This is a genomic window from Streptomyces sp. NPDC005374, assembly GCF_042872225.1.
Taxonomy (GTDB): Bacteria; Actinomycetota; Actinomycetes; order Streptomycetales; family Streptomycetaceae; genus Streptomyces.
In genome coordinates, this window is sequence record NZ_JBIAKA010000024.1 from 1 (window position 1) to 56,774 (window position 56,774).

At 68.5% G+C, this 56,774-nt stretch carries 52 protein-coding genes and 2 pseudogenes; 27 read left to right on the plus strand and 27 right to left on the minus strand.

The genetic code is table 11. The features are described from left to right. Positions 1-93: 93 nt before the first annotated feature. From ACFYRX_RS41685 to ACFYRX_RS41695, 3 genes and pseudogenes are all read left to right on the plus strand, one after another. Positions 94-906, plus strand: a pseudogene (locus ACFYRX_RS41685) (IS701 family transposase); the annotation flags it as partial. 209 nt (positions 907-1,115) lie between these two features. Then, a protein-coding gene (locus tag ACFYRX_RS41690; protein ID WP_389112157.1) for an IS5 family transposase occupies positions 1,116-1,915 on the plus strand; the annotation gives its coding sequence in 2 pieces (ribosomal slippage) (positions 1,116-1,464 and positions 1,464-1,915; 801 coding nt in all). Between the two features lies 1 nt (position 1,916). Beyond that, positions 1,917-2,192, plus strand: a complete 276-nt coding sequence (locus tag ACFYRX_RS41695; RefSeq protein ID WP_389111968.1) for a hypothetical protein — start codon at positions 1,917-1,919, stop codon at positions 2,190-2,192. Positions 2,193-2,338: 146 nt separating this feature from the next. Here ACFYRX_RS41695 and ACFYRX_RS41700 read toward each other — a convergent pair whose 3' ends face one another. The 6 genes from ACFYRX_RS41700 to ACFYRX_RS41725 form a co-directional block, all read right to left on the minus strand. Further along, positions 2,339-2,749, minus strand: a complete 411-nt coding sequence (locus ACFYRX_RS41700; RefSeq protein WP_389111969.1) for a hypothetical protein — start codon at positions 2,747-2,749, stop codon at positions 2,339-2,341. Continuing rightward, positions 2,746-3,516, minus strand: coding sequence for a hypothetical protein (locus ACFYRX_RS41705; RefSeq protein WP_389111971.1), 771 nt, complete (start codon positions 3,514-3,516; stop codon positions 2,746-2,748). The genes ACFYRX_RS41700 and ACFYRX_RS41705 overlap by 4 nt, the downstream gene beginning before the upstream one ends. Continuing rightward, a complete protein-coding gene (locus ACFYRX_RS41710; protein ID WP_389111973.1) occupies positions 3,513-5,399 on the minus strand; it encodes a hypothetical protein in 1,887 nt (628 codons plus the stop codon). Before ACFYRX_RS41710 ends, ACFYRX_RS41705 begins: the two co-directional genes overlap by 4 nt. Positions 5,400-5,539: 140 nt before the next feature. Continuing rightward, complete coding sequence (locus ACFYRX_RS41715; protein ID WP_389111974.1) at positions 5,540-6,373, minus strand: hypothetical protein; 834 nt, start codon at positions 6,371-6,373, stop codon at positions 5,540-5,542. 102 nt (positions 6,374-6,475) lie between these two features. Further along, positions 6,476-7,135, minus strand: coding sequence for a Crp/Fnr family transcriptional regulator (locus ACFYRX_RS41720; protein ID WP_389111976.1), 660 nt, complete (start codon positions 7,133-7,135; stop codon positions 6,476-6,478). A 36-nt stretch (positions 7,136-7,171) separates the two neighbouring features. Continuing rightward, positions 7,172-7,684: a Pycsar system effector family protein gene (locus tag ACFYRX_RS41725; RefSeq protein WP_389111978.1), complete on the minus strand. Its 513-nt coding sequence runs from the start codon at positions 7,682-7,684 to the stop codon at positions 7,172-7,174. Positions 7,685-8,336: 652 nt separating this feature from the next. Between ACFYRX_RS41725 and ACFYRX_RS41730 the strand changes: the two genes are divergently transcribed. After that, the gene (locus ACFYRX_RS41730; RefSeq protein ID WP_389111980.1) at positions 8,337-8,666 is read left to right on the plus strand and encodes an Lsr2 family protein; all 330 of its coding nucleotides are present in this window, start codon (positions 8,337-8,339) and stop codon (positions 8,664-8,666) included. Between the two features lie 102 nt (positions 8,667-8,768). Here ACFYRX_RS41730 and ACFYRX_RS41735 read toward each other — a convergent pair. The 4 genes and pseudogenes from ACFYRX_RS41735 to ACFYRX_RS41750 all read right to left on the minus strand — a co-directional run. Further along, positions 8,769-8,876: pseudogene (locus ACFYRX_RS41735) on the minus strand (IS5/IS1182 family transposase); the annotation flags it as partial. A 453-nt stretch (positions 8,877-9,329) separates the two neighbouring features. Then, positions 9,330-9,860 (minus strand): hypothetical protein, encoded by a 531-nt coding sequence (locus ACFYRX_RS41740; protein ID WP_389111982.1) that lies wholly within the window; start codon positions 9,858-9,860, stop codon positions 9,330-9,332. A gap of 208 nt (positions 9,861-10,068) precedes the next feature. Continuing rightward, complete coding sequence (locus ACFYRX_RS41745; protein ID WP_389111984.1) at positions 10,069-11,529, minus strand: hypothetical protein; 1,461 nt, start codon at positions 11,527-11,529, stop codon at positions 10,069-10,071. Beyond that, complete coding sequence (locus tag ACFYRX_RS41750; protein WP_389111986.1) at positions 11,526-13,001, minus strand: hypothetical protein; 1,476 nt, start codon at positions 12,999-13,001, stop codon at positions 11,526-11,528. The genes ACFYRX_RS41745 and ACFYRX_RS41750 overlap by 4 nt, the downstream gene beginning before the upstream one ends. Before the next feature lie 220 nt (positions 13,002-13,221). Between ACFYRX_RS41750 and ACFYRX_RS41755 the strand changes: the two genes are divergently transcribed. Beyond that, positions 13,222-13,599 (plus strand): hypothetical protein, encoded by a 378-nt coding sequence (locus ACFYRX_RS41755; RefSeq protein ID WP_389111988.1) that lies wholly within the window; start codon positions 13,222-13,224, stop codon positions 13,597-13,599. 4 nt (positions 13,600-13,603) lie between these two features. Here the strand turns inward: ACFYRX_RS41755 and ACFYRX_RS41760 are convergent, their stop codons facing one another. Next, the gene (locus ACFYRX_RS41760) at positions 13,604-18,568 is read right to left on the minus strand and encodes a hypothetical protein (RefSeq protein ID WP_389112159.1); all 4,965 of its coding nucleotides are present in this window, start codon (positions 18,566-18,568) and stop codon (positions 13,604-13,606) included. A 697-nt stretch (positions 18,569-19,265) separates the two neighbouring features. After that, positions 19,266-19,997, minus strand: coding sequence for a MerR family transcriptional regulator (locus ACFYRX_RS41765; RefSeq protein ID WP_389111990.1), 732 nt, complete (start codon positions 19,995-19,997; stop codon positions 19,266-19,268). A 54-nt stretch (positions 19,998-20,051) separates the two neighbouring features. On the opposite strand from ACFYRX_RS41765, the gene ACFYRX_RS41770 reads away from it, so the two are divergent. From ACFYRX_RS41770 to ACFYRX_RS41790, 5 genes are all read left to right on the plus strand, one after another. Beyond that, positions 20,052-20,339 (plus strand): hypothetical protein, encoded by a 288-nt coding sequence (locus ACFYRX_RS41770; protein ID WP_389111992.1) that lies wholly within the window; start codon positions 20,052-20,054, stop codon positions 20,337-20,339. Positions 20,340-20,439: 100 nt separating this feature from the next. Beyond that, positions 20,440-21,606, plus strand: coding sequence for an IS630 family transposase (locus ACFYRX_RS41775; protein ID WP_389111993.1), 1,167 nt, complete (start codon positions 20,440-20,442; stop codon positions 21,604-21,606). 139 nt (positions 21,607-21,745) lie between these two features. Then, on the plus strand, positions 21,746-23,848 hold the full coding sequence (gene tap / locus ACFYRX_RS41780; RefSeq protein WP_389111994.1) for a telomere-associated protein Tap: 2,103 nt from the start codon (positions 21,746-21,748) through the stop codon (positions 23,846-23,848). 6 nt (positions 23,849-23,854) lie between these two features. Then, positions 23,855-24,409: a telomere-protecting terminal protein Tpg gene (gene tpg / locus ACFYRX_RS41785; RefSeq protein ID WP_389111995.1), complete on the plus strand. Its 555-nt coding sequence runs from the start codon at positions 23,855-23,857 to the stop codon at positions 24,407-24,409. Between the two features lie 170 nt (positions 24,410-24,579). Then, entirely contained in the window at positions 24,580-24,909 is a 330-nt protein-coding gene (locus tag ACFYRX_RS41790; protein WP_389111996.1) for a deoxyxylulose-5-phosphate synthase, read from the plus strand. Between the two features lie 99 nt (positions 24,910-25,008). Here ACFYRX_RS41790 and ACFYRX_RS41795 read toward each other — a convergent pair whose 3' ends face one another. The 3 genes from ACFYRX_RS41795 to ACFYRX_RS41805 all read right to left on the minus strand — a co-directional run bounded on the left by ACFYRX_RS41795 (position 25,009) and on the right by ACFYRX_RS41805 (position 27,413). Next, the gene (locus ACFYRX_RS41795) at positions 25,009-25,398 is read right to left on the minus strand and encodes a hypothetical protein (protein ID WP_389111997.1); all 390 of its coding nucleotides are present in this window, start codon (positions 25,396-25,398) and stop codon (positions 25,009-25,011) included. 101 nt (positions 25,399-25,499) lie between these two features. Then, complete coding sequence (locus ACFYRX_RS41800) at positions 25,500-26,144, minus strand: hypothetical protein (protein WP_389111999.1); 645 nt, start codon at positions 26,142-26,144, stop codon at positions 25,500-25,502. Between the two features lie 204 nt (positions 26,145-26,348). Then, a complete protein-coding gene (locus tag ACFYRX_RS41805) occupies positions 26,349-27,413 on the minus strand; it encodes a hypothetical protein (protein ID WP_389112001.1) in 1,065 nt (354 codons plus the stop codon). A gap of 178 nt (positions 27,414-27,591) precedes the next feature. On the opposite strand from ACFYRX_RS41805, the gene ACFYRX_RS41810 reads away from it, so the two are divergent. The 4 genes from ACFYRX_RS41810 to ACFYRX_RS41825 all read left to right on the plus strand — a co-directional run bounded on the left by ACFYRX_RS41810 (position 27,592) and on the right by ACFYRX_RS41825 (position 30,844). Continuing rightward, positions 27,592-27,855, plus strand: coding sequence for a helix-turn-helix transcriptional regulator (locus ACFYRX_RS41810; protein WP_389112003.1), 264 nt, complete (start codon positions 27,592-27,594; stop codon positions 27,853-27,855). 168 nt (positions 27,856-28,023) lie between these two features. After that, a complete protein-coding gene (locus ACFYRX_RS41815) occupies positions 28,024-28,884 on the plus strand; it encodes a DUF6083 domain-containing protein (RefSeq protein ID WP_389112004.1) in 861 nt (286 codons plus the stop codon). After that, entirely contained in the window at positions 28,881-29,363 is a 483-nt protein-coding gene (locus ACFYRX_RS41820; RefSeq protein ID WP_389112160.1) for a hypothetical protein, read from the plus strand. Before ACFYRX_RS41815 ends, ACFYRX_RS41820 begins: the two co-directional genes overlap by 4 nt. After that, positions 29,360-30,844, plus strand: a complete 1,485-nt coding sequence (locus ACFYRX_RS41825) for a UvrD-helicase domain-containing protein (protein WP_389112162.1) — start codon at positions 29,360-29,362, stop codon at positions 30,842-30,844. Before ACFYRX_RS41820 ends, ACFYRX_RS41825 begins: the two co-directional genes overlap by 4 nt. 500 nt (positions 30,845-31,344) lie before the next feature. Here ACFYRX_RS41825 and ACFYRX_RS41830 read toward each other — a convergent pair whose 3' ends face one another. Then, entirely contained in the window at positions 31,345-32,604 is a 1,260-nt protein-coding gene (locus ACFYRX_RS41830) for a DUF418 domain-containing protein (RefSeq protein WP_389112006.1), read from the minus strand. Positions 32,605-32,802: 198 nt separating this feature from the next. Between ACFYRX_RS41830 and ACFYRX_RS41835 the strand changes: the two genes are divergently transcribed. Then, positions 32,803-33,471, plus strand: a complete 669-nt coding sequence (locus ACFYRX_RS41835; protein WP_389112007.1) for a response regulator — start codon at positions 32,803-32,805, stop codon at positions 33,469-33,471. Further along, positions 33,468-34,595 (plus strand): sensor histidine kinase, encoded by a 1,128-nt coding sequence (locus ACFYRX_RS41840; RefSeq protein ID WP_389112009.1) that lies wholly within the window; start codon positions 33,468-33,470, stop codon positions 34,593-34,595. The genes ACFYRX_RS41835 and ACFYRX_RS41840 overlap by 4 nt, the downstream gene beginning before the upstream one ends. A gap of 26 nt (positions 34,596-34,621) precedes the next feature. Here the strand turns inward: ACFYRX_RS41840 and ACFYRX_RS41845 are convergent, their stop codons facing one another. The 3 genes from ACFYRX_RS41845 to ACFYRX_RS41855 form a co-directional block, all read right to left on the minus strand. Then, on the minus strand, positions 34,622-35,623 hold the full coding sequence (locus tag ACFYRX_RS41845; protein ID WP_389112011.1) for a tyrosinase family protein: 1,002 nt from the start codon (positions 35,621-35,623) through the stop codon (positions 34,622-34,624). Between the two features lies 1 nt (position 35,624). After that, complete coding sequence (locus ACFYRX_RS41850; protein ID WP_389112012.1) at positions 35,625-35,957, minus strand: hypothetical protein; 333 nt, start codon at positions 35,955-35,957, stop codon at positions 35,625-35,627. A gap of 134 nt (positions 35,958-36,091) precedes the next feature. Next, complete coding sequence (locus tag ACFYRX_RS41855; protein WP_389112014.1) at positions 36,092-36,322, minus strand: hypothetical protein; 231 nt, start codon at positions 36,320-36,322, stop codon at positions 36,092-36,094. Between the two features lie 470 nt (positions 36,323-36,792). Here ACFYRX_RS41855 and ACFYRX_RS41860 point away from each other — a divergent pair, with 470 nt between their 5' ends. Both ACFYRX_RS41860 and ACFYRX_RS41865 read left to right on the plus strand, forming a co-directional pair. Further along, a complete protein-coding gene (locus tag ACFYRX_RS41860; RefSeq protein ID WP_389112016.1) occupies positions 36,793-37,194 on the plus strand; it encodes a DUF6153 family protein in 402 nt (133 codons plus the stop codon). A gap of 85 nt (positions 37,195-37,279) precedes the next feature. Next, positions 37,280-37,909, plus strand: coding sequence for a DUF305 domain-containing protein (locus tag ACFYRX_RS41865; protein ID WP_389112018.1), 630 nt, complete (start codon positions 37,280-37,282; stop codon positions 37,907-37,909). A 264-nt stretch (positions 37,910-38,173) separates the two neighbouring features. Here ACFYRX_RS41865 and ACFYRX_RS41870 read toward each other — a convergent pair whose 3' ends face one another. From ACFYRX_RS41870 to ACFYRX_RS41880, 3 genes are all read right to left on the minus strand, one after another. Continuing rightward, the gene (locus tag ACFYRX_RS41870; protein ID WP_389112020.1) at positions 38,174-38,824 is read right to left on the minus strand and encodes a class I SAM-dependent methyltransferase; all 651 of its coding nucleotides are present in this window, start codon (positions 38,822-38,824) and stop codon (positions 38,174-38,176) included. 120 nt (positions 38,825-38,944) lie between these two features. Then, positions 38,945-40,564 (minus strand): multicopper oxidase family protein, encoded by a 1,620-nt coding sequence (locus tag ACFYRX_RS41875; RefSeq protein ID WP_389112021.1) that lies wholly within the window; start codon positions 40,562-40,564, stop codon positions 38,945-38,947. Positions 40,565-40,638: 74 nt separating this feature from the next. Then, positions 40,639-41,064, minus strand: coding sequence for a hypothetical protein (locus ACFYRX_RS41880; RefSeq protein ID WP_389112023.1), 426 nt, complete (start codon positions 41,062-41,064; stop codon positions 40,639-40,641). 172 nt (positions 41,065-41,236) lie between these two features. Between ACFYRX_RS41880 and ACFYRX_RS41885 the strand changes: the two genes are divergently transcribed. From ACFYRX_RS41885 to ACFYRX_RS41915, 7 genes are all read left to right on the plus strand, one after another. Beyond that, complete coding sequence (locus ACFYRX_RS41885; RefSeq protein ID WP_389112025.1) at positions 41,237-41,530, plus strand: heavy-metal-associated domain-containing protein; 294 nt, start codon at positions 41,237-41,239, stop codon at positions 41,528-41,530. Positions 41,531-41,628: 98 nt separating this feature from the next. Then, complete coding sequence (locus ACFYRX_RS41890) at positions 41,629-41,835, plus strand: hypothetical protein (protein ID WP_389112027.1); 207 nt, start codon at positions 41,629-41,631, stop codon at positions 41,833-41,835. Continuing rightward, positions 41,832-42,500: a 4'-phosphopantetheinyl transferase gene (locus tag ACFYRX_RS41895; RefSeq protein ID WP_389112029.1), complete on the plus strand. Its 669-nt coding sequence runs from the start codon at positions 41,832-41,834 to the stop codon at positions 42,498-42,500. The genes ACFYRX_RS41890 and ACFYRX_RS41895 overlap by 4 nt, the downstream gene beginning before the upstream one ends. Before the next feature lie 1,242 nt (positions 42,501-43,742). Further along, positions 43,743-44,792, plus strand: a complete 1,050-nt coding sequence (locus tag ACFYRX_RS41900) for a HoxN/HupN/NixA family nickel/cobalt transporter (protein WP_389112163.1) — start codon at positions 43,743-43,745, stop codon at positions 44,790-44,792. A 612-nt stretch (positions 44,793-45,404) separates the two neighbouring features. Further along, a complete protein-coding gene (locus ACFYRX_RS41905) occupies positions 45,405-45,566 on the plus strand; it encodes a hypothetical protein (protein WP_389112030.1) in 162 nt (53 codons plus the stop codon). Positions 45,567-45,597: 31 nt separating this feature from the next. After that, positions 45,598-46,533, plus strand: coding sequence for an ABC transporter ATP-binding protein (locus tag ACFYRX_RS41910; RefSeq protein ID WP_389112032.1), 936 nt, complete (start codon positions 45,598-45,600; stop codon positions 46,531-46,533). Between the two features lie 4 nt (positions 46,534-46,537). Further along, the gene (locus tag ACFYRX_RS41915) at positions 46,538-47,359 is read left to right on the plus strand and encodes an ABC transporter permease subunit (RefSeq protein WP_389112034.1); all 822 of its coding nucleotides are present in this window, start codon (positions 46,538-46,540) and stop codon (positions 47,357-47,359) included. A gap of 45 nt (positions 47,360-47,404) precedes the next feature. Here the strand turns inward: ACFYRX_RS41915 and ACFYRX_RS41920 are convergent, their stop codons facing one another. The 5 genes from ACFYRX_RS41920 to larE all read right to left on the minus strand — a co-directional run bounded on the left by ACFYRX_RS41920 (position 47,405) and on the right by larE (position 54,612). Beyond that, on the minus strand, positions 47,405-48,349 hold the full coding sequence (locus ACFYRX_RS41920; RefSeq protein ID WP_389112035.1) for a lysophospholipid acyltransferase family protein: 945 nt from the start codon (positions 48,347-48,349) through the stop codon (positions 47,405-47,407). Further along, positions 48,346-49,923 (minus strand): lactate racemase domain-containing protein, encoded by a 1,578-nt coding sequence (locus tag ACFYRX_RS41925; RefSeq protein WP_389112037.1) that lies wholly within the window; start codon positions 49,921-49,923, stop codon positions 48,346-48,348. The genes ACFYRX_RS41920 and ACFYRX_RS41925 overlap by 4 nt, the downstream gene beginning before the upstream one ends. Positions 49,924-49,932: 9 nt before the next feature. Then, positions 49,933-51,159 carry a zinc-binding dehydrogenase gene (locus ACFYRX_RS41930; protein ID WP_389112038.1) on the minus strand — a complete coding sequence of 409 codons (1,227 nt, stop codon included), beginning with the start codon at positions 51,157-51,159 and terminating at the stop codon, positions 49,933-49,935. After that, positions 51,156-53,459 carry an HAD-IB family hydrolase gene (locus ACFYRX_RS41935; protein WP_389112040.1) on the minus strand — a complete coding sequence of 768 codons (2,304 nt, stop codon included), beginning with the start codon at positions 53,457-53,459 and terminating at the stop codon, positions 51,156-51,158. Before ACFYRX_RS41935 ends, ACFYRX_RS41930 begins: the two co-directional genes overlap by 4 nt. 307 nt (positions 53,460-53,766) lie before the next feature. Further along, positions 53,767-54,612: an ATP-dependent sacrificial sulfur transferase LarE gene (larE, locus tag ACFYRX_RS41940; protein ID WP_389112042.1), complete on the minus strand. Its 846-nt coding sequence runs from the start codon at positions 54,610-54,612 to the stop codon at positions 53,767-53,769. Between the two features lie 39 nt (positions 54,613-54,651). On the opposite strand from larE, the gene larB reads away from it, so the two are divergent. Together larB and larC are read left to right on the plus strand one after the other, a co-directional pair. Then, positions 54,652-55,371 carry a nickel pincer cofactor biosynthesis protein LarB gene (larB, locus tag ACFYRX_RS41945; RefSeq protein ID WP_389112044.1) on the plus strand — a complete coding sequence of 240 codons (720 nt, stop codon included), beginning with the start codon at positions 54,652-54,654 and terminating at the stop codon, positions 55,369-55,371. Further along, complete coding sequence (larC, locus tag ACFYRX_RS41950) at positions 55,368-56,561, plus strand: nickel pincer cofactor biosynthesis protein LarC (RefSeq protein ID WP_389112046.1); 1,194 nt, start codon at positions 55,368-55,370, stop codon at positions 56,559-56,561. The genes larB and larC overlap by 4 nt, the downstream gene beginning before the upstream one ends. Positions 56,562-56,774: the final 213 nt, after the last annotated feature.

A 56,774-nucleotide genomic window follows, 5' to 3' on the forward strand; every position in this document is an offset into this window, starting at 1 on the left:
ACCCGGATCGCCCGCCCGCACAATAGAACAGCTCCACGCCCGAACAACCCCTGCGGAAACCGGTCGCTGACAGTTATTGAAATGCGGGCCCCGGGCCGCACCGAGAACTCCCAGATCGGCGTCTTCCTCGCTTACGCCGCCGGCCGCGGACGCACCCTGATCGACCGGCGGCTCTATCTGCCCACGTCGTGGACGGACGACCGGGAACGCTGCAGCCGCGCGGGCATCGGCGACGAGACCGTGTTCGAGACGAAGGTGGCCATGGCCAAAGCGATGGTCCGCAAGGCGATCGCCGACAGGATTCCCTTCGCCTGGGTGACCGCGGATGCCGCCTACGGCTTCAGCAAGGGCTGGCGATACGAACTCGAACAGGCCGACGTCTTCCACGTCATGGCCACCACCCGGCACGACACCGTCGTCACCCGCTGGGCACTCGACCACCCCGTCCACGACCTGTTCCCCGCCCTGCCACGGCAGAAGTGGAAACGCCGTTCCTGCGGCGAGGGAGCCCACGGCCGCCGGATATACGACTGGGCCCGCGTCGAAGTGAGGCCCTGGCACCGCCAGGACCGCCGGCACTGGGTGATCGCCCGCCGAAGTGTCAGCAGGCCCGAGCAGATCTCCTACTACATCGCCTACTGCCCCGCCGGCACCACGCTGGACGAGCTGATCCGCATCGCCGGCAGCCGCTGGGCGGTCGAGGAATGCTTCCAGACCGCGAAGCAGGAATGCGGCCTGGACGACTACCAAGTCCGCCGCTACCCCGGCTGGCACCGCCACATGACCCTCGCCATGGCCGCCCACGCCTGCCTGACCGTCCTGCGCGCCCGCCAGCTGGACACGGACAAAGCAGAAACGGATCCTCCCAGCTCATCCACCTCAGCCTCGCCGAAATCCGACGACTGATCGCCCGCCTCACCAACCGCCGACCCACCTCGATCGACCACATCCTGCACTGGTCGACATGGCGCCGCCGACGCCAACACCAAGCCCGCCGCAGTCACTACAAACGACGGGGACACAGCCCCTGAAAACTGCCCAGCAATCAGAACAGACACCGTTGCAGTATTAGAGGTCATCTCATTTGGTTCGGTAGGCTGTCGGTCGTGGCCTCGATCATTGAGCGGCTGGTGCCGGATGAGTTGTGGGAGCTGTTCCAGCGGGTGGTTCCGGAAGCTCCATCGCGGCCTCAGGGCGGCGGCCGGCGTCGGCACGGTGACCGGGAAGTGTTGGCCGCGATCGTGTTCGTGGCCACGTCGGGCTGCACATGGCAGCAGTTGCCGTCCGCGTCGTTCGGTCCGTCGGGGGCGACCGCTCACCGGCGCTTTGCCGAGTGGTCGAAGGCCAGGGTGTGGGCCAAGCTCCACCGCCTGGTCCTGGACGAGCTCGGCGCCCGCGGCGAGTTGGACTGGTCCCGCTGCGCGATCGACTCGGTGAACATGCGGGCCCTGAAAAGGGGGAGCTGACAGGTCCGAATCCTGTGGATCGGGGCAAGTACGGCTCGAAGATCCACTTGATCACCGAGCGGACCGGTCTGCCCCTGTCCGTCGGAATCTCTGGAGCGAACCTGCACGACAGCCAGGCGCTGATCCCGCTGGTGCAGGGCATACCGCCGATCCGCTCCCGGCGCGGACGCCGGCGGCGCAAGCCGGCAAAGCTCCACGCCGACAAGGGATACGACTACGACCACCTGCGGCGATGGCTACGCGGGCGCGGCATCACGCACCGCATCGCCCGCAGAGGAATCGAGTCCTCAACTCGTCTGGGCCGCCACCGCTGGACCATAGAACGCACCATGTCCTGGCTCGCCGGATGCCGCCGACTGCACCGCCGCTACGAGCGCAAAGCCGAGCACTTTCTGGCCTTCACCAGCATCGCCTGCACCCTCATCTGTTACCGCAGACTCACCAAATGAGATGACGTCTTACTTGGTGCCTCAACGATGGGACCTGGCCGACGCACTGCAGCGACTGCCTGCCGTATTTGCCGCTGCCCGGCCGGACATCGCTCGAGAACTGGAGCGACTTGAGGAGGCGAAGCGCACCACCCAGGGCACGATCGACCAGGCCATCGACCTAACGGCATCTCTCATTGTGCAGACGGGAGACGTGCAAGGCGTCTACGACGACCTGGTTCGCCTGCTCGATCGAGCAGACCTTCCGGCGGGCACGACAGCAAGCCGAGACACCTGACTGGGCAGGATCTCCAGGGCCGGGGCGGCCCACCTCTGCGCAGGGCAGGCCAACTGCCCCTGGCACATCACGGCGCAGCAGTCCGCGACTGGGCGGCTGCTGGCTGGCTCTCGAGGAGCTCACCGCCAGCAGCCCGGGCCGCGGCGTCAGGACTGTGGTGTGTCGTCGGATCGGGGTCGGGAAGCCGGAGTCCGCTGCGTGATGCGTTCGGGTGGCAGGCTCCAGTCGAGGACGTGGAGGCCTGTGCTGAGGACGAGGCTGGCTTCGAGGTCCAGGAGCTGGATGGGGGAGCGGTGGTGGCGCTGCAGCCAGGTTCGCCGGCGTTGCTGTTCGCCGTGGCTCAGCTCCTGCCAGTTGTCGTAGTGGATGCCGGGCGGCCCGCCTGAGTTCTCACGGACCCAGATACGCACGACTGCGGCTTCGTCTGGTGCGGCCTGCAAGGTGATCAGTGCCCAGGCGGTGTCGTAGGGCAGAGCCGGTCCGTGCCGGTGCATGAGCAGGCGGGTGCGCAGTTGCCGCCAGGGTGCCAGGAGCCATCGTCGGGTGCGGACGTTCATGTGGGTTCGCTCCTGGGTGCGGGTCGGCTCTGGAAGGCGGCTGCGGCTGCGGTCAGCTCGTCGTGGCCCAGCGCGCGCAAGGTCTGGACGAGGGCGGTGAGGAAGAGGTCGCGTTGCTGGGGTGCGTGCAGGTCGGTCAGGAGCTGGTCGGTAAACCGCCGGATGTCCCTGCGGAGGCCGTCTTCCTCTGCTTCGGCGTCGTGTGGCGACGGCAGGTCCTGGAGCGCCTTTTCCAGCGCGTCGCATTCGCCGAAGCGGTCGGGGAACTGGGCTATCCACCACACCCGGCGCAGATCACGGTCGGCGAGGAGGGCCTGGAGGTGGGTGAGCCGGTGCAGTTCTGCCTCGTGGGCGAGGTCTGCCGCCTGGCGGCGGCGGATGTGTTCTTGGGCTAGGGCACAGTCGTGGGCTGTGGTGCCGAGATGTACGGTGCCGGTGACTTCCAGCCCCTCCATGGGGCAGCTCCAGGTGCCGATGGCCGTGTTGGTGGCGTCTTCGGCGGCTGGCAGGTTCAGTACGCAGTGCTTTCGCAGGACGGCTGCGGTCTGCTGGCGCAGATGGTTGCGCGCCACGGCGGCAGGTTCGTGATGGGCTGGAGCGCTCGTGGGCGTCCTGCGCCAGGCGCCGGTGATCCGGACTGAGAACAGGGCGCCGGTGTGGGTACTGGCCATCCGCTCGCCGTGCACGGCGAGCGGATAGGCTGCGGCGGCATCAGCCCCGCCCGGGAGGGGCGGGGCGTCCGCGCGGCGCCACGGCAGCAGACTCACGCCGGCGTGAGGTCGTCGGTACTGTCGGGCCCGGGCTCGAGGGCAGGCGTGGCGGGCAGATCAGGCATCTGTTCCGTGAGCAACTGGTCGAGCAGCTTCTTACGCCGTGCACGCCCCAGTGGTGAGGTGTCGGGGGAGCCCACCAGGAGTTCGGCGGCACCGGCCTGGTGGAGATTGCCGCGTAGAACCGCGGCCACTACCGGCAGAACCTGCTCGTCCGACAACTTGGCCGTGTCCAGCCAGGCGGCGAGCTGCCTGTGAGCGGCCACGGTTGTCGTCGCCTCCCGCAGGGCGGCACGCCAGCCACGCACGAACAGGTCACCGGTGCGGACGTCGCCTTCGTGATTAGCGGGTTCCTGCTGCGTGGGCAGGGGAAAGAGACTCTCGCTGCTGATGTCGGTCAGGGCCAAGAATGTGGTCGCGCCGGCCCCGGCCGTGGTTTCGTTGGCGGATTCGGCCCAGCTGACGATCTCCGACAGGATCAGCAGGCGCTGTTCGGGCGCGTCCACCAGGACCTGCACCGCGTCTGCGACCGCCTTGCGGGCCAGGCCGTCGGCCCGTGAGGCCAGCACCCGCAGCCGGGTCAGAGCGATCCGGGGATACTCGCGGCCGAGCCGGCCGGCACAGATCTCCGCGACGGCTGTGAGCGTTTCCTCGCTGGAGGTCTTTGCCTGCGCCCATGAGTAGAGCAGCTTGCGGGTCCCTACCCCGGTGTCCGGGTGCAGCGCCATTTTCTCCAGCACCTCCACGGCCAGTTGCCGGTGCGCGGGGCCGCCGGTGTCGATCCAGTTGCTCACCACCCCCTGGACGGTCGACCCTCCGGGCAGCAGGGACAGCCGCACCAGGCAGTCGGCGATGCGCCGCAGGTGCCGCACGGCGGCACCGTGCGGTGCACTGATCTGCGAGGCCCACGTCAACAGGACACTGCGCAGCTGCGGGCGCTCCTGCCAGACATGCCTCAGGACCGCTTCGGACAGACCGTGTCGGTCGGCATCCAGCGAGATGCGCTCGTCGTCGACGGTGGAGGCCTTGACGGAGTCCAGCCGAAGCCGCAGATCGCGGCCGGCCAGCGCGCCGCCCGCCGGCAGCACGCCGCCGACCTCTGCGAAAAGCCGGTCAGCGGCCTCCAGTACGACAGCGGCGGGAACGTTCTCCAGCAGGGCAGCTGCGATCAGCAGCGCGCGTTCGGAGATGTCCTCCGGAGCGCTGTGCTGCTTGAACCACTGCGTCAGGTGGTCGCTCCAGCCGGTGAACTCCTCCCGGACCGCCCCCTGGACGCCATCGTCGGCGTCCGCGACGAGCCGGGCGAGACGAGCGGCATCGGCTGGCGAAGCACCGTTGGCCAGCAACGTGTTCAGCTCCGGACGCGTCAGCCAATCCACCCGGTCCTCGGCGTGACGGCGCAGGTGGGCCTGGGCGATCTGCACCGCCGGTGGGCGGACCAGGGTGACCACGGGCACCGTGGCCATGGGCCCGGGGTTCCAGTTGCCGATATCAGCAAGAATGATCAAGAAAGCTTCGGTCTCTTCAGCCGCCTTCTGGTAATCGGCGAGCCCGGTGTAGAAGTCCTCGTCCAGTTCCTGGCTGCGGGTCAGATCCAGGATGAAGCCGTGCCCTTTGGTGGTGGGGATCTGCTCGGTGCGGGGCTGGTCCCAGTCCAGCGACAGCCAGCGGATCCGCTCGGCCGGCACCCCCGCACCGCGCAGCACATGCAGGGCAGTCGTGCGTCGTCCGACGCCGGCCTCGCCCCGCAGTACGACCACCGGACTGCGCCGGAAAGGGCGGGTCAGGGCGCTGATGGTCTGCGCCGCCTGTTTGTTGCCGCTGGGGCCGACGACATCGACGAAGGCATGCTCGGCCAACTCCATCTCGGCCGCATCCACGCGGGAACCGCGCAGGTACTGCCAGCCCCGCACATAGCGGTGATGGTGCTCGGCGTAGTCGCGGCCGACCTGTGTCACGCGCGCGTGCCCGCTGGCCTCGACGCTCTGCAGGTGGCCCGTCGCGGGCTCTTCCGCGGCGCTCATGACTGCTGCTCCGGGCCGGTGTTGTAGTCGCGGCCGACCTGGATCAGCCGGGACTTTCCGGTGGCCTTGCCGCGCTGGCGCATGGGTGCCGTTGCGTCGTCCTTGACGGCTGCGGCGCCGGTATCGCCCGGTGGCGTGCCGGGTCCTTCCTCGCCGGTGGGGAGTGTCTGGCCGGGGTCGGTGTCGAGGTAGGGGTCGAGGACGGACGGGGGGAGCCCGGGAACGTGGAGCCAGCACGTCTCCTGGAATCCGTCCTTGCCCTCGACGCGGGCCGTCGTCTGGCGAAGGTGGCGTGATGTGAGCGTCTTGGTGCGCTCTGCGCGGACCGTGCGCCGGAACACCGGGTCGGAGACCACCGCGGCGAGATACAGCCCGTTGTCGCCGGCAGCGGTCATGGCCGCGCGGACGGCGTCACTCTCGACGAGCCTGCAGGCGTCGTTGGCGGCATCCCCGCGGTGTGCGGGCGGAGCGAGCGGGCCGACATGGATGCTGGCGCGCAGCCGGATGGTGGGTGAGTTGGCCAGCCGACTCTGCTCGCGGCGCTCCAGCGCCAGCCTGAGGTGGCCGAGCAGAGGATCGACCAGCCGGGCCGCGTGCCGGGCGGGAAGGACGAAGATGGCCCCGTCGCCCCGGTCTTTGACTGCGCTGTCGAGCAGTGCGGCATCGCTGATCCCGCACTGGACGAAGACCGTGGACAGGATGTCGTCGAGGTCGGCCCGGGTGGGAGCCATCTTCGCCTCGGGGATCTGGCTGTAGTTCTTCATATCGACCACCAGCAACGCATGCTCCGGCGGAACATCGTCGGCGTCGGGCACAAAGACAGAATTCACGGCACGGCCCTTTCCGGCTCACGACAGCGGGTTGAGCCCTCATGCTGGCTGCGCTCCCTCGGCGGTGGTGCCCAGCAGTGGGCAGCCCGCCGGTGCCGTCGGTCACCCCTGGGTCAGAGCGTGCGAACGAATGGAGGCGATATCCCGCACAACCAGCCCGCCGGCAGCCTCCGTCGCAAGCCACCCCTGCTCGCGCCAGGGCCGCAGAGCCGTCCCCACGGCGTTGCGGGAAGCGCCGATCATCTGCGACAACTCCGTCTGCGTCAGCCGCACGATGTAGCCACTGCCTGCGGCGGAGGCGGCCTGCAGCAGCCGGCTCAGCGCGGACGCCAGGCGCACCGCCACCGGCGCGGTGGCCATCTCCAGGCGTACCGTCTCCGCCTCCCGCACGCGGGTGATGGCATGCCTGAGCAAAACGGTCACCAGGTCGTGTTCGTCTACGAAAGCAAGAAAGTCCGGGGCCGGGATGATGTGCACACAGCAGGTTTCTGCAGCGATCACTGATGCGGTGCGCGGCTGGGAGTCCAGCACCGCCAACTCGCCCAGCAGTTCCCCTGCTCCGCGTACAGCCAGCAGCGTCCGCTCCCCGGCCGTGCCCGTCAGAGTGATGAGAGTGGAACCAGAGTCCAGCAGGATCACATGCGTCCCCGGATCCCCCTGACGCAGCAGCACACTGCGTGCCGGCCGTACTCTCTTCGGCGCCAGATCACGCAGTGCAGACCATAAATGCTCGCCCATCACGGTGATATGCGGCTGATACACAGTCCCCCCATATGTCTCGTTGCCATCCGGATGATCTCAACGTGACATGTAGGTGATCAACAGCCCAATTCCGGCCACCAGTAGCGCAACTGACACCAAATCCGCAGCGAGACGCACGGCCCTGAACTTCCGCCGCGCCAACACCGCAATCACCGCCAGCCGACGCTCCTCCATGCGCCGTTGGCCCTCGCAGTCCAATCCAGCCAGCGAGGCCACCAACTGCCCTGCATCCGCGCCGCGTCCCGCTGCCAGCAGCCCATGTTGTGCACCACGACGAGGCAGCATCGGACGAAGAGCCCGCAACGCTGCCCCCAAAGCTGCAGTCAGAAGCAATGACGCCACCAACAGCGCCAGACCGAGAAAGAGCGAAGCATCAAGAACAGACAACGCCGACACGCCGGCCGCCCAAAACCCTCCGGCAGCCCCACACAGCGCAGCCGCCTTCGTATCCGCCCGCTGCAACTCCACCGTGATGTCCGCGCTCATGGCGCGCAGCCGCACAACCTGCTGAGCATTGACTTCCGTCACGTCGCTGGCCCCGCTCTCCATGCGAACTCCTCTTCATGGCGTCGCAGCCGAATCCGTCCCCTCGTACCGACGCCTCGACTGTCCTCCGTCTCAGTGCCAGGCGCTGCCCACCAACTGGCAACGACCAGGCGCCGTTCATCACTTCCAACACCCAGCCGGCTCACCGCCCAGCACGCGCTGCAGACGCTCCGCCCAGGCGGAGAAAAGGACGGCATGGCGGAGCCTGCTCCGACGCGGCGACTTCAGCTGCACCTCGCTCACACCGGTGACCACGCCAGCCAGGAATAGCCACCTGCGCGCACCCGGAGTGGACGCTCCGGATCCATTGGCGTTGTGATGCCGAAGGCGCGGGCATTCCGCTCGGAAGGCGGCGCACCTTCCCCCTCGTATGCCCGCCGCAGCCGGTGCATTTCGCGTACGTGGTCGACGCTTCGCAGCGGAGGATGGAGCTGTGCCACGAGAGCGCTCTCCCGCCGGGTGACGTCCTTGCTTGGGGGTGTCCCTGACGAAGGCAGGTAGTCAGTTCGATGCCACTCGGGAAGCGATGCCATCTCCGTGCCCACATGCCTGACGCGAGGAGACCGGTGAGTAGGCTTCCTTGCGTGAATCGGGTTGCTGTATCGCCTTTACGGATTAGGCTGCGGGTAATCCGACCTAACAAGAGGATGTTGCTATGGTTCAGCGCACCGTAACCGTCTATACCGATGATCTGACCGGCACTGAAGGTGAGGGTATCGCTACCCATACTTTTAGCCTTGACGGTGTCAGCTATGAAGTCGACCTGAATCCTGACAGCTACCAGAAGTTGCTGGATGCCCTGGGGCCGTTCGTTCAGGTGGGACGTAAGACAGGCGTCGGTTCCCGGCGTGGAGGCGGGAAGAAGGCGGTTGCGGGGCCGGATGCGGTGAAAGTACGTGAATGGGCCCTGAGCCAGGGCATCGAGGTCAATTCCCGGGGGCGTGTACCTCGGGATGTCGTCGAGAAGTATGAAGCCGCTCACTGATCTTCCGCATCACGTTCGGACCGCAAGCAGGCGGCGCCGATTCCGCTGATCTGGAGCGGCTCGGCAGTTTCCTTTGGATCGGTGGGCGGACCAGAGGTAGATCCCGCGGGACCGGCCGATGGCGTGGTCGTCGGGTTCGCCGACTGGGGCCGTTCTGCGGCCCCGGCCGGCGTGCTGGTGAGCGCGCACGAGCGTGAAGTCCACCGAGACGGCCCACAGTTGTGCGGCCTCGAGCCTGCATCGCTACCGCCGGGAACTGCAGGGTGCCCGTGCACCCGCGTTCGTGAACACGGCCCCCGCTCAGCAGACGTCCTTGCTTACCGCGTCCCCGGCCTCAAGCGTCCAGGAACAACTCCAGCGAGACCGCTACCCGGGCACCTTCCCCGTGCCTCACGATCCCCGGCACCCCCTTGCCGCGAGAGTGACCGACAACGGCAATTACCTCTTCTGGATCACCGAACCCGCCTTCGAGCCCGCTGCGTGGCGCATCACCATGAGCGGAGCCCGCAGCCACGACTGGTACACCTTCGACGGCACCCTCGCCGACCTCCGCAGCGGCGAACTTCATCACCCCTATTCCCCCCCACGGACGTCCTCCAGCAGGGCATCCGCCGGCCCAGGGACCCGGGACAAGCAGGCGGAGCACCACTCTCGCACCGCGGCTCAGGGATGCGCGGAGACGGTCAGGCAGTTGAGGAGTTCCACAGCGGCCGCGGTCGCGTCCTGCTGGAGTGCCAGATCACCCACGAGAGCGCTGGCGTCGTATTCGGCATCGCCCAGCTGCGTCAGGACATGGGCCCACTCGCCACCACCCGTTGCATACTCGCGCCAGACCCTGCCGATCGTCGGACTGTCGTGGACGATCCTGTTGCGCCGCTTGACGGCGGTATCGATGAGGGCGATCGCGGGCGGCCACTCGGTGTCGCAGGAGCCGCCGATCTTCTGCTCTATGGCCTTCAGCAGCTCGCCAGCGGGCCGGTTGGTGCGGGCAGCCGGGTCGAGACGCGAGAGGATCATGCCGAGCACTGTCTCGGTCTCCGCGGCCTGGACCACCACCAGGCCCCGCAGCCGGTTCAGTTCCGCAGCCTCGGTTCCGTCCCAGTACGCGGTGTCGGGGTGCTGAGGGTACCGGTCGGCCTGGACGGTACTCCACGAGATGGCCCGTATCCCGTAGCGGGGTGACTGATGCGTCATTCAGTGGAGTATGAGCGCTTCCCATGGCGCGAGTCACGAGGATTATCTCGTCAACTGCGCTCCGGATGCTGCGCATGCGCAGCGAGCGTGCAGGCAGAGGGAACCGGCGCGAGCACGCGGCGCCGTTGCATCCAGCCGCAATGCGGGGACTGCTGACAAGAACCTCTTCCTGATCGGCTCATCCGCGAGCGGCTCCGGTGGCACCTGTTCAGATCTGAGGGGTTGCTGACGGGCGTGAGGTTTTTGCGGCGTCGAGTTGTTCTCGGAGGGCTTTGGCGACGATGCGGTGGGCTGGTGTTTCGCCGGAGAGAGCGGTCAGGAGACTGTGCTCGATCTTGAGATAGGGGAGATTCTGAGGGGTGGGCGCTGGCAGGCGGCCGGCGTCCGGGGCGCGCATACGGGCAGCGAGGCCGTGCAGGGCGGGGACGAAGGGGGCCAGACGGTTATCGAGCAAGGCGGCCGCGCGATGGGTCTGGCTGGATACGCCCAGGGCAAGGAGGCCTTGCCTTACACCGTCGACGAAGTCGAAGGTGATTCGGCCGTAATGGTCGGGCACCCCGATGGGGGTCTCGAGGCTGATGAGGAGCCCGCTGGTGAGGATGGCCGACAGATCGCGTGTGCTGGCCGCCGGGGCGAGTTCCACGGCGAGAAGTTGCATGACGTAGCGGTTGAGCGGTGCGGTGGCCAGAAGGATGGCGAGGTCGAAGGCTTGCTCGGAGACGGCTTTGTAGAAGTCGGAGATCAGCCGGTCCGGGCTCGGCGCGTCGTCCTTGGCGGGAGTGGGGGAAGGCACCGGGGAACTGGGCAGGGCATTGGCGCTGACCTTGAGCGCCTGCTGGTGGACCAGCAGGTCGGTCAGTTGCAGGCGGGTCCACTGATCCAGCCAGCGCTTGCGCATTTCGAGCACCGGCACCAGGACGCTGTCTGCCGTTGCGCTGGGGGTGTCATCAACGGCTGCCGGCTGGTTGCAGGTGGCAGCCGTCTCCACCAGGTCGGCGTTGGGGCAGCACGGCTGCGGAGCGCGCAACTGTATGGGCTGGGTACGGATGCCGGACAGGGGCCAGTGGTGATGGGGCAGCACATGCAGGATGGCGACGGTGTGGCTGGTGGCCCACTGGTACAGGTCTTTCCACAGCAGGCGCCGGTGCCATGCGGCTCCGACGCCATCGGTGAGGACCAGGGTGATCTTCGAGTGCTCTGAGGAGAAGGAGGGGGCCTGCAGGATGGGGATGTCCGAGTCCGTGAACAGGTCGCTGGGCAGAGCAGGCCTGCGGTTGTTCATTTTGACGACGTGGACGCTGCGGAAGAGCGGCAAGTCGCTCGTGTAGGCCGCGATGGCGTTGGCTACCGGGTACCAAGCCGTCATCGACGGGCTGGTGTCTACGACCAGAACAAGATCCCAGCTGGGCCCTGCTTGCGGCTCGGCGAGGTCTTCGGGCGGGTCGTAGATGCTGGACTCCAGGCGGGCAGGCGCGACTCCTGCCAGTTGGACAAAGGGGCTCAGCGCCGACGTGGCGGCCTCGATGGCGGCTAAAGGCGAAACGGTCGGCCAGGAAGGGGGAGGCTCGCGGAAGACGGGCTCGGAGGGAAGCGCGGTCCGCCAGTTGTGGTCCACTGCGGGCACGGGTGCTGCCGTAACGAGCCACGGCTGCGTGTCGAACACTGTCACCGAGCGACCACCTCGTCGGGCGAGGTAAGAGCTTTGGGCTCAGGCCGGGGGAGAGTCGGGTCATCCCACAGCAGGGTCAGATCGCGAAAGGCTTCAGTGCCCACACCGCCGGCGCTGTGCTGCAGTTCGCCCAGACGTGACGGCAGTTCGGTCAGCGGCCGGTTGCCGATGAGCTGCTGCACCGACTGGCGGAACGCGGTGGAGGAACAGTCGCTGCGATGCCACAGGATGGCCGGAGCTCCGGAGTGGATCCCCGCACGCAGTTGCTGGAGGCCTTCCTCTCGGTCCGGGGGAGAGTCCAGGACCAGCAGCTGGACGTCGTGCCTGTCACCGTGGCTGCCCAGCCGCTCGGCGTGCGGCTCTGCCGGGCAGGTGTCCGGAGCGCTCGTGACGATCTGGTCCCACCACCGGTTCCAAGAGCTGTGCGACGTTTTGGGGCGGTCCAGGCTGCGTACCACGACGCGGTAGTCGGTCCGCCAGACGCGATCAGGGCCAGGGCGGCACCACTGAGCGACCGGCAGATTCGCGAGTGCCGCCGGCAGCCAGAATTCGATGGTGAGGTCGGCTGCCCGCCCCAGGCGGGCCATTGCCTGCCGGAGCCGTTCATGCACGATTGGCCCGAGGTCGTTGCAATGTACGCGCGCATCTCCGTCGCGCAGCGGCGGCGCCTGATCCTTCTGGCTGCTCTGGACCCACAGTTGCAGCACGCAGTACTCCTGGTCCAGCCCGTCGGGGAGCAGGACGAACATCACCCGGCTTTCGCCGCTGTCACCGGACATCTGCGGGGTCGTTGCGATGTGACTGCGGCATTCGGCCAGCTGGTCGTCCAGACCCTGCTGCCGGGCATGCTGTGCGGTCCAGGCCTGCAACGCCTGGCACGCCGACGCCTTCAGGGCGGGCGCCAGGTACTCGAGGAAGAGGAGGAACGGGGGCAACCCGTTGGGCAGCGCATTGCGCCGCAGCAAGTACAGCAGCAGGCTCCAGGCATCGGTGCAGTGCGCCGGCAGGTGCACAGGGAAGGGGTACAGGCAGGCCTGCGCGATGGACCGAGGGTCGGCTGATTCCGTGTTCTGCAGTACCTGCCTGAGCGTGCTGAGGTCATCGTCGCCGAGCCGGGTACGCGCCGACTGCCAGTCCGACAGGAGCCGTAACCGGGCGCTGATGTCGGCATCCCCGGTCACGGTACCCGCCGCCCTGGCCAGCGCATCCGTGGCCTCGACGGGTTCGCCCTGGGCCATGCAGCGTGCCACGATCAGCGACAGGTGCTCCTCGGGCAGCCGGCCGGTGGCCTCATCGCTGGGGAACGTCCAGTTCAGAGCGTGGGCCAGCATGCTGGCCAGAGCCCTGCGGGCAGCGGCCTGCGACAAGGACGGTGCGCTGCGCAGCACTTCGACCATCGCCTTCTCCAGCGCTTTGGGCGCTGCTGCATCCCACAGAGCACGCAATTGCCAAGCCGCTTCAGAAGCCCCCACGTCCCCCACCCCCGTTGACAGATGCCAGCGTTTCATCGTCGCTGCCGAGTCTGTGCCGCTGATATGACTGTGATGGGAGCGGCTTGTTCCAGCCAAGACACAAACCGGCTGATTTTGCTGCGCTCATCAATTCTCCCGGCGGACTGCAGGCAGTGCTTGTGAGAATGCAGGGGTGGGGGATGCAAATACCTGGGCCGCCTGGGCAGCCGCGGCGACGAGCGTGGCGACACTGATCGTGACCACGGTGGTGGGTGGACGCAGAGAACGACACCGATGGGCACGCGATGCGCTGACCGATGCCTTCGTGGCCTTCCTGGAGGCCAGCTGGGCCCACTCCGATGCGGTGCGCTCGCCGATGCACGAGGCGGCCGCCGGTCGGGAGACGGCGCATGGGCTCTACCGGGAGATGCGCTCGCAGCTGACGCGGCTGCGGCTGCTGGCGTCTGGTGACGTGCTGCGGGCAGGGGAGGAACTGCTGCGTTGCCAGCGGGCTGTGCACGAGGCGGCCCCGGGGCCGGCGCGGGAGGCCGCGCTGGCCGCAGCAGCGGCCTGTCGGCGGGGCGTCGTGAATGCCGCCAAGAAGGAGATGGGCCTGTGATGCGTCAGATGACATAGCGCCCCAGTCTGTCCTCGATACCGATCCGAAGCTCGGTCAGCAGTGCTCGTGTCTGTGGCGGCAATTGTTTCGAACGCAACTTCTCAGTGAGAGTCTCTGCCACCTTGGTGAAATACGGATCCGTGCCCATGCTTGTTCGGGGCCCGGGCAGCCAGTGGTTGACGATGTTGCGGACCGCGTGCGCCAGAATGACGTCCTCACGGGCGCAGAGTGCTCCCAGCAGGGGCGCCAGCTGGCCGAAGTAGCCCAGCGCGATCAGCCGGGCACGTTCCATGCTGGGATGCATGTCGCTGGTCTGGCGGCCCAGTTCCTCAAGCGGGTGGGTGATCGTGGCGACATCCAGATCGGGATCTTCCAGCGCCGCCAGCATGCCGAGATAGCCGGTCGCCGTAACAGCGTGAGCGGCCAGCGTTACCTCGACCAGACCGTGCTGGCCGTGCGAGTGCCGGATCACGGTTTGCACGTTGTACTCGTCCCTGGCGACCTGCCGGACGAACCGCAACTCGTCCGGCAGCCCGGCACTGGCCGCCAGAAGCACGAACTGGTGAGCCGGCAGACCGTCGGATGTGGCGGGCTTGAGACTGCCCAGGCGCGTGCGCATCTCGGGCGTCAGCGAGACCGGTTTGACGTACGGCGCGTCGAGAAGGACATCGGCGCTGCCCAGCATGGCCAGCAGCGTGGCATCGGGGCCTGCCTCCGGCCGTGCGGCCGATCGGCTGTGCTCGGCGAGAAACAGCGGGATCTCTGCGCGGGGCGGCAGCGCACGCCGCCACGTCGTACACCACGGCCAGTGCAGGGCCTCCTGATCCAGGCCTTGTGCGGCCAGGGCCTGCTGCACGCGCAGGGCAAGCCGCCTGCCGGTGTCTTGATCGAGGGTCTCGGCAGCGCTGACGAAACTCGCCACTGCCTCGACCATCGCCTCGTCCATACTGACCAGGAAAGGAACGAGCAACTGTTCCAGCAATTTGTGTTCGTCAGGGGAGAGGCAATGAACAAAAGCCGCCACCACTGCCAGGGAACGGGCTGTACCCAGCGCGGCGACCTCTGACAACAGCTCTATGCTCACGACGTCCCTGGCCGTGAGGATGTAATGCGCAGCCAGCGCTGCGAGATTTTCGTTTCCTGCCGTCAGTAGCCGTTTCCACTGCTCGCAGCCCACTCCGACAACACGGAGGGTGCTTTCCTCAAGGAGGGTGGGCAGCGCGGAGGGCCCGGCCGCGAGAGCGTCCTGCAGCATTTGCCCCCACGCAGGATCCTCTGCAAGTCCGGCCCTGAAACGGTAGGTCAGAAGGGTCTCCGCATCGCCCAGCGCTGCGAGATCCCGCAGAACATCGAGACGCTGCCCGTTAAGGTCAACCGCAGTTTCCGTGTCAGCTGTGGTGCGCAGCTCGCTGTCCAAAGCACTCAGCCGTGACCGGCAGGCCTGGGCGTAGGTGAGAGACCGAACAAGGTCGGAGCGTGTCTGCAGCCCCTTCAGCGTCTGCCAGGCTTGCCAGACAACGCCCCACGGCTGTCCAGGAGTTATACGACTCCACACATAGCCCGCCAGCTCATGGAGCCCTGCCACGTGCACGCTGCGCAGCGCCCGCACCATGACCCCGATGTCTCGGACTGTGCCGCTTCCCGGCTCCGCGTCCCGCTCCTCATTCTCCAGAATTCCGGCAACGACCTTAGTGAGCTGCTGCGTGGCACCAGGCACGGACCACTGATGCATCATCACCAGCCCGTCCAGGGCGGCCTGCGCCGCCTGCGGTGCACTGCGCGCAGCGGAAGCGATCGTGACCAGGATGTCGGTGGCTGCGGGCACGCCATACTTCGCCAGCGCGTATGCCGACCTCTTCCACGCCGGAATCCCGCTATGGGGGGAGCGCAGCACCTCCAACTGCGCATGCAGGAAGGCTGTCCGAGCCCCCTGCGTGCACTGTTCCGGTGCCGCTTGCAGCAACAGTGCTCCGTACCACGGGCTGGCGTCGACGCCAGCCTGGACTGCTTCCAGGACGGTCGAGGCGGGGGAGTACTCGTCCGCGACCAGCAGCACAGCCGTCTCACGCCATCCATGCCGCAAAATCAGCTGCCGCACCCTCGGCAGCTGCTCCTTGGGGTAGTTCTGCAAAGCGATTGCCGCACAGTAGGACTGCACCAGCGGGTAGCGGAAACTGATGCGGTCACCTGACGCGATAATGACGCCGGTGGCCAGCAGCACGTCCAGCAGCGTGTCGCCATCGGCGGACGTGTCCTGCGCGGATCTCTCCAATACCTGCAGGGTCCGCTCGCGCGTGAGTGAACCGGCGGAGTCCAGGTCCTCGGCCAAAGAGCCCAGCAACGGCAGGCGTTTGTCAGCCAAGGAGCCGTCCGACGGAACTTGGTCCAGCATCTTGGTGAGGTATGTGCGCACCAGCCCGCCGAGGCTGGCCGGCATTTCGCGTGTCTCTACGAGATGGTGGACCAACAGCCTCAGGAGCTGGGGCTTGCCCGCAAGGTCACGCAGCGCAGCGGCAGCCGGGTCGGCGAATAGATGGTGTTCCAGCCGTTCCAGCAGCCGCGGCCAGTTGTCCAGGCGGCGGTCCAGCAGCACTCTGGTCGCGTACCCGCGTGCTGCGCTCTCACGGACCTTGTGCACCACAACGACCGGCCATCTGAGCACGTCGGGATGAAAATCGCCCATTCGCTGGCACACCAGCAGACGCAGCTCGGGTTGCCGGGCGCGCAGCCGTTTGATCCAGGCAAGGATTTTCCGCTGGTCCCGGTCGGAGACCACATGCAAGTCATCGATCGTCAGGTGCACAGCCCCCAGATCGATCAGATGCCCCAGTCTGTCCTCCGACAGCAGCGGCCCCACTTCGGCCAACTGCAGCAAGAACCGCGCCACGGTGCGTTCCGGCCCGCGTTCCCGCCCCAGAAACTCCATGATCTGTAAGGCGGTTGCCTGCAGCGGCAGCATGCCGCTCTGCGTCTCTGCTGCATCCTCCTCTCTGAGCTGGCCAAGGCGCAGTTCACGCGCAATTCTGGACTTTCCGCCGCCCGGTTCGGCCAGTAAGACCACAGCGGGATGCTGCGCCAGAAGCTGCAGACAGTCCTGGGACTGCAGGGTGAGCGCACCTTGTCCCAGTTGCACGTACGGCTCCCCCGGGGCAAGCTGTCGGCCCTCCATCTCGATGTAGAAGTCGTCGCCCCAGTCGAGTTCCCCCGCGGGGGGAGATGCCGTGTACTGCTGGTGCAGGCTGTGCCGGGCCTCGCGGAGAGGCCGGGCCGATAATCGCTTGAGGATCTCGCGCCGCAGTGCGGTATTGCCGCAGCCCGCTGTGACGTTCTCAAGCAGTCGCAACGTGACCGCATCAGTGTTCCCCGACGCCAGCAGGACCCGAGCTGCTGCGTCCTTGTCCTGGTCAGGCCAGTGCCCGAACACGTCTGATGGGGCAAGGAACTCTGACGCCACGCCTGCAGCAGCTGCGGATACCCGGACCCGTTCCGGGGCTTCTCGGTCAGGCCATTTGAAGGTATGGCAGGCCGAGAGGATCAGGTGTTCGGAATAGTGCTGCGGCCACTCGCCGCGACAATCCTCGGGCACTACGTCCCAGATACCGCACCGTACCTGCCACAGGATCAGCAGGCATCGTTCCAGCACGGAGCTGTCCTTGCCCACCTCGCGGCCAAGAGCTGAGACGGCGCCCTGCAGCTCTTGCGCGTCCCAGTGCGGCAGCAGCATGGCCAGCAGTCCCAAAGCACGCTGCAACCGAACAATCTCAGGCCACGTGAGATGCGCCGCGATGCAGTCGCGCAGGATGCACATCTCCAGCCAGGTGATGTCCGCGGCGGTGAAGGCGTCCTCGGCGAAGGTGGCAAAGTCGATCAGATAAGGCGTGTTGTCCGACAGGATCACGTTGCGCGGGTTGAGGTCCCCATGGACGGCCGAGCGCATCCGCTTGCCGGCACCGTTGACGAGCAGACTGTGCAGAGCCACCAGAGGGTGAGCAACCGTTGTCCCCTCACAGCACAGCGTCTGGGTGTCGACATCCTCGCCGAAGGTGTCCGTGCCGTGGAAATGCTCCTGCAGATAGTTCGACCACTGGTCGGCCCGCACCGCGGTCACCAGTCCCTTGACGCGGATGGTGCGACCATTGCGGACCTTGGTCCGCTGCTGGTGCTCCTCTGCCTCGCCGGTCAACTCCACACACACCCGCGTGGAGTGATAATCGCCGTAGACCACGTTGCCCTTCACGGCGACGCGTTCCAGCGTCATCTCCGCCGTGTCGCCCGTCCGCAGGGAGCGGTCCGGGCCCGGGGGAGAACTCGCGGTGCGCAGTACCTCCGACGACGACGGCCGAGGGAAGACAGCTTGGGCACCAGGGTTGCCGTGCACCAGGCACACTTGAGCACCACTGCCCGTGACTTTGTCGACCTTGAGATGCAGATCGATTGCGAGCCGCTGGTTCTCCCCCTCGAGGTCCGAATCCTCAGACCGTGCTGAGCCGTAAAACGTGCGCGACAACGAGGCGAGCACGCGGTCCACGGTCTGTCTGCACCTCTGCAGCTGCTGCGGCGAAGCCACAGCAGCAGCGATGGCACTCTCCAGGGACTCAAGACTGCCCGGTACGTGATTCCAATCGCTGACATGCCGGTACACGACAACGCTGTCGGTCAGTTCTGGGTCGCGCTGTTCGTGAACAGCACGGCTCACCGCCACGATCGGCACGTAGACGGATGAGTCGAGCGCGGCTTGCAGGCGCTGGTAGGCCTCCCACTCCTGCACCGCGTCTTCATAAGGCATCAGCTTGGCCACCTGCAATGAAGCAGGACGATCTTTGCAAGCTACGCTGATCTCCAGGACTCGTGCTCCACCACGTCCCCCGGCTAGTTGGCAGTGAACCGATACCAACTTCACATCAGCAGGCCACACTCCGCGTTCTCGGCACTGCTTATCGGAGGCATTCGAATCGGTGCTGATGGCCACGTACAACAGCGCATCCTTGACCCGCTCCTGATCCTCACTGCTCAAGCCGCATGCCGCATCGAAAGAAATTCTCGGCTGCCCCAACTGAACCCCCCGGGCGCACAGCAAAGCTCCGCTTCGCTTCCCTCACCTACAGGTGCGCTAACGGCACGTAGCGTAGCGGGAGATGAGGTGGTGCCGCGTGCAAATGCCGATGATGTCGCGCGAGTGGCGAGCAAGGCGTGATGCAGAAGGCGTTGAACCACGGAGACGTGGACGTGTCCCGGCCGGGCAGGGACTGGCTTCCACTCCCTGCTGGCCGTACTCCCTCGTCGCCGCTCTCGCGGCGTCCCTAAAACGGGTTGGATGCCCCGGTGTCGGCTCCGGTTTTCGGACGCCACGCTCCGTGCGTACATGGTCGGCGGCCTGTCGGTCGGATTGGCGAACATCCGGCGGACGGTCTTTGGGTGCCAATGCGCGCTCTGGTCGCGCGGCGCCAATCCGGAACGGTCAGGCCTGGACGATAAAGCGCCTGCGATCAGGCGTGGAGAGGGGGTTTCGCTAGGTGGTCGGCGCTCGAAGTCCTTCGGGGGTTGACGTGGGGGGCCGAGGTGTGACGGGCGATCTAGCGCCACGTCGGCAAGGGTTGTCCTGCGGTTCGCGTCCCGCTCTGACTGATTTCCGCGCGTGAGCCGGGGCTCTGGTCCCCAGCGTCGAGTCACGTATCCAGTTGTGCATGGATGAGTGTGTCGAGTCTTTGCCATGCCGGGGACGCTGTGTTAACCGTGCTCTGGATGAGGGCGGGGATTTCGGAAGCTGCATCCAGCGCGGGCGGTGCGTTGCGCCCGTACCGTTCTCGGGTCGCCTCGGTGATCCGGTGGGCAAGGTCGTCGATGCGGGGATCGTCGGCGTCGAGGTCGTGCGCGTCGTCGTAGGCGAGGAAGAGCTCCCGCAGCGCGGGGTTAGCCAGGGTCTCGGTCTGGTCCTGGAACAATGTGATCGCCTGGTCTGGGTGCGTGGCGAACACGAGGATCCACAGGTCGCGTTGCAGATCCACCCAACGGGGGGAGAACCCCCAGCGGACCAGGTCCTCCAGGTGGCTACCGATGTCGGCGGGCAACTGTGCCAGCCGCCCTGCGGCGAGCTGGCGCAGGCGCCCTTGCGTTGCCCGCAGGCTATGGATGCGGGCGGTGAGCTCGTCGTCGATCTCGCCCAACGCGTGCTGGAACTCTCTGTCGGTCGCTGATCTCAGGTCGCGGATCCGGGCCAGGGGGACGCCGGCCTCGGCGAGGGTGCGGATCTTGATCAGGTCGATGGCATCGTTCGCGCCGTAGCGCCGGTACCCGGAGGCATCGCGGTCGGGCTCGGGGAGCAGGACCTTGTCGTGATAGACGCGAATGGTCTTGGTCGAAACGCCGACATACCTTGCCAACTGCCCGATGGTGATCACCCGGGCATCGTCCCACTTGACCTTTCCCCTAGGGCAGGGTTGCAGCATGAGGTCATGGCGAACACGAACATCGATCGGGAGACCCTGCGCGAGCTGGCCGACGAGGGCAACGAGACCGCTCTGGACCGGTTGGCCGACCTTGCCGACGCAGCCGGCGACCTCGGTGAGCTGAGCGAGCTGTTGGACGAGGGATCACTGCACGCCGGGTTCCTGCTCACTCAACGCGCGGCCGCGGCCGGCGACCTGCGCGAGCTGCAACGGATCGCCGACGCCGGGTACGACGAGGCCGGGCACGAGCTGGAGCGACTGCTGAAGGCACCGACCCACGGGCATCGAGATTGAGGATCTGACCAGTCGCAGCGGTCGTGCGGCCACGGAATTCGGGCCGCGGTCGGTGCCTGAACGTCCTGAATGCCCCTCCCGAGATTGACCGTTGCCCTCCTTGCCTGCTGCCAGCGCCTGCCCGATCGTCCTGACCGCCTCCGACCGGCACCGGCTGAAGAAGGCGGCCTACGGCCACAAGACCGCGCACCAGGCCCGGATGCGCGCGCAGATTGTGCTGCACGCGGCCAGGGGACGCTCCAACGCCCGTATCGCCGCCGAGACCCGCCTGCACGTGGACACGGTGCGGACATGGCGGGGCCGGTTCGCCCACGGCGGCTTGCCGGCCCTGGCCGACCGCAAACGCTCTGGTCGCCCCGCCCGGTTCACCCCCGTGCAAGTCGCGGAGACCAAGGCCCTGGCCTGCCAGTTACCGGCCGAGACCGGCGTGCCGCTGTCGCGGTGGTCGTGCCCGGAATTGGCAGCCGAGCTGACCGCACGTGGCATCACAGACAGCATCTCGGCGTCCACGGTGCGCCGCTGGCTCCGCCGGGACGCGCTCAAACCCTGGCAGTACCAGTCCTGGATCTTCATCACCGACCCGGACTTCCGCGCCAAGGCCCAGCGGGTGCTGGACTTGTACGTCCGCACCTGGCAGGGCGAGCCCCTGGACGCGGACGAGTACGTGATCAGCGCCGACGAGAAGACCTCTGTCCAGGCCCGCTGCCGTTGCCATCCGACCCTCCCACCGGGGCGGGCCCGCGCGATGCGCGTGAACCACACCTACGGGCGCGGCGGTGCGCTGGCCTACCTTGCCGCCTACGACGTCCACGCCGCGCAGGTGTCCGGCCGCTGCGAGAAGACCACCGGCATCGAACCGTTCATGAACCTGGTCACCCAGGTCATGAGCCAGGAGCCCTACGCGAGCGCGAAGCGAGTGTTCTGGGTCGTCGACAACGGCTCCTCCCACCGCGGGAAGAAGGCCGCAGCTCGGCTGTCGGCCGCGTTCCCGAACGCGGTCCTGGTCCACACCCCGGTGCACGCCTCCTGGTTGAACCAGGTGGAGATCTTCTTCTCCGTCGTGCAGCGCAAGGTTGTGACGCCCAACGACTTCACAGACCTCAATGAGGTCACCGACCGGCTCCGAATCTTCGAAGACCGCTACAACGCCACGGCACAGCCGTTCCAGTGGAAGTTCACCACCTCCGACCTGGACGATCTGCTGGCCAGGCTCGACCGGCACATCGCCGATCGCCCAGAAGAATCCTCCGCCGCCCTGGCAACTTGATCAACCCTCGAAGGACTTACAACGCCGACCACTAAGTGACGAATACTGGGCGCCTTCTCCTCAATAATGCACATTCCATGTGTGTTTGACGTGTGATCTGATGTGCGTTCCGTGTAGTGTGGTGGCGGAGGTGACTGTCGTGTCCAACGAGCAGAACGGGCTCTTCGCATCCGTCGATGCCCTCTTGGAGCAGGCGGCGGCACCGGATGCCCTGCCGGTCCCCGCCGAACGCAAGCGGCTGCGCGAGGCTGCGGGCCTGAGCCAGGACCAGGTCGCGAAGGCGCTGAACGTGCGACGCGAGACGGTGACCGGCTGGGAGGCAGGCCGTACCGAGCCGCGCCTTCCCGTACGGGCCGCCTACATCCGCCTCCTCGACGGCCTCGCTGAACGCTTCTCCGCTCCTCAGCCGCTCTCTGGCTCGGCGTCAGCACCTCGTACCGGCCCGACCGTCATCTCACAGCCGGAAACACCCACGTCGTCCGTCCTGCCCGCGGAAGGCCCGGCTGCCCCCGCCCAGTCGATGACGGCACACACACCAGTCGCCAGGAAGACGGCGGCCGTGCCTGCAGCCGAGGCACGCTTCGCCCATGGGCCGCTTGCCGTCGTGGACGGCGACGGCAGGGCCTACGGCGCGGGCGACCTGGTGCTCGACTGCCCGCTCACCGACCTTCCGGCGCTGGTCGGCTGGGCGCTGGGCGAGGCAAAGCTGGGTGCTGCGCGTCTGCACCGCTCGGGCAAGGACGCCGACCCGCTGATCGTGCTGACCGCCTCCGCCGTCCAGCGCCTCGGGCTGCCGCCCGTGTTGGAGGACCGGCGCGGCCTACGCCTGCCCGACGGCCACCCGGTGCTCAAGCAACTCGCCACGGCGCGGTGGAAGTTGACGAAGCGTGGCTTCGGGCCGTGGGCGCGGGTCTACCGCACGGCCGACAGCACCCGCCGCCAGTGCGTGCAGTTCGCCGTCGTGCCCTGGAGAGCCCTCGACACCCGCGCCTGGGGGACAGCCGACCAGCTGCCGCCGGCCGAACTCGCCCGCCTGCTGGGCACCTACGCCACCCGCGTGCTCACCCCGTGCGGCTCCACCGCCGTCACCGGACTGGAGCTGATGACCGCGCTGCGCCCGCCCACCCGCGCGGTCAAGGACCCGGCCACCGGCAGCTGGGTCTCCGGGACGATGCCCGGCTCGCTGAGCGAGCCCGTGGAGTGCGCCCCGCCCGAGGCCCCCGACGGACACCCGACAGTCGCCGCCCTGTATCCCCGCTTCCACCAGCGCACCCCCGACCAGGTGCTGGACGAAGAGGCCTACCAGTGGGCTCGCCCGCTGACGGACGCGGAATGCATGAAGCCCCACGTCGTCGGCATCGACGTCAACATGGCCTTCGCCGCGGCCGCCAACCGTCTCACCGTCGGCCTCTCCGCCCCCGTCCACGTCCACCGCCCGGCCTTCGACGCGAAACTGCCCGGTTCCTGGCTGGTCGACCTCTCCCACATCACCTTCGATGAACGCCTGCCCAGCCCCTTCACCCCACACGGCGAACACCCCACAGGGCCGGCCTGGTACGCCACCCCGACCGTCGCCTACGCGGTCGAACTCGGCTACTCCGTGAATCCCCTTGAGGCCTACGTGCGCTACGAGCACGGCCCCTACCTCGACGCCTGGTACACCCGGCTGCGCGACGCCTACATCGCCACCATGGCCGACGTCGGCATCACCTCGGGCATGCCCGAGGAGCAGTACCTGGCCGCGATGGTCGGCCACCAGCACACCGATCCCGTCCTTGCCGCAGTGCTCAGCGCCATCAAGGCCACCGTCAAGGGAGGCATCGGCAAACTGCGCGAGCGCGCCCGCAGCGGCGGCTGGCGGCCCGGTGAGCCCTGGCCCGCCCTCGCACGCCCCACCTGGCGCCCCGACATCCGCGCCGCGGTCATCGCCAACGCCCGCACCAACATGCACCGCAAGATGCTCAAGCTCGCCACCCACGCCGACCTGTACCCAGTCGCGATCCTCTCCGACTGCGCCGTGTACGCCTCCGACGGCCCCAGCCCGCTCGACTTCCTGCCCTACAAGGACGGCAAGCCCATGCCCGGCGGCTTCCGGCTCGGTGTCTCACCCGGCATGGTCAAACACGAGGGCACCCAGAGCGTGCTGTGGGCCGAGGGCCTGATGGAGGAGCACGGTCCGGACGTAAACATCGCCCGGCACATCAAGACCGGCATTGTCTCCGGCCCGGACGCAGGGGAGTAGACACCGGTGGGCATCCTCGCTGACAGTCTCGACAAGGCCGACACCGCACACTTCACCCGCCCCATGCCGAAGTCGGCCCAGAAACAGATGCAGTACCTGGTGAAACAGGCCAAGGGCACCAAGGCCGCAGCCGACCTGCTGGGCATCACCCAGCGCACTGTCGAGCGCTACCTCACAGGACAGCTCAAGCAGCCCCGCCGCCACCTCGCGGAGCGGCTCGCCGACGAGATCCGTAAACGGTGGCAGCCCCGCGTACGCGACCGGGCGAAAAAGCAGGCCGCCACGACCGGCGGCATCTACATCGACACCCGGGCATGCTTCGGGTTCACCGCCGCCCCGGGCACCACCGACGACCCGCGGCTGCGGCCCATCACCCAGGGCCTGCCCCCGGCCTACGCCGCCCGCCTCTTCGACGCCCACGCAGCCGGAGCCACCGAGCAGCAGCTCCAGGACATCGTCGCCGAAGGACTTCAGGACCTCTACTTCAAAGACCGCGGGCGGCGCGCTCACGGCCTGCTGGTGGACTTCACCGATATCGACTACCTCGACGTCGACTACTGACCGTGGCGGTGCCTTTCGCGGAAACCGGACCACTGTGACTGAGTGCTTCAGTTGGCGAGCGAGCGTTCGAGTTGGCCAGTTGAGCCTGGAAGGCGTGCCGGCTCCTGCCTGGCCTCTCGATCCGTTCAATTCGTTGGTTGACTCCCAGGGAGATCTCTAGGGTTGAGCCCATGGCTCATGCGAAGACCTCGTACGTCTGCCTCTCTTGCCGGGCCTCCTACAAACAGCCCTACGACAGAACACGACAGCGAACCTGTCCCCGTTGTGCGCAGCCGCTGATCCACGCAGGTTCGGCGTTCGCCGCGCCCCGACGGCGCGATGTCGCGGCGTGGCGAACACTGACGGTGCTGCTGAACGCCGGCGTGGGGTTCCACAAGAGCTGCTGCGGCGGGCCTGGATACCGCCCCCGGACCTTGCGTGAGGTACGCGAACGGATGACGTACGCGCAGCGCAGTGGCGAGCCGATCGCGCACGCGCTCATCCGGCGGGACGTGGGGTGACGGACGGTCTGGGGCCACATGCTCAACTGGCCAACTGAAGCACTCAGTCACAACCACATGAGCCGAAGCGCGATAGTTGTCATATAGACAGGCTTGTTGTCACCTGCGAGGTTGGGCACCGGACTCGGGGGTGTCGGCCGACTCCATGGTGGCGGGTCGGCGTCCGCCGCAGCAGGCCACCACTACTGTCGCCGTGGAGTCCAGGAAGATCGTGAACCAGGACGACCTGTCCACCGCGTCGATGGATCCGGTACGAAGCGGCTCTTCCCCGGCTCGCCGAAGGATGTCGACGCTGTCGGCCAGGCCATCGATCGTGTGGCCACGCCTCAAGGAGCGGCGCATTCGCCCCCGGAAGACGCCCGCGTGCCGGTTCGCCGGGACCAGGCCCTCCCAGACGACGAAGTCAGCCCCGGCGATCAAGGCGTTACGTGCAGGCCCGCATGCCGGGGTCTGTTCGCGGAGCATGGCGATGAGGTCGTCGCGAGTCACATTGCGCCCCGGTGACAGGAAGACCGGCGATCGGCCATGTGTGACAACTCCAGCGCCTCTCTGGTGACAGTCCGGCTGCTTCGACCTGGTTTCTGCGCAGCCTATGCGGTGCCGTCGGGCTGCTCGCCAGTGTGAGACGCAGCCGCCGGCTGCGGCGCGTCGGGGGCGGTGTAGAAGACCGAGGCACCCTGCTTGGCGCGCTGAGCGTGGCTCTTGGCCACGAGGCCTTCGAGCGTGATGCGCACGACCTTGGTCTTGATTTCGCGCTCGGGATGGGCCTGGCCGAGTGCGACGGCGATTTCCGCAGCGGAACGCGGTTCGCTCTGCTCGACGAGGTGGCGGCGGATGAGTTCCACCAGGGTGGGCTGAGTTGTCTTCGCGCCGACTGCAGCGGTGGAGGCAGGCTTTTTGGCGGCCGGCCTCTTTGCTGTCGTGGGCCCTGAGTCTGCGGTCTTGCGGGTCTTCTGCCTGCCGCCCGGCTCGGCAGTGGCGCGCCGCCGGGAGGCGGGTGCTGCAGTGCTCTCGGGTGTGGCCGTGAGCCCGGCCGGTGTCTGCGTGACACCGAGAGCTGTCTGCATGTTGACCAGCACGGTGTGGTCCTGCTTCAGCGCGGTCAACTGTTCCTGCAGCGAGGCGATGTCCGCGCGAAGGCGTTCTTGTTCCTCGGCATTGCGCTCAAGGTCGCCGTTCACCTGGGCGATGTAGCCCGATGTCAATTCGGTGGTGGCAGCGGGGGAGCGGGGCATGGTGCTGGCCTTTCCTTGGGGATGGTGTGCGGCCTTGTGCTGCGGAGCTGGCTGGAAAAGCCGTGCTGGAACAGCGTTGCCGCGTGAGTTGATGCCGGCGGCGTGACGTGATGCCGAACTGCCGTGCATGCCTTGGCGTAGAGATAGTACGGAAGGTGGAGCCGATGGTTCCTCCCGAAGCTGTCTTCTGCTCACTGCCCGCTTTCAGACGGCGGTGCCTGGCGTCTGGAGCGCCGTGAGGGACTGCGTTGCTTCCATGGCCGGGGCCAGCTGCCACACCACCTCATCGGTCTCCCGGTTGTGGGACCAGGCCTTCAGCGTGAGGGTGGCCACCAGCCGGTCGAAGAGTTCCCCGGTCTGCTGCGGGGAGTGCCCGCACAGGCGGGCGAGGACGTCCATGTCGGTGCCGTGCTCGGTGTGGGCGGAAGAGTGTGCGGCCAGTACCAGGGCGGTCAGCCGCAGGGCGAGAGGCGCGGCGGGCGGCAGCAGTAGCGGCGCGGGCCGCAGCGCCCAGTGTGCGGCCCGGTGGCGGGCGCGGCGGCCGGCAGGCTGGCCCAGGACCGTCGCGTCGAGCAATTGCACGGTGACCGGTGTCGGCCGGAGGTCCGGGAGTACCAGCCAGCCGGCCTGGGCGAGTTCCTCCCACATCTCCCGGTGCCCGCGCAGACGCATGCCGTGCAAGAGGCCGGCCGGCAGACGGGCCTGCCCGTGGGTGTCGCAGCGCAGTGCGCACTGCAGGGCCAGCAACCGGGCGGCGGGAGAGGTGAACCGGGGCAGCGCGGTGGCCAGATAGGTGAGCATCTCCCGCACCCTCGTCCGCTCGGCCGGCCCCAAGGGGCGGGCCGAGCATGCGGGGCGAGTTGTGCGGGCCGCCGGACGCGGCGGGCGTGGACCGAGCAGCGTGTCCGGCACGACCGCGGTGCTGCTGGTTGCAGCCGCGCAGGCCGCGCAGGTGTCGGCGAGCCGCCATACCCGGCCCGTGCGGTCGCGGGTGAGGGCAAGCAGCACCGGCCCGTCGCAGCCGCGGTGACGCGGATGCCAGGAGCACCCCCGTGCCCGGCACTGACAGGTGCGCAGATGCCCGGGCAGCGCGTCGGTACGCGCGTGGCAGGCCAGGTGGGCCAGGGCGGCGGACCGTGCGGAGGCGGCCTTGAGGGGACGAGTGCGGGCGACGCAGTGAGGGCAGACGAGACTCGGGCCGCCCGCCCGTGCACGCAGTTCCACCGTCCAGATGCGCCGCACTGCGGCATGCGCGCCGGCAAGCCTCATCGGCCCGTTGCCCTCCTTGCTGTTCGTGCCGCTGTGGCGGGTGCTCCGCCTGGAAGCACCCAGGACGCACGCACGGTAGTGCAGATCCTCGCACTGCGAGCGAGCGTCACTCCTGCCCCGACGGAAAGTGCAGGAACCCGCACTGACGGGGCAGGGGTCTGCACCGTCGGATGGTGGAGTGACGATCTTGCCGCCAGATGCCGACCCCGCCGGGCTGCGCGTCGCGCTCGCGCGCCTGCGGGCCGCGCGCGGTTGGACCTTCGACGAACTCGCCGACCGCAGCGGCCTGGCCAGGCGCACCCTCATCGACCTCGAACACGGCCGCACCACCGGCAGCGTCACCACCTGGCACGCCCTCGCCCACACCTTCGACGTGCCCATGGAACACCTGCTGAGCGCCCTCTGCGACAACCACACCCCGCCCGGCACGCCCGGCTCCTGACCCCTTCGCCTCCGAGGGGTGCGCGATTCCGAATCACCCGAACCGGCGAGCAGGCGTCAAACGCCCGGCCGAACTGTGGTCCATGTGTTCGAAGATGTTGGGCCGGCCGTGGGACATGCCCGCCGACACGCGACTCATCCCCGCGTGTCGCCTGGCACGGTGGCCGCCATGTGCCCCACGCCCTCCTCGCCGGGCTGTCACTGGGACGGCAGCCCGCGCATCAGCCACCGTCCCCGTCCCCTGCGGGTGGCCCCCACCAGCCCCGGCCGACTGCTGCGCGCCGGCGGCAGAGGCCGCTGCCGCCGCTGTAGTCACCGCCTCGACCTCTACCAGAGCACCGACCAGCGGACCGTCGCCCTGCACCCCGCCGAACTGGCCGCCGCCCACGTCCCTGCGTCCTGCCGCTGGCACTTGAGCGGCGGCATCGCCCACCCGCACGGCGACGGCAGCGCCTGGTGCCGCATCCCGCACGCCGTCCTCTGCCCCGCCCGCACCCCCGCCTGCCTCCTCAGCCCACCCCTGGAAGCAGCTCGTCGCCAACTCGCCGTGCAGACCCGCCGACTGATCGACACCGGGGCCTTCCACCCCGCGCCGCCGCCCGTCGTCAGCCCCCTACCCGACGACTCCTCACGCCCCGGCCACCCGATCGTGCGGATCCTGCTGGTCCGTTACCTCGCTCCCGGACCGCTGGACGCCATCCGCTGCGTCGCCCAGACCCGCCACCGCCACCGCTGTTCCCAGCAGGTCCTGACACCTCAGCGGCCCGCCGGACGCTGGACACTGGCGGCTTCAGGACTCCGCCGCGGCCAACTCACCCTGCCCGACACACTGATGGCCCTCTACGACCTCACCCACCTGCCCTACGCCGAGCAACTCCGCTGGCGCAGCCAACGCTGCTCCGTCCACGCCACCGCCGCGAGCGCCCCCGATCTGGCTCTGGCCAGCTGGCAAGTCTTCGACCCCCTCCTGCACGCCACCCATATCCGCACCCGCCTCCCACACCCGGCGCACCAAGGACAAAGGGGCTGACGATGCCGCACCACGCCCTGGAAATCACCCTGACCCGCCCCCTTACCGCGGCCGAACTCCATCACGCCGCCCGCACGATGCCGCTCGCCGCCAACCACGACGCCACCCGGCTCATGACCGTCGTACGCGCCAAGAGCCCGGGAAAGGCTCTCACCCGACTGCGCCGCCGGATCGGCACCCGGCTGCCCATCGACGTCATCGCCACGCACTACCCCGACCGAAGCGGCAAGATTCTGCTCAACGTCGCCTTCCCGCCAGCCGTGCACACCGCCCTCAGGGCAGCGGCCGACCGCGCAGCACAGACACCCCAACTCTTCGTGGAACTGGCCGTTCACCGGGCTATGGCCCAGCACGCCAGCGACGAGGCCGACCGCCTCGACCGGGCCCTGCAGCAACTGCTCGCCCACACCACCCCCGCCCACCTCATCGCGGCTGTCGGGCACGCCCTGACCCGCACTCCCGGAGCCGCGCCGTGCTGAACCCGACCGACGAACAGGCCGCCGCGGCCGACGCCTTCCACGCCGGCCACCACCTGGCCCTGCAAGCCGGCGCAGGCACCGGCAAGACCACCACCCTGGCCCAGCTCGCCCACGCCACCCAGCGCCGCGGCCGCTACCTCGCCTACAACCGGGCCATCGCCCAGGACGCCACCGCGCGCTTCCCCAAAAGCGTCCTGTGCAAGACCGCCCACGCGCTGGCCTACGCTGCCGTCGGCCACCGCTACACCCGCCGACTCAACGCCCCCCGCCGCCCCGCCTGGCAGACCGGACAAGCCCTCGGTATCACCAAAGCCATCCGCATCGGCGAACGCGACCTGTCCCAAAAGACCCTCTCCTACCTCACCCTGCGCACCGTGGCCCGCTTCTGCCACACCGCCGACGCGACGATCACCCGCCATCACATCCCGCACCTGCGCGGCCTGGAAGAGCCCACCCTGCACACGCAACTCGCCGCCCACATCGTCCCGTTCGCCCGCAAAGCCTGGACGGACCTGCAACACCCCGACGACGACGGCGCCGTCCGCTTCGACCACGACCACTACCTGAAAATCTGGGCCCTCACCCAACCGAAGATCGACGCCGACTTCCTGCTCCTCGACGAGGCCCAGGACACCAACCCCGTCGTCGAACAGATCTTCCTCGCCCAACGCGAGCACGCCCAGTTGGTCATGGTCGGCGACTCCGCTCAGGCCATCTACCACTGGCGCGGCGCCAAAGACGTCATGACCGGCTTCGACGGCACCCAGCTCGCCCTGTCACGGTCCTTCCGCTTCGGCCCCCGCCTCGCCGAGGAAGCCAACCGCTGGCTGCACCTGGCCGACGCCCCCATCCGTCTCACCGGCGCCGACACCGTGCCCACCGAACTCGGCCCCGTCACCCGGCCCGACGCGGTGCTGTGCCGCACCAACGTCGGAGCTATGGCCCAGATCATGGAGCTGCTGTCCGGCGGACACCGGGTCGCACTGGCCGGGGGAGGAGACAGCCTGCGCGCCCTGGCTCTGGCCGCCCGCGACCTCAAAGAAGGACGGCGCACCACCCACCCCGAACTGGTCCTGTTCACCACCTGGGGCGACTTGCAGGACTATGCCGCCCACGACCCCGCCGGACGCGACCTGCAACCCCTGGTCGACCTGGTGGACACCCACGGTGCCGACGCCATCCTGGCCGCCGTTGCCCATCTCGCCCCCGAGGACCGGGCCGAGGTAACCGTCTCCACCGCGCACAAGGCCAAAGGCCGTGAATGGCCGCAGGTGAAAATCGCCGACGACTTCACCCCGCCGCCGGCCGACGGTCCGCCGGGCAGTACGGATGCGGGGACGCCCCGCCGAATCGATGACAAGGAGGCATGCCTGGCCTACGTAGCTGTCACCCGCACCCGGCACCGCCTCGACCTTGGCGGCCTGTCCTGGATCGATGAGCATCCGGAAGGCGTCTTGGCCAGCCCTCGCCCACCGCAGTGATCACACAGGGCGGCCTCTGGGTGCGCAGTGCTTTCGCCTGAGGTGCAGGGCGGAGCGGACGGGCACGACGGTTACCGAGCGGGCGGGATCGGGGGGCCGCACCGAGAGGCCCGGTCCGGCTGATCTTCCTCCTCTCATTCCGTCTCCTCCCCGGTCCTCGCGTCGGCGAGCACAGCGATGCCACTAGCCCGCCGGTGCGATCAGGGCCGCCACGAGGACCGGGGATCGTCGGCGGTCGTCGCGTGGTGAGCTCCCTTACGACCAGGCACCGCGGTACACGCCGCTGAAGCGGCAGCAGAGACGCAGGCCTTCCGGCGGGCGCCCACGAGCCCGGCGGGCAGGCGGACCGTTTGTTGCGGGCAGAGGCCGTCCTCGACCGGCCGCCGTGCAGGCGGAGTTGACCGGGCGGGCGTTGCAGCTGCTGCAGCTAGCAGGGTCAGGGATGGTCTGGCGCTGCCTGAAACTCCGCTCCGTGGTGGGGGAGCCGTTCACCGCTTCCTCTATTTCATGTGGCGTGCGGGCCGGGTGGCGGCGTTCAGCACGGACTCCAGTGGGCCGCGCCGGAACCGTCGGGTCCAGAGGGTTGCCAGCAGCATGGCGGCTGCGATGAAGCCGAGCAGGACGGGCAGCCCGGACATGGTCTCGTCCTCGATGGCGGCGACGTACCAGACATCGGTGAGCAGCCAGATGGCGACGATGTGCAGGACGTAGGCGGTCAGGGCCAGCATGCCGACGGCCCAGACGGGTGTGGCGATCCGGGTCAGGCGCGGCATCCGGTCGGCGACCGTGAGGCATACAGCGACCACCAGGAGTGCGATGCCTGTGTTGCCGAGGATGGAGAAGGTGGTCTGGCTGTGCGGTGCGGCCACCAGCAGCCAGGCGAGGGGCGTGCTGTCCTCGGGTTCGCCGACGGTGTCGGACCACCATGCCGAGGATGCCGAACCGCCGTCCGTGGCGGCCGCGATGGTGGCGAGGGCGTGCGGGGCCAGGCGCAGGGCCAGCCAGGAGCCGCCGTAGCCGAGCAGTGCGAGCGCGCCGCCGGCGGCGGCCAGCCGGGTGCGGATGCCGGGCCGGGTGAGGTCGAGCCGGGCCACAGCCATGCCCGCGATCAGGAACGGCATCCAGGTCAGGACCGGGTACTCGCCGGTGAACAGCAGCTCGACGAGTCCGTCCGTGCCGGTGAGGCGAGCCAGCGGATCGAGGGAGACGAACGCGTCCGCCCAGCCACCCTCCTCGGCCGACTTCCTGATGACGTAGAGGACTTGGGGCAGGATCAGCGCCCCTGCGACGGCGATGAGCGCGAGCGTTGAGGCCCGCAGCCGGTACAGCGGGAGAACGACCAAGAAGAGCAGAGCGTAGAAGCTGAGGATCACGTCGACCTCGGTGTCCAGGGCGGTCAGGCAGTAGCCGAGGACCAGCAGAACCAGCACGCGGATCACGATCCTGGCCGCCGCCCTACGGCCGGCACGTCCGGTACGGGGGTGCGGGCGGCCGGTGATGATGACCAGGGAGAAGCCGGCGAGCAGGGCGAAGAGGGCGGAGGAGCGGCCGCGGGCCGTTTCCAGGAGGAACCCCACCGGCCCGCCCACGCTCACATCGGGGCCGACGTGGGCGGAGTACATGCCGAGGACCGCGAGCCCGCGGGCCAGGTCGATGCCGATCAACCGGCCGGTCGACGGCGGGGTGACGTTCGAGGGAGCGGATTTTGGCGACGGCAGCACCGCTTGGTGTGCCGTTGCCGCTGATGCAGCGTCAGTCATGTGATCAAGGCTTCGCGCAAGGCACCGTGCAGCCCACCCGGCGCCTTTCCGAAGCACCCCGTCCAGTCGGCCGAAATCGCCCCCGCCGAACGGCCGGTGACCACGTGGCCGACGGCAGGGAGAAGTATCCCGTTGCAGACGCTGGCCTATTTGCGTGCTACCTATCGAATTGACTGACATGCGAGAGGCGGAGTGCACGTGATCCGGGTAGTGGTGGTTGACGACGAGGCACTCGTCCGCACGGGCTTCACACACATCCTGAACGCCGCGCAGGGCATCGAGGTCGTGGCGGCGGTGTCCGGTGGACAAGCCGTCCGGGCCGTGGGTGATTTACGGCCGGACGTCGTCCTGCTGGACATCCGGATGCCAGACGTCGACGGCCTCACCGTCCTGGGCGAGCTCCGCCGCAGGCCGGACCCGCCCGTGGTGGCCATGCTCACCACCTTCGACACCGATGAATACGTGGCCACCGCGCTGCGCTCCGGGGCGGCCGGCTTCCTGCTGAAGGACACCGACCCCGAACAACTGCCCCTCCTGGTAGCCGCCTTGGCCGACGGCGACACGGTGCTGTCCGCCGCGGTGACCCGCACGGTGGTGGACGGCTACCTGGACAGCGGGGCCGCCGAACCTGCCGCGGCGCGCCTCACCGCCCGACTGACCGGCCGCGAACGCAGCGTCCTCCTCCTCATGGCCGAAGGGCTCGCCAACTCCGACATCGGCGACCGCCTGCACCTGAGCGTCGGCACGGTGAAAGGCCATGTCAGCACGGTCTTCGGCAAGTTGGAGGTGAGCAGCCGCGTCCAGGCCGCGCTGATCGCGGAGCGCGCCGGACTGCTGAGGCCGGCCAGGAACGGGGACGGCCCGTGAGCCCTCACAACCGTCGCGGCCTGGCGGCAGACGCAGTCCTCATCGGGGCCTCCCTGGCCGACCTGTGGGCCAACGTCGACACCGAGGAACGGCTGGCCTTCACCTGCGCCCTGCTGGCGACTGCCGCTCTCGCACTGCGCCGGAGCCTGCCGCTGGCGACATTGGCCCTCACGCTGCCGGCCGCCGCGGTCACCGACGCGGTGTTCGCCACGCTGGCCGCGCTGTACACGCTCTCCTCGCTCAGCCGCCATCGCGCCCTGCTCGCCGGGTGCGCCATGGCCTTCACGGTCTGCGACTTCCTGCCCTGGCCGTGGACCGACGTAAACTCCGACGATCTCTCCGACACCTACAGCCTGATCCACTTCACCTACACCCTGGCCACCGCGGCCGCTCCGGTCTTCCTCGGTCAACTTGTCCAGGCCCGCCGCGAGTTGTCCCTGCGTCTCGCGGAGATCTCCGAAGCCCGCGAGCACGAACGGCTGCTGACCGCCCAGAGCGTCCTGGCGAGGGAACGCGCCCAGCTGGCCCGCGAGATGCATGACGTGGTCTCCCACCAGGTCAGCCTCATCGCCGTACAGGCCGGAGCCCTTCAGGTGGCCACCCAGGACGCCGGCACCAAAGAGGCCGCCGCCACCATCCGCCGGCTCAGCGTCCGGACCCTGGAGGAATTGCGGCACATGGTCAGCGTGCTGCGCGCCTCCGGCAGCCGCCCCACCGAGCTCACACCGCAACCCTCGCTCGCCGATCTGCGACAACTGGTCGACGGCAGCGGCATCGAGGCGGAACTGGAGACCGATCTGCCCCAGGACCTCCCGCCCACCGTCCAGCGTGCCGTCTACCGGACCGTCCAGGAGGCCCTGACCAACGTCCGCAAACACGCCCCCGGGGCGACCGCGACCGTCCGCGTCAGCCACCGCAAGGGCGCCGTGCACACCACCATCACCAACACCGCCTCGGCACGCCCCGCCCTGCCGCTGCCCAGCGCCCACCACGGCCTGGCCGGCCTCCATCAGCGCGCCACACTGCTCGGCGGGACCGTCACCTCCGGTCCTACGGCGGAGGGCGGCTACGAGGTTCGTCTGGAACTCCCCGTCGAGCACGGACACGGGAGCCGCCCGGCGTAGCGTGCGACCGGGCGCGGGTACCGGACTCAGGGCAGTACGTCGTAGGTGTAGATCGCGGAGATGTCCAGGACGGTCCGGGGTGTGCCGGTCGGGCCGAGCGGGGAGACGATCGGGTCGTCGATCCGCTCGCCCTTGAAGGTGGCCGCGGGGGCTGTCATGTCGGGGGCGTAGAGGCGGCCGTAGCGGTTCATCCAGCCCTCCCAGATCCGGTCCTCGTTGCAGTGGTTGAGGAAGAACACCGGGTCGTTGGGAGAGGTGGCGGGCGTCATGTCGCCGCCGACCCAGAGATGGACCTGGTTGTGCAGGTGGACCGGCTGGGTCGGCGTGCGCGGCATGAAGCCTTCGACCCGGTTGCGGAAGCCCTCCGAGGAAGCGTTGAAGGGGAGGGTGTCGTAGCGGTCCGCCGGGCTGCCGCCGGCCGGTGTGAAGTCCAGCGCGCCCTTGACGTCCGCGCTGGTCGGCAGGGTCGGCCAGCCCGCCGGGAAGGCCCGTGCGAAGTCCCGGTTCAGGCCCCGCCCCGTCTGCACGAGCATCCCGTTGAGGTCGCTCTCGACGCGGACCGTGAAACTGCTCGGATCGGCCGGGTCGAACACGAACGGGCCGTCGGCGACCGGGCTGCCCTGCCCGCCCATGTACGCGGGCGTCCAGATCGCGGCGCCGGTCGGTGAGCCGAGGTCCCCGTCGGCCGCCCAGTCCCAGTAGGGCAGCGCGAAGTCAGCTGTGGCGAGCACCCGTTGGAGATTCGCTTCCAGGACGGCGAGCATCACCCGGTGCCACGGCAGGAAGATCGGCCCGCGGTGGGCCGCGTTCCGCACGAGCGGGTTCCCGCCCGGTGGGATAGGGGTCATCATCGTCAGGCCGTGCCAGATCACGAACAGGTCGTAGGTGTGCACCGGCACGGTCGGGCCCGGGATGTTGAAGTCGGCGGTGGTGAACTGACTCTCCTCCGCCTTCAGCAGGCCGACGCCGCGCACGTAGGCGTCCCGCGAGGTCTGGTCGGTCACGATGTTCTTGCGGACCACGGCCATCTCAGGCACCTCCCCCGAAGCGGTCGGGATAGTTGGCGATCAGGGCCCGGACGGTGTCCAGTGCCGAGGCGAACTGGTAGTTGGGCAGACCGTGGCAGTACAGCGTGCCGCTGTCGTCCACCTGGAGATCGGCCTTCACCGGCTCCCCGTCCACCGTCACCTCGTAGGTGGTGGTGACCACGATCCGATGGCCCTCGTACTGCGTCGTACGGACACTCTTGGCCGGGCCGTGTGCATGGTGCATGGGCGGCATGGGCAGCCCGGCCAGATAGCTTCCGAGTCCGTCCGGCGCTGCGGCAGCACTCAGTTCCGTCGGGTCGATGACTGGATCCATTGCGGACCTCCTGGCAGCGAAATTCCTGCGGGAGCGGCTGGGGACGTCCTCCGCTCCCACCATCGCGCCGGAACCCGCCCACCGCATCTCCGTCCCCTCCGGCCAGAGCCCGCGAAACGGACGCAGGACCTGCATCACCCGGCGGAAAGCAGTCCGGTCAGAGTGACCGTAACGAGGCGCCTGGCCGCGGCTTTGGAGTCGAGGGTGCCGGCGGCGGCGAGGGCGTGCAGGCAGTAGCTCGCGAGTTCGTCCGAGGAGACGTCGTCCCGTACGTCCCCGGTCTGCGCGCCCTCGGCGAACAGCTCCCGAAGGAAGTGCTGGAGGTGCTGCTCCGCTCCCGAGATGTGCTCGCCCCGGTGCAGCAAGTGCGCCGAGCTCAGCCCCGTGGCCGTGGCGCCGCTGCTGGATGAACGCGTAGGCCTCCGGTACCCGCTCCAGCCGCTCGCCGGGACCGCCGGATGCCGGTCCCGATCCTCAACGTCTACCGGAAGTACTACGGCGCCCCTATGGCCGTCTTCCTCCTGGTCTCACCTACTTCGCAGCGATGGCGGTCGCCGGATACGCCGTCGAGTTCGCCTTCGGCTGCCTGGGACTGACCCCGACCAGGCCGACGCCAAGATCCCGGGTAAGGCATCACCTGGAACTGCACGACCTGGCTCACCATCGCCTTCATGCTGCTGGCCGCGAGTCTGCTCGTACGGTTCTGGCGCACCGGCGATGCGGCGAATGATGGGCGGCTCACCCGATCACGCTGAACACGAACACGACGACGCCCGTATGCACCACGGACACCACGACTGAACCAGCACCCCGACACCTGCCCAGGATGAGCCCGATGACCAGCCCGCAGCAGCGCCCTCCACGACCGCCGGCCGGGCGGTGGCGGGCGCTGCTCGTGCTCGGACTGCTGGCGGGGCTGCTGGGCATGCACGCTCTGGCTCCCGGCGGCCTGCAGCCGCACGCACACGAACGCGTCGAGCCGCAGCACATGACGGCAGTGGTCAGCACCCCTGATGGCTGCTTTGGAGACGGCGACTGCGGCGGAGGCCACCTCCGGCACGCCGACTCGACCTGCGCGTCAGGTGCGGTGACCGGCGGGCCGGCGCTGCCCGCCCTGGTTCCCGACCCGATGGCCCTACCGGTACGCGCCGACACCGTGTGCTCGTACGCGGCTGGGGCCCCGGACGGCGCCCGCGCCCCGCCGTCCCTGGCAGAACTCCAACTCCTGCGGATCTAGACACCGCCTTGCACCGCGCCCGCTGCTCGGCGGCGCGCTGCTCCTCGGCATGTCCAGATCCCTTATTCACAGCAGGAGTTCCAGCATGCGCAACACCCGTACCCTCACCCGCCGGGCCGCCCTCACGGCCACGGCTGTCACGGCCGCCCTCGTCCTCGCCGCCTGCGGCAACGACAGCGACAGTGCGAGCAGCGGGCACGACGGGCACTCCGCCTCGTCGTCCTCGGCCTCCTCAAGCGCCGCCGCTCACAACGAGCAGGACATGGCCTTCGCCCAGGGCATGATCCCGCACCACCAGCAGGCCCTGGAGATGGCGAAGCTCGCCGTCGGCCGTGCCTCGTCCGCCACCGTGAAGAGCCTCGCCTCGCGCATCGAGAAGGCGCAGGATCCGGAGATCCAGACCATGAACGGCTGGCTGAAGTCCTGGGGCCAGGACATGTCGTCCTCGATGCCCGGCATGGACCACTCCGCGGGCTCCGGCATGCCCGGAATGATGGACGGCACGGACATGGGCCATCTCAAGAAGATGTCCGGCACGGACTTCGACACCATGTTCCTGACGATGATGATCGACCACCACAAGGGTGCCGTCGAGATGGCCACCGCGGAGAAGAACAAGGGCGCGTACGGCCCCGCCACGTCCATGGCCGACGACATCATCACCGCGCAGACCGCCGAGATCACGGAGATGAACAACCTCCTCGGCAAGGGCTGACACGCGCCGGACGGACGAAGGGGGCCCGGTGTTCGCACCGGGCCCCGTTCCCCTGCGTCGGCGGGGTATCGGTTCGGGGTCGCCGGCGTTCAGTGCGCGTGCGGGCCGCCCGTCGACTGCGGTCTGCTGTGCGGTACGAGGACGAGGGCGACAGCGCGCTCACCGCGGCGGTGATCGCGCTGAGGGTGACCGCCTGATCGGCGGCGGCGTCGACATGTTCCTCGGCCACTACACCCCACGCTCCACCCAGCCGTAGACACCTCGTCACCCCTGCCGGCGCAGCACGGCCCAACTGCCCCAGCCAGCCTGGGCCTCCACGGCGCGCCACTCGCCGGGCAGCGCGGCGGCGACGTCTTCGGCCGGCAGGTACAGCGGGCCGTCCTGGCCGAGCTGGTTGATCCACAACAGCACGCCGTACGGGGTCAGCACTCGGGCGGTCTCCGCGGGGAACAGGAGCATGTCGATCGCGGTGATGACCGCGACCTGGCCGTCGGCCACGGGCAGGGCACTGGCGTCGGCCCGCACGCGCAGCGGTGAGCGGTGTACGGCCTGGTGGAGCATCCGCTCCGAAAGATCCACGCTGATCACCTGCTCGAAGGCGCTGTTGAGGAGCGGGGTGAACAGACCAGTGCCCGATCCGAGTTCCAGGCAGGTGCCGTCCGGGAAGGGGCCGCCCCGGTCCAGGGCGTCGCGCAGCGGATCGTCACGGCCGGTGGCGCGGCTGGTGTCCCATTCGGCGGCCAGTTCGTCGAATTGAGCGGCGATGAAATGGGCGGTGCCGGCGTCCCAGGGGCGACGGCCTGCCGCCAGGTCACGGGCGAAGGCGCGGAAGACCTCGGCCGTCCCGGCGGGCGGAAGGGGCTTGCCGCCCGGGCTGGGCCAGATGCGGGGCAGGGTCGCAGTCACGGCAGACACGGCGCTATTCCAGCAGGGCGGTGGCAAGGGCGGATCGGCCCAGGGGTGGACAGTCAGGGTCCACCCCCGGATGGAGAACGCGTCGATGTGCGTGCTCGACGGCCGATCCGCGAGGGCAGGTCAGGCCCGATAGGCCAGGTTCGCCATCATTCCGGCCTCACCGTGGTAGGCGTTGTGGCAGTGCAGCATCCACTGGCCCGGGTTGTCGGCGTCGAAGAAGACGGACAGTTTCTTCCCGGGCAGCACGATCGCGGTGTCCTTGCGTGGCCCGGAATCGCCGATCTGGTATGTGTGGCCGTGCAGGTGCATCGGGTGCCACATGGCGCTGTCGTTGACGAAGTCGAGCCGTACGCGCTGCCCCTCCCGGACGACGATCGGGTGCGCCCCGGGATCGTTCATGTCGAACGGCGTGCCGTTGATGGCCCAGTTGTACTTCTCCATGCGGCCGGTCAGCTTGATCTGGTGCGTGACGTCGGTCTGGGCGGAGTTCAGCCGCACTTCGTCGGCGGAGCGCAGCTGGGACGCCGTCATGATCATGCCGCCCAGTTCCTTCGGGCGGACCGTCGCTGAGGGCTTGCTCCCCGCGCCGGTCCGCATCAGGGCCAGGCCGCCTGCGTCCTTGCCCTCGGCGAGTGCGACGAGCGGGAAGACGCCGTCCCCGAGGGTGACCAGGACGTCGTAGCGCTCACCCATGCCGACCAGCAGGGCGTCCACCTCCTGATGCCGGACCGGGAAGCCGTCGGTGTGGGTGATGGTCAGCTTGTGGCCGCCGAGGGCGACCCGGTAGGCGGTGTCCGAGCCGGCGTTGACGATCCGCAGTCGCACCTTCTTGCCGGGCTTGCCGGTGTAGACGTCCGGGTCACTCGCCACGCGGCCGTTGATCAGGTGGTACGGGTACTTCACGTCGCCGGCGTCGCCGCCGAGCAGGGCGCTGGTGGCGCCCATGAGCATGAACTTCGTCGACATGTCGCCGGACGAGGAGGCCGAGGCGGAGGGGGACGCGGAGTCACGTCCCATGTCCATCCCGCCCATGTCGTGGCTCTCCGTACTGCTGGAGCTGGGGCTGGGGCTGCTCTCGCCCATGTCCATGCCGCCCATGCCCTGCTTGAGTTCGGCGAAGACCTCGTCCGGCGTGCCGGTGACACCGTCGACCCAGTCGTCGAGGAGGACGACCCACTCGTCGTCGTAGGCGAGGGTCTCCTTGGGGTCCTCGACGATCAGTGGGGCGTACAGACCGCGGTCGAGCTGGACGCCTACGTGCGGGTGGAAGAAGTATGTGCCCGGGACGTCGGCGATGAACTTGTACGTGAAGGTGGAGCCGGCCCGGACGGCGGCCTGGGTGACGGGCGGAACGCCGTCCATATCGTTGCGCAGGGCGACGCCGTGCCAGTGGACCGACGTGGTGGTCCTGTTCGGGAGCTGGTTGGACAGCTCGGCGACCAGGGTGTCGCCGACGGACAGCCGGACCTCCTTGCCCGGGGTACGTCCGTCGAAGGCCCAGGTCTTCGGCATGACCCCGCCGCCCAGGTCGATCACCGCGGACGCGGCGGTCAGGGTGAGCTTCTGCTGCCGTCCGGTGCCGGCCCGCTTCTTCTCGGCGGCGGCGACCTCGGATCCGGAAGGGCCGGCCAGGGCGGCGTTGCCACCGGAGCCGGAACCACTGCTGCAGGCTGCGAGCGCGCCGGCGCCTGCGGCTCCCAGCCCGGCGAGCAGGACGGAGCGGCGGTTGATGCTGTTCATTTTTCGTTGTCCTCTGCTGTGCAACTGCGGATGGGGGCGCGGAGGCACGGCGCGTCGAGCGCCGTGCGGTGCGCCTATATGCGCAGCTGGGAGAGGACGGACAGATCGGGTGGAGCTCGGCTCACGACGGTGCCGGGCGCATTCCCGGACAGCGTCGGCGGGAGGTTCACAGGCGGGGGGACGTCGTTGTGATCCGGTGCGACGAGGTGCACCGAGGAGACGCCGGCCGCGCCGCAGTGCTGCATGCCGGCCCCCGCGCACGTACCGGCGCCGAGATCGTGCGTCGAGGAGCCCGAGAAGGACGGTTGTACCGCGTCGGGCATCCCGTGGCCGGCGTGGTCCGCGGCCTGCATGGCCGCAAGCGACATACCGGGCATCGGGGCGGCCCCGATCGCGGTCACCTCGTGGTGGACGAGCACGGCCAGCACGGCGCACAGGGTGACGACCACCCCGTACGCCCAGCGGACGGCCCCGCCGCCGCGCCCTGCTCGCATCGCCATGAGATCACCTGTGCCGTGCCTGCCGATCAGTGATGCCGCATCTTACCCCCAGGGGGTACCGATCCGCCTCTTGTAATACCCCTATGGGGTATGTCTATATTGGTCGCGCTGGGAGGAGCGGAGACCCTGCCTCGCAGAAGCACCCACCCGTCGAGCACCCGAGGAAGAGAAAATGACCGACCAGAAGAACTCCGGCTCCTGCTGCTCCGCCGACGGTTCCTGCCACTCAAGCGCGACCGATGTCGAGGCCGGCGGGGTGACCGCCGTCTACAAGGTGTCCGGCATGACCTGCGGCCACTGCGAGGGCGCGGTCTCGCAGGAGATATCCGTGCTGGACGGCGTCACGGCGGTCAAGGCTGTCGCCGCCACCGGCGAGGTGCGCGTCACCTCTGCCGTCCCGCTCGACGAGCAGGCCGTCCGCGCCGCTGTCGACGAGGCCGGCTACGAACTCGTCGGCATGATCTGAGCCCCTCACCCGTGGCCCGGCGGCTGCGGGCCACAAAACGTCGTCCCCGCTCCGTTCATACGGACGCCGTACGTCCCGGTCCTCCCAGGAGAATCTCCATGACCAGCACGCGGCGTACCGAGGACCGGCCCCGTCGCTTCCGGGTCTCCTACGTTCTCTACGGCCATCTGCCCATCCCGCGTCGAACAGTCCACGACCAGGTGCCCTTCCCGGAGGTCTGCCTGGGCTGTCCGCGGCAGTGGCGCAGGCACGGCCATCCGCATGGCATTCTGCGCCGGATGGATCTCGGGACAGGCAGACGGTGAGTGCGACACTTCTGGCCGGGCTGCTGCCCCGGGATGCGGAGACCGCCGAGGCGTTCGAGGACCCTCCGGCGGTGTTCCTCTTCCCCGAGGAACAGGCCGTGATTGCGAACGCGGCGGACAAGAGGCGCCGGGAGTTCGCCACCGTGCGGTACTGCGCGCGCCGGGCTCTGACGGCGCTGGGACGGACGGCCGAACCGCTGGTGCCCGGTCAGCGGCGCGCGCCGACATGGCCTCAGGGCATCGTGGGATCCATGACCCACTGTGACGGCTACCGCGCCGCCGCCGTCGCCCGTAGTGCCGACATCGCCTCTCTGGGCATCGACGCGGAGCCGCACGCACCGCTGCCGGACGGGGTCCTCGACGTGGTGGCGCTGCCGCGCGAGCAGTACTGGGTGGCCGAACTGACCCGCCATGCCCCCTCGGTGCACTGGGACCGGCTGTTGTTCAGCGCCAAAGAATCCGTCTACAAGACCTGGTTCCCGCTCACCGGAGAGTTGCTCGGTTTCAAGGAGGCCGAGCTGGAGATCGACCCGCAGGGCGGAGGTTTCCGCGCCAGTCTCCTGCGCGAGGGCCGTGACCGGGAAGGCCGGCAGCTGAGCGCCTTTGACGGACGCTGGCAGGTCATTCGCGGCCTCGTCATGACCGCCGTCGCGTACCGGCCCTGAATGCGCAGCCCGGCCCGCCGGCATCAGCCCCCGGCGCCCGCACGACCGCACATCGGATGCCGGACCGCTGGAGCCGTTCTTCTCGCAGTCCCTGCGACGTGCTCGCCCCGTAGTGAGCCGAAGGGTGCGCCGTCGACAAACGATGGCCCGCGGTGAGCCGGACTGTCGGCAGTGGCGGCGGGAGGACCGGTTCCGGTAGGGCTGTCATGACTGTACGCAGGTCTGCGCCCGCTTGCTTCGGCAACTGCAGCATCCGCTCGTCCGGTTCGTGGACGAGCGGCGCGACGGCCGGCGGCCCGGTGTTGTCTGTGGGCGGACGCGTCACCGCGCGGGAGGTTCCAACTCGTCGAAGAGTGTGAGTGTGACGGCTTTCTCCATGTCCACGGCCAGCTGTGAGGCGAACGCGATGAACGCCTTCCGTTGAGGAACTGCTCCCCGTCCCATCCGGATTCGTCACAGGCGATCCACCGTCTGCTGTCCTGGGCGTCGCAGGTCGCGGCGGTCCTGGTGCAGTGGGTGAACACTTCACTGGTAAGGGGGGCATGGGCCTCATTGTCCGGCTTGCTGCCTGGTGGCCCCCAGCCTGAGCATGCCGCCGGCCCCTCGTGTCCGCATCCGGATCAGCTCGCCCCGTTCGTCACCTTCTCGATGACCCCGAACATACAGGCCCCACAAGCTCGTTGACATCGCACATGTGGTCGCAACGATGCCAGCCACACCCCGTCACCACCGAAACAGCTACGGGGGCGAACGAGGACAGTCCCCGTTCAGCGGTCGGCTTGCCGCAGGCACCGTCCCCTGTCCGTAGTGCTCGGGAGCCGGCGACAGACTGGGCAGTTGCGACACTGTTGCAACAGCGTTGATGCTGCGGTTACGGTCGTTGGCGAAACCTCGGCGAGGCGAATCTCCAAGCCTCGTCGCATCGTTCGATGCAAGGCCCACCGCCGGATGGGCCGTCCGGCGGCCGCCGCAATCCAACTTGCTTACACAGCGCTTCCAGCATGTTTGCCGTGGTCGTACACCGGAGGCCCCGTCGCGCAAAAAGACGTGGGCACCTCCATCGCCAAGTCCTCCGCAGGAGAACCGCACGCGCATCGAAGGGAGACGGAGGCGACGGGCTCGTCTGAGCTCCGGGGCCTCTCACCACTCATGACATCGACACTCGTGAAGGAACCGGTGCAAGGTCGGCTAGCCCGGATCAATGGACAGCTGACGACCGCTGACCGCCGCCGCATCAGCGGGATGGCCGGGTTCATCGCCCTGTTGCACATTGTCGGCTGGGGCACACTCATCCTCTTGGTGGCACCCGAGCACTGGCGGGTCCAGGGTGCTGCCTTTGGTCTGGGCACCGGCCTGCTCGCCTACACGCTGGGCATGCGGCACGCCTTCGACGCGGACCACATCGCGGCCGTCGACAACACCACGCGGAAGCTGATGTCCGAGGGGAAGCGACCGTTGACCGTGGGGTTCTGGTTCTCGCTCGGCCACTCGACGGTGGTCTGCCTGATGACGGTGCTGTTGGTGCTGGGGGTGAAGGCGATCGGCGTTCAGGTCTCGGACGACGATTCGCTCCTGCACAGCGTAGGTGGACTTGTGGGAACCGCGGTCTCGGGCGGATTCCTCTACCTGATCGGTGTGCTCAATCTGATCATCCTCGTGGGCATCATCAAGGTCTTCCGGCAGATGCGCCATGGAGACTACGACGAGGCGGCGCTGCAAGAGCAGTTGGACAAGCGCGGATTCATGAACCGGATCCTGCGGGGACTCATGAACAGCGTCACCGAGCCCTGGCACATCTATCCGATCGGAGTCCTCTTCGGGGTGGGATTCGACACGTTCACCTCGGTGGCCTTCATGGTGCTGGCCGGTTCGGGAATCGCGGCCGGGATTCCCTGGTACGCAGTGATGTGCCTGCCGGTACTTTTCACGGCCGGAATGGCACTGCTCGACACCGTTGACGGAGTGTTCATGAACTTCGCCTACGGCTGGGCGTTCGCCAAGCCGATCCGCAAGGTGTACTACAACATCACGATCACCGGCTTGTCCGTGGCAGTCGCGCTGCTGGTGGGGACCATCGAACTGCTGGCGATCCTGCAGGACCGGCTCGGACTGCACGGCTTCTTCTGGGACGCGGTCGCGGGCGTCGATCTGAACAAGATCGGGTACTTCATCGTGGGTCTCTTCGTGGTCACCTGGGTCGTCGCGCTCGGCGTGTGGAAACTCGGACGCGTCGAGCAGAGGTGGTCCGCAGAGGTGCAGGAGCGCGAGGAGGCGGTGGTACCGAACGGCTGAATGCAGCCTCCAAGGCAACCGCGGAATTACCGCAGTCAAACACCCGCTCACCGCCTGATGCTGCGCGATCGCCGTCGGCCCCTGTCCTCACTCCATTTCCGCCAGCCAGAGCAGTTCGTCCTCTGACAACAGAACATACGGCTTCGCCTGCGCGGGGACCTTTTCCGGAGGCACCAACCCCACTGCGGTGCAGCCGAATTCACTCATGGACGTGTGGACGTGGTACCAGATGCGTCGCAATGCGCCGGCGAGGAATCTCAGGGCCGGCCGCAGAACCGACAAGGGAGGCGTGCGCCGGGGTGGTCTGGATGTCATGCCGTTCACCCTTCGCTCGGTGTCGCGCCGATGGCCTTACGGCGCTGTGCCTGGTGCTGACGGGCGGTGGTTCGGGGGCAGGCGACCATGACTTTCCGGCCCCCGGCATCTGTACACCGAAGGGGGGTTACGGCGCATCGTGCACACCGGAGCCGGCCGTGCGCACCAACGGACAACCTGCCGACGATAGCGACAGTCGTAATCCCATGTAGTCAGAGCGACTTGACAGAGACACCGTGTATTGCAAAAATGGGCGCCCTGACACCCCTTGACCACAGCCGCAGAGATGAGACATCCATGGTTGACCTGCCGACCCATTCCGACGCTACGGACGACGCGGGAGAGCAGACGCTGGTCCGGGGCATGTCGAAGCGGACGCGCATGGTGTTGATCGCTGTCGGCGTGGTGGTGGTCGTCGCGGTCATCCTGCTGCACGTCACCGGCGTCATCGGCGCGTGACCGACACGCCCGACAAGTCTGGAGTTCGTAGATGATCGAGGCGATCGGCCTCACCAAGCGCTACGGCGCGACGCTGGCCGTCGACGACCTGTCGTTCAGCGTTCCGGCCGGCCAAGTGACAGGGTTCCTCGGCCCCAACGGGGCGGGCAAGTCGACCACGATGCGTATGGTGCTGGGCCTGGACACGCCTACCTCGGGTTCGGTGACGGTAGGCGGCAGGCAGTACACCAGCTTCCGCCGCCCCCTGGTCGAGGTCGGCGCACTGCTGGAGGCCAAGGCGGTGCACGGCGGCCGCAGTGCCTACAACCATCTGATGTGTCTGGCGCTCAGCAACGGGATCGGCCGGGCCCGCGTCGAGAAGGTGCTCGAACAGGTCGGGCTGCGCGGCGCCGCACGCAAGCGCTCCGGCGGTTTCTCGTTGGGGATGGGGCAACGCCTGGGCATCGCTGCGGCGCTGCTCGGCGACCCCAAGGTCCTGCTGCTGGACGAGCCGGTCAACGGCCTCGACCCTGAGGGTGTGCAGTGGATCCGCAACCTCCTCAAGTCCCTTGCCGCCGATGGCCGGACAGTCCTGCTCTCCAGCCACCTGATGAGTGAGATCGCGCTGACCGTGGACCGGCTGATCATCATCAGCCGGGGTCGGCTGATCACCGAGACACCGATCGCCGACTTCCTCGTCGGTGGCGAGGGCAGCTTCGTCCGTGTGCGCTCGCCCCAGGCCGAGGGCCTGGCAGCGCTACTGCGCGAACACGGCGCCGTTGTCGATGTCCAAGGCGGCGAAACGCTGCGCATCACCGGGGTCACCAGTGACGAGGTCGGAAAACTGGCCGGTGTCAACGGGGCGACCGTGCTGGAGCTGTCGGTGCACCAGGCGACCCTGGAGGAAAGGTACATGGAGCTCACCGGCGGCTCCGGCGAATATCAGGCAGGCGGGGGCGGACTCGTCCCGGCGCAGAACACGAACTGAGGCCATGACCGTGACAACCCTCGTCGGTCCCACGATCAGCTACGGCAAGACGACCGCATTCGTCAACGCACTACGGTCAGAGCTCCTCAAGATCCGGTCAGTGCCCTCCACTTTCTGGACGCTGGCCTGCGCCGTCGTATTCAACGTGGTCCTCGCCGCTGTCGTCGCCGTTCTCATTCCCGGCAGACTCTCGGCCGCCGACCGCAAAACCACCGACTCGATCCAGCTGAGCCTGGCCGGACTGCACCTGTCGCAGGTCGCCATCGGAGTGCTCGGGGTACTCGTCATCACGAGCGAGTACAGCACCGGCATGATCAGGGCCACACTCAGCGCTGTTCCCAAGCGCAGCAGCGTGCTCTCCGCGAAGGCGGTCGTCTTCGCGGCGGCCGCAGTCATCGGCGGGACGATCTCAAGCTTCGCCGCCTATTTCGCGTTCGAGGCGTTCCTGCCGAGCGACGCCGGATACATGAAGACATCTCTGAGCGATCCGGGCGTGCTGCGCGCCGTCATGGGCGGCGGCCTCTACCTCGCGGTCCTCGGACTGCTCGGTCTGGGCCTCGGGGCAGTGCTGCGGTCCAGCGCAGGCGCCATCGCCGCACTCTTCGGGCTGCTCTTCGTGCCGCAAATCTTCGTCCAGTTGATGCCGGGAAATTGGCGCGACTCGATCGGCCCGTATCTGCTGATGAACGCCGGCAGCGACATCTTCGTCGCCTCGCAGCGGGAAGCGGCAAGCCTGAGCCCGTGGACAGGATTCGGTGTCTTCTGCCTGTACGCGGCCATCGCGCTAACGGCCGGATTCGTCTCGATCACCCGCCGCGACGCGTAGCCGGCGCCGCGAAGTCACCGGCGCATCGCGTGGCGCAACAACCCGTCAGCCGTCCTCCGGGCCGTTCGGCAGGCTGCGCGAGCCCTTCGGTAGCGGGCGGCTGGACTCCCATATCCGTCGCCAGGACGCCGCTGTCCCGGAGCCGGTCGGTCGGGCGACGGCCGATTCCTGACTCTCACGCATTGCGCCGTACCAGCCGAGGTCCTCCTCGTTCCACAGCCGCGCAACGGCCTCGGACAGTCTGCTGCTGAAGTCCCAGGCGCTCTCGCCCTGCTGCGGGTACAGCGGTTGCCCGAATCGGACGGACACCCGTGGCCGGCCCGGTACCGGCCAGCCACGGCCTCGGGGCATGGCGGCGAACGAGCCCCGTACCGCGATCGGGACCGCGGGGATACCGAAGCCGCAGCACAGGTGAGCACTCCCGGCCCGAACCCGGTTCATCCAGCCGTCCTGCGACCGGGTGCCTTCGGGGAAGAGCAGCAAGTGCCAGCCGTCCGCCACAAGTTGCGGAGCAAGGCTCTTCAGCCGATTCGATCCCTTGCGCTCGACAGGGAAGCCGTTGATGGCCAGTGCTGTCACGATGGCGCGCCAGCGGGTATCGAAGAAGTAGTCGGCCGCCGCCCCGACCGCTATCCGGCGCGCGAATCTGCGAGGCAGCGCCCCGAGGATCAGTGGTGTGTCCAGATGGCTGGAGTGGTTCGCCACGAAGACGACGGGGCCGCGCAGCTGTTCCAGCCGTTCAACGCCTTCGATGTCGGGGGCGCAGACCGACCAGGTAGTCGGTTTGAGCACTCCGCGCTGCAGCCCGAAGCGCACCGCACCAGCGACGGGCGTCCTCGCCCAGGCGGTGGGGAACCTCTTTCGAGGCGGCGTCTCCTCCCACTGCTCGGCGGAACGAGGCACCCGTGCCCGGCCGAGCCAGTCCCGGCTGTAGGCGATGAGCCGGACGCCCCCGACGATCCCCGTCGCCCCCTTCGCAGCGCGGCTCATCGGACGTCCGCCAGCGCCAGCGGCGGGCTGTGATGGTACGTGATGGACGGACTCGACCCGACCGTTTCCCGTGCCATCTCCAGGGCGTCATTGAGGGTGCTGGCGGTGCGGAACCCCAGCCGGGTCGCGGCGCTTCGGTCGGCGCCGACGAAGATGACGTCACCGAGGTGCTGGAGCGCGTGCGCGCCCCAGTACCACATGTACAGCGGGTGGACTCCATGGTAGGCGTGGCTGGTGCGGTACAGGTGGGTATACCAGGGGTCGGTGGCGAACTGCTCCTCGTACTTGGCCTCGATGACGGCCGGGTCCTTCGTCCGGGAGAGCACCGACTCGTAGAAGTCGATGTAACTCGGGTGGTGGACGGGATGGAATTCCTCGGGCATCGGGTGGTAGAAAATTCCGACGCCGCCCTGGCGGACGATCGGCTGATTCCGGTACAGATTGAAGAAGTACCCCAGGCCCAGGGACATCACCAGGATCGGATTCATGATCGAGTTGACGTTGTAGGGGCAGATGAACGGCAGGCCCCAGATGCCGATGTCGCTCTGGCCGTCGACCTCCGTCAGCTGCTGGCGGTGGACGTTGGTGAGCGTGTGCGGATGGACGTCCGCAGGAGCGCCGGCGTGGACCCCGGTGATTCCGTAAGGCGAATAGCTGCGCTGCCACACCTGCCGCCGCAGCTTCGTCGGGGCCATGCCGTTGGCTTTCCGGAACGCCAGGTATGCCGCCTGGTCGGCCAGTGACCACTCCCATTCCCGCTTGTTCATGAAGCCGACCTGCGGGGGGTAGGAATTGCCGTTGACCGTCGACTCGACGGTGAAGACTTGCACCTCGCGGCCCAGGACCTCGGTCATCCGGTCATAGGAGTGGTGCATCGCGGAACGCGGCGGGTCGTTGAAGGAACGCGATTGCTGCAGTGTGTGGACGTTGTGATGGTGCCGCAGGCTCCGGTAAGAAGCCAGCCCGACCGCAACCGACTTGCTGCCCCCGTTCATGCCGGTGAGGGTGATGTTCACGTAGACGATCAGGTCGCTCTCGGCGGCGCGCCGATTGATCTCGACGACCTCGCCGTGGCGGGTCGTCCCGAGTTCGGTGAGATTCGCACGGTCCTCCGCGTCGTGGTTGCGCAGGTGCCCGGGGAAGAAGGACCGGAACACCCGGTCGCCGACGGTTCGTTTGAGTTCGGCGGGCGTCATCCTGCGGTGCAGTGAGTTGGCTGCCAGCAGTTCCACGTCGTCCACTCCGGCCGCGGCGGCGAGTTCCAGCACCTGCTCGATGATCCGCTGCCGCATATCCGGTGTCTGCATCTGCGGCAACGGCAGGGAGATGTCGTCGAAGACGATCGTCAGCCGCATCCCCGGGCGCAGCAACGTCGGCAGCGGGTCCTGACCGTGCGGGTGCAGCAGCGCGTGGCGGATTGCGGCGTTGACATCCCTGATACCCGGCAGCGAGTCGGGCGGGTAGATGACCCGGGTGCCCAGTGGAAACCGCTCCAGCCGTGCTCCCTCACCTTCGTTGACCAGCAATGCCGGTGTGCGTTCGTCGACTTCGAGCACAAAGCCCGGTCTGCCCACTTGGTGCTCCTAGCTCAGGTTCGGATCGAATGCGACTTTGACGGTGCCGAGCCGGCCTGCCGCGAGCGCGTGCCCGATCGCTTCCCGCCAGCGGGACAGCGGGTAGACCGAGTCGACGTACCCGGCAAGCGGTGCTGCCTGGCCGGCCAGGCGAACAGCTTCTGCGAAATCCGGGGCCGTGCTCGGTGTCCCCCCGCCTCCACCGCCGTTCGAGGCGTAGGAGCCGATCAGGTTCAATTCCCGGAACCACACCGGAGTCAGGTCGACCGCCCCGGACGGCATCCCCGACATCACGACTGTTCCGCCGGCGCGCACGGTGCGCAGGGCCGTGTCGAGGCCGTTCGCGCCGCCGGTGCAGTCAAAGGCGACATCGACTCCGCCCAGCAGGAATTCGGCGCCGATATCGGGGTGTTCCAGTGACCCACCGGTCACCATGCGCAGGGCTCTGGCGGTGCGGCGCACACCGAACGTCTCGGTCGCCCCCAGCGCCTCGGCCTTCGCCTGTTGATGGGGGTGCTTCGCCACCACGTACACCGGGCCGGCCGCGGTGAACTCCCGCAGCGCCAGAATCGTCAGCAGCCCAACCGTGCCGGCGCCTACCACCAGGACCGAGGCCCCGGGCGGGATCGACACGCGCCGCACCGAATGGACGGCGCAGGCCAGCGGTTCCACGAGTACGGCGCTGCGGTCGTCGAGTGTGTCGGGAACTGCGTGCAGTTGGGAAACGTGCGCGAGTACGGACCGGCTCCAGCCGCCGCCGGTGTCGGTGCAACATCCGGTCTGCAGTCCGGCCTTGAGCGCACCGGTGGTGACGTGTTCGCAGCGGTTCGGCCGGCCTGTCCGGCACTGGTGGCATGGCGGAGTGGACCGGGCCGCGCACGACAGAACGGGGTCGACGACCACCCGGCTGCCCATGGGGAGGCCGGGAGCGTCTTCGAGGGACTCCGCCACGATCTCGTGCCCGGGGACGAAGGGCAGCGAGGCCATCGGACCCAGATACGGCGAGGAGCGTCCGCTGAGCAGTGCGAGGTCGGACCCGCAGATCCCGGAGAGCAGGGGTCGCAGCCGCACCCAGTCGGGCCCGCTCCGCTGCGCTGAGGGCCGGTCCACCAGGCGGATCGGGGAGACCGAGCCGGCCACGGCGCCGGTGAGGCGTCCGCCGACACCGGTCGCGGTGATGCCGCGGGCGGCGAGGTAGCGGACGGGCGAGCGGTAGAACTCCAGTGCCTGGCTCATCGTGCCCCCGTCGGCGTCCCCGACAGAGCGGTCATCGCCGCGTCGATCCGCCCGCCGGTGTGTGTGCCCCATTCCTCGATCCGCCAGGCGCGTCGCGTCGCGTGCCGGTTCAGCCGCTGGTCCGGGTTGATCGCCACCGGTGTGCCGACCAGTTCGAGCAGCGGGCAATCGGAGAAGCTGTCACCGTAGGCGTAGGAGCGTTTCAGGTCGATGCCGGCTGTGTCGGCGTATCTGCGCGCCCATGCCGCCCGTGCCTCACCGACGACCGGCGGGGTCTCCAGGAATCCGGTCAGTATGCCGTTGCGTACCTGGAGCCGGCTGGCCGCGATCTCGTCGAACAGCGGGCCGAGCGGTTCCACGAGGAGGTCGGCGGTGCCGGTGATCAGGATGGTGCGGTGGCCCGCCGCCCGGTGGGCGCGGATCCTGCGGATCGCCTCGGGGAAGGAGCGGTGCAGCAGTGCGTCGCCGATCCGGTGGCGGACCAGGTCCTTCAGCTCGGCCTCGGAGCAACCGGCGTAACGCCTCATGAAGGACCTGACGAAGTCCCCACGGTCGCGCCGCTCGGCTTGGAGGTACCCGGGCACCGACAGTGCTAGCGAGGCCAACTCCCCGGCCCAGGAGGACCGTGAGCTGCCGACGAGCCGGGTCCACAGAAACACTTCGACGAGGTTGGAGGCGAGTACGGTTCCCTCCAGGTCGAACAACGCGGCGATGTCCCTGCCCTCGGGCAGCACGTCCTGGGCCGGACGTCGCCTCCGGGGCCGTGCGGTGCGTCTGGCCACAGCGGTGACCGCCGGGCAGTACACCTCACGAACGTAGTGCGGCCAGGAAATCTCGGCCACGTCGAAGCCGGCGCCGTCCGGCGGCTGTGCTCGGTGCAGGGCGATGACGTTCCGGTCGTCGTAGAAGGCTTCGACACCTCCGTAGCCGCCGTACAGATCGAGCAGACGTCTCAGAGACTCGGTGAGCTGGGAGTCTGCGCGGACCTTGTCGAGCCAGTCCCTGGTGCGGGCCGTCGTCGGCAGCTTCAGGAGAGTCCGGTCGACGAGCCGCGCCGCGCGCTCGCCCGTTCTGAGTGTCCGTTCCACTGCGGCAGCCCCGGGGAAGCGCCAGGTGGGCACCTTCACATGCCCGCGTCCGCCGTCGGGAAGCGGGTGCTCCCCGAAGTAGCCGGACACCTCCAGGTGCAGGTCCCGCTGGGTCAGCGGATTGCGGGCGCCGGTGCCGATGTGGAAGTACGCGGGCCGTGCCGGCTCAGCAGGGGTGGCGGCCACCGCGAGGGCGGCAGCGGTGACGAAGTCCACCGGCACGATGTCGATGACGCTTTCCGGATGGACGGGGAACTCGGGGATCTCGCCCCGTCCGTAGGCCAGGATGATCGGGTCCATCATCTTGTACGACTCGAACCAGCCTGGGTACGGGAGTCGCAGTGCGGCCTGCACAATCGTCGGGCGCAGCACGGACACCCGCAGGCCGGCTGTACGTGCGTACTCCTCGGCGACCCGTTCGCCGAGTGCCTTGGTGAATGTGTAGATGTCCGTCCAGCCCAGACTCTGGCCCCGCAGGCGTCCCGCCGCGACCAGGCGGTCGTGCACCCAGCCACGGCGGGCCCGCTCGGCCGCGTCCGCCGTCGCGGCCGATCCGGCCTTGCCGTGCTCGGTACGGGCCGCGTCGAGCAGTGACTGCAGGACTCCGGGAGCGCGTGACAACTGTTCGGCCTCCTCGCGTGCGGAGAGGGCATGGTGCAGCTCCGACTTCCAGTCGATGTCGTGCTCCAGGGCCTGTTCGGCGACGATGCCCTTGCGTAGCGCCGAGACGTAGGCCGTCGACACGTGGACGACATGCGGTTTGGACGACGACGCGGCGAGGGCTTGGTAGAGCTCGGAGGCGCCCAGGACGTTGATCCGGAACGCCTCGTCGATCGGCGGGTCGAACGACACGGTGGACGCGCAGTGCAGGACCGTGGTCAGGGTGCCGGGCAGCGCCGGCATCCCTGTCCCCAGGTCGCCTTCCAGGCAGTCCACCCGTTCGGCCAGCGCGGTCTGGACCCCGGCGTAGCCGATGCGTTCCCGCAGGGTCCGAAAGACCGGTTTGCGTGCGAGCCCCGCCAGCCGTTCGGCCGCCGAGACATTGCCGCGCCGCCGGATCAGGACGGTGACCCGGGTGTCCGGGTGCTCGATGAGCAGCCGCTCCAACATCGCCTGGCCGAGAAACCCGGTCGTGCCGGTCAGCAGGACGTGGCTGCCGATCGGACCGGACTCGGCTGTCGGCGGATTCCCGTCCCGGGCGGATGGCGCCACAGCAGAACCTCCATACGGATTCCGAGGGGATGACACGGTGCGGTGGACGGGCTGGCCGCGCGAAGCAGGTGAGCCGCCCATGTGCGGTTCCCCCTCCGGGGCGCACGTCGGTGTCGCAACCGGCGGCCGCTGCCTGGTCGTGGTCCGACCTCCACCTGGATCTGCCAGGGCGTGGTCGGAATGACGGCGGTGATGCGACGGACCACGCAGCCTTGCGGGTCCGGCGGTGCCGACGGCCTCAGGTTAGGACACCCACCGGAGGCCGGGCAATGCCCCCCTTCTGTAGAGGATTTGGCATCGGTGCAGGTCAAGTGGCATTCATCGAGCCGGACCTGAACACCTCCACGGTGACGGCGACGTGCGTGAAACCGGACCGCCGGATCGCGTCCACCAGCGCCGGATGGCATGCGGGGTTTTCGGCGACCTGTGGATCCACCTCGATGCGGACGGCTTCGCCGAGATCCCGCACCCGGACATTGGCCAGGTCCGCGCGCAGGCCCACGGGCGCGGTCGCCACGACCAGGGCCTCGCGCACCGACGCTTCGGCGCGTTCGACGCGGGCCAGCCGTCCGGGGGTGATCTGCAGGCCGTAGGCGATGCGGCTCGACAGACAGGCCATCGCCGGTTTGTCCCAGGTCGGCAGCGACCAGAGGCGGGCGACCGCACGGACGGCCGCCTTGTCGAGACCGGCGTCGGCCAGCGGAGTCCGCGCGCCGCGCTGGGCGGCAGCGGCGATACCGGGCCGGAACCGGTCAAGGACATCGGTGGCATTGGTACCGGTCGCCACCGTGCCGAACCCCAGACGCTCCGCCACCTCGAGCGCCGCGTCCAGCAGGGTGCTCTTGCAAAAGAAACAGCGCTGGGGCCCGTTGTCCCTGTAGCCGCTGACATCGAGTTCGCGGGTGTCCACGAGGTGGTGGGTCACCCCCAGGGCATCGCAGAATCGTCTGGCTGCACGCAACTCGGCGGTCGGCAGCGCCGGAGAGACCGCGGTCACCGCCGCCATGCCGCCCGTACCGAGCGCCCGAGCGGCGGCCGCGACGACCACGCTGGAGTCGACGCCGCCTGAAAAGGCGACCACAGTGCCGCCGTAACCGGCTGTCTCGGCGAGCAGTGCCTGCGCCGCCATGGCTGTTGAACCGAACTCCGCCACGTGCCACTCCGGTGAGTCGAAACGAAGGGTCCGAACGCGATGGAACAGATGGCCGCAGGCTACAAGAACGTCTCAACTGCAGCAGGAGAGCTGGACCTCGGATTCGCCCGGCTCGATGTCGACCGCGCGGCGCGCACCGGAGATCCCGAGGTGGTGTTCGGGGCAGGCAAGACGCCCGAACAGGTCGTCGGCGCCATGCGGGCGCTGACGCTGGCGCATCCGGACCGGCTGGTACTGGCAACCCGGCTGTCCGACGAGGCCAAGAAGCTGTGCCGCACCGAATTGTCCGGCGTCGAGGTCGACGACATCGGCCGTACCGCGACACTCGGGCGGCCAGGTCCCTCCCGCGGCCGTGTGGCCGTGGTCTGCGCGGGCACCGCCGACCTTCCCGTCCTGCGCGAATGCGCGGCCACGGTCACCGTCTTCGGTTCCTACGCCGATGAGATCGTCGACGTGGGCGTCGCGGGTCTCCACCGGCTGTTGGCGCAGCGCGACCGGATCGCCGCGTGCGACGTCGTCGTCGCCGTGGCCGGGATGGAAGCCGCACTGCCGTCCGTGCTCGGCGGGCTGGTCGGCGTGCCGCTCATCGCGGTGCCGACGAGTGTTGGTTACGGCTGGCACCTCGACGGGCTGACGGCCTGGCTCGCGACGCTCAACAGCTGCGCGCCCGGCGTGCTCTCGGTCAACGTCGACAACGGTTTCGGCGCCGGCGTCGCCGCCGCGCGTATCGCCCGGAACGCCGGAAGGCCGGCCGAGTGAGAACCCTGTGGATCGACGCAGCGAACGGAGCCGCAGGCGACATGCTGCTGGCGGCGCTCCTTGACGCGGGAGCCGATCGCGACGCCGTGGACACAGCCCTGGCCGGACTGCCGGTGGAACCAATCAGCCTCGCCGAACAGGACGTCAGGCGGCACGGGTTCCGCGCCAAGCAGGTCGTGGTCACCGCGCCGGAGACCACGACCCGGCGGAACCTCGACGATGTGCTGGCCGTCGTGGCGGCGGCCGGCCTGCCGCCGAAGACGGCGGGCTTCGCCACCGACGTCTTCCGCCGACTGGCCCGGGCCGAGGCGCGGGTCCACGGAATCCCCGTGACGCAAGTGCACTTCCACGAGGTCGGCGCGCTCGACGCCATCGTCGACGTCGTGGGGTGCGCGACGGCGCTGCAGAGCCTGGACCTGCTCGGCCAGGTGACCTGCGTCGTCGGACCGATCGCGGTCGGCGCCGGTGTGGTGTCCGGAGCTCACGGGGCCATCCCGATCCCGGGACCGGCCGTACTGGAACTGCTCGCCGCCGCAGGCGCTCCCGTCGCCGCCCACACAGCGGCGATGGAACTGTGCACCCCCACCGGAGCCGCCCTGCTGTGCACACTCGCCACCGGATGGGGACCGCCCCCCGCCCTCACGCCGGTGGCCGTCGGGGTCGGCGCGGGCACCGCGGACCCGCCCACCCACCCCAACGTGCTTCGTGTCCTGATCGGCGAGAGTGCGGCGGAACCGGAGTGGGCGACCTCCCCGCTGCACCGCGTCGACACCACCGTCGACGATCTCGACCCCCGGCTGTGGCCGGACCTGCTGGACGGTTTGCGGTCGGTCGGCGCCGCGGACGCCTGGTGCACGCCCGCCCTGACCCGGAAGGGCCGGCCGGGCCAGGTGCTCAGCGTGCTCGTCGATGACGAACGGCTCGACCTGGTCTGCGGTGTCGTGTTCGAGCAGACGACGACGCTGGGGGTACGGGTTTCCCCGGTGAGCCGTCGTGCGCTGCGGCGGGACCAAGTGGAGGTCCAGGTCGACGGCAGCGCGGTCCAGGTGAAACGTGGCTACCTGGCCGGGCGGATCGTCACGGTCCAGCCCGAGTACGACGAGGCCCTTGAAGCGGCACGGCGGACCGGTCTGCCGGTCGCAACCGTCCTGGAACGGGCCCGCATCCTCGGCGGCGAGGCCGGCCCGTGACAGAGCCGGAACCATGCGTGCAACATCGGAGTTTCCGAGGTTGCACGGGTCACGGACGGACCCGGTCGGGGCGCCGCCGGGGCCGTCCGAAACGGGTGCCGTACCCCCGCTGTGCAACCGCCGCGACGGCGTGCCTTCGGGACTGACTCCGTGTCAGGGTGGCTGCCTATTCAGGACGTTCGCACAGGCACGCTGTGGCCAAAAATCGGGAGT

What these genes read in the sequence shown, in the direction of transcription:
- ACFYRX_RS41880 (WP_389112023.1), bottom strand. Translation starts at nt 41,064, where the DNA reads ATGGCGATGCGAGCAGGGCGCGGCGGCGGGGCCGTCCGCTGGGCGTAC.
- ACFYRX_RS41830 (WP_389112006.1), bottom strand. Translation starts at nt 32,604, where the DNA reads ATGACTGACGCTGCATCAGCGGCAACGGCACACCAAGCGGTGCTGCCG.
- ACFYRX_RS41725 (WP_389111978.1), bottom strand. Translation starts at nt 7,684, where the DNA reads ATGGAGAGCGGGGCCAGCGACGTGACGGAAGTCAATGCTCAGCAGGTT.
- ACFYRX_RS41800 (WP_389111999.1), bottom strand. Translation starts at nt 26,144, where the DNA reads ATGCCCCGCTCCCCCGCTGCCACCACCGAATTGACATCGGGCTACATC.
- ACFYRX_RS41845 (WP_389112011.1), bottom strand. Translation starts at nt 35,623, where the DNA reads ATGGCCGTGGTCCGCAAGAACATCGTGACCGACCAGACCTCGCGGGAC.
- ACFYRX_RS41920 (WP_389112035.1), bottom strand. Translation starts at nt 48,349, where the DNA reads ATGAGCCGCGCTGCGAAGGGGGCGACGGGGATCGTCGGGGGCGTCCGG.
- ACFYRX_RS41815 (WP_389112004.1), top strand. Translation starts at nt 28,024, where the DNA reads ATGTGCCCCACGCCCTCCTCGCCGGGCTGTCACTGGGACGGCAGCCCG.
- ACFYRX_RS41695 (WP_389111968.1), top strand. Translation starts at nt 1,917, where the DNA reads ATGACGTCTTACTTGGTGCCTCAACGATGGGACCTGGCCGACGCACTG.
- ACFYRX_RS41890 (WP_389112027.1), top strand. Translation starts at nt 41,629, where the DNA reads ATGACCAGCACGCGGCGTACCGAGGACCGGCCCCGTCGCTTCCGGGTC.
- ACFYRX_RS41805 (WP_389112001.1), bottom strand. Translation starts at nt 27,413, where the DNA reads ATGAGGCTTGCCGGCGCGCATGCCGCAGTGCGGCGCATCTGGACGGTG.
- ACFYRX_RS41885 (WP_389112025.1), top strand. Translation starts at nt 41,237, where the DNA reads ATGACCGACCAGAAGAACTCCGGCTCCTGCTGCTCCGCCGACGGTTCC.
- ACFYRX_RS41790 (WP_389111996.1), top strand. Translation starts at nt 24,580, where the DNA reads ATGGCTCATGCGAAGACCTCGTACGTCTGCCTCTCTTGCCGGGCCTCC.
- ACFYRX_RS41905 (WP_389112030.1), top strand. Translation starts at nt 45,405, where the DNA reads ATGGTTGACCTGCCGACCCATTCCGACGCTACGGACGACGCGGGAGAG.
- ACFYRX_RS41910 (WP_389112032.1), top strand. Translation starts at nt 45,598, where the DNA reads ATGATCGAGGCGATCGGCCTCACCAAGCGCTACGGCGCGACGCTGGCC.
- ACFYRX_RS41875 (WP_389112021.1), bottom strand. Translation starts at nt 40,564, where the DNA reads ATGAACAGCATCAACCGCCGCTCCGTCCTGCTCGCCGGGCTGGGAGCC.
- ACFYRX_RS41865 (WP_389112018.1), top strand. Translation starts at nt 37,280, where the DNA reads ATGCGCAACACCCGTACCCTCACCCGCCGGGCCGCCCTCACGGCCACG.
- ACFYRX_RS41740 (WP_389111982.1), bottom strand. Translation starts at nt 9,860, where the DNA reads ATGACGCATCAGTCACCCCGCTACGGGATACGGGCCATCTCGTGGAGT.
- ACFYRX_RS41700 (WP_389111969.1), bottom strand. Translation starts at nt 2,749, where the DNA reads ATGAACGTCCGCACCCGACGATGGCTCCTGGCACCCTGGCGGCAACTG.
- ACFYRX_RS41730 (WP_389111980.1), top strand. Translation starts at nt 8,337, where the DNA reads ATGGTTCAGCGCACCGTAACCGTCTATACCGATGATCTGACCGGCACT.
- ACFYRX_RS41915 (WP_389112034.1), top strand. Translation starts at nt 46,538, where the DNA reads ATGACCGTGACAACCCTCGTCGGTCCCACGATCAGCTACGGCAAGACG.
- ACFYRX_RS41770 (WP_389111992.1), top strand. Translation starts at nt 20,052, where the DNA reads ATGGCGAACACGAACATCGATCGGGAGACCCTGCGCGAGCTGGCCGAC.
- ACFYRX_RS41930 (WP_389112038.1), bottom strand. Translation starts at nt 51,159, where the DNA reads ATGAGCCAGGCACTGGAGTTCTACCGCTCGCCCGTCCGCTACCTCGCC.
- ACFYRX_RS41860 (WP_389112016.1), top strand. Translation starts at nt 36,793, where the DNA reads ATGACCAGCCCGCAGCAGCGCCCTCCACGACCGCCGGCCGGGCGGTGG.
- ACFYRX_RS41900 (WP_389112163.1), top strand. Translation starts at nt 43,743, where the DNA reads ATGGCCGGGTTCATCGCCCTGTTGCACATTGTCGGCTGGGGCACACTC.
- ACFYRX_RS41850 (WP_389112012.1), bottom strand. Translation starts at nt 35,957, where the DNA reads ATGGATCCAGTCATCGACCCGACGGAACTGAGTGCTGCCGCAGCGCCG.
- larB (WP_389112044.1), top strand. Translation starts at nt 54,652, where the DNA reads ATGGAACAGATGGCCGCAGGCTACAAGAACGTCTCAACTGCAGCAGGA.